Annotated in this window: 56 protein-coding genes and 1 pseudogene (1 of these 57 only partly in view); 38 read left to right on the plus strand and 19 right to left on the minus strand. The window is 70.1% G+C overall.

All coding sequences use genetic code 11. From position 1 onward, the window contains the following. The first annotated feature begins 94 nt into the window (after positions 1-94). Positions 95-553: a nucleoside deaminase gene (locus ACTWQN_RS07000; RefSeq protein ID WP_443202514.1), complete on the plus strand. Its 459-nt coding sequence runs from the start codon at positions 95-97 to the stop codon at positions 551-553. Positions 554-687: 134 nt separating this feature from the next. Here the strand turns inward: ACTWQN_RS07000 and ACTWQN_RS07005 are convergent, their stop codons facing one another. Then, positions 688-2016 carry an APC family permease gene (locus ACTWQN_RS07005; protein ID WP_443202515.1) on the minus strand — a complete coding sequence of 443 codons (1329 nt, stop codon included), beginning with the start codon at positions 2014-2016 and terminating at the stop codon, positions 688-690. A gap of 104 nt (positions 2017-2120) precedes the next feature. Here ACTWQN_RS07005 and ACTWQN_RS07010 point away from each other — a divergent pair, with 104 nt between their 5' ends. The 8 genes from ACTWQN_RS07010 (at position 2121) to ACTWQN_RS07045 (ending at position 8919) form a co-directional block, all read left to right on the plus strand. Further along, a complete protein-coding gene (locus ACTWQN_RS07010) occupies positions 2121-2528 on the plus strand; it encodes an OsmC family protein (protein WP_443202516.1) in 408 nt (135 codons plus the stop codon). Positions 2529-2779: 251 nt separating this feature from the next. Beyond that, complete coding sequence (locus ACTWQN_RS07015; RefSeq protein ID WP_443202517.1) at positions 2780-4198, plus strand: amino acid permease; 1419 nt, start codon at positions 2780-2782, stop codon at positions 4196-4198. Positions 4199-4266: 68 nt separating this feature from the next. Then, positions 4267-4947: a ribulose-phosphate 3-epimerase gene (rpe, locus tag ACTWQN_RS07020; protein WP_443202847.1), complete on the plus strand. Its 681-nt coding sequence runs from the start codon at positions 4267-4269 to the stop codon at positions 4945-4947. 17 nt (positions 4948-4964) lie between these two features. Then, positions 4965-5987, plus strand: a complete 1023-nt coding sequence (gene ribD, locus ACTWQN_RS07025) for a bifunctional diaminohydroxyphosphoribosylaminopyrimidine deaminase/5-amino-6-(5-phosphoribosylamino)uracil reductase RibD (protein WP_443202518.1) — start codon at positions 4965-4967, stop codon at positions 5985-5987. A 52-nt stretch (positions 5988-6039) separates the two neighbouring features. Continuing rightward, positions 6040-6687 (plus strand): riboflavin synthase, encoded by a 648-nt coding sequence (locus tag ACTWQN_RS07030; RefSeq protein WP_443202519.1) that lies wholly within the window; start codon positions 6040-6042, stop codon positions 6685-6687. After that, positions 6687-7985 (plus strand): bifunctional 3,4-dihydroxy-2-butanone-4-phosphate synthase/GTP cyclohydrolase II, encoded by a 1299-nt coding sequence (locus tag ACTWQN_RS07035; protein ID WP_443202848.1) that lies wholly within the window; start codon positions 6687-6689, stop codon positions 7983-7985. The genes ACTWQN_RS07030 and ACTWQN_RS07035 overlap by 1 nt, the downstream gene beginning before the upstream one ends. Continuing rightward, positions 7982-8479 carry a 6,7-dimethyl-8-ribityllumazine synthase gene (gene ribH / locus ACTWQN_RS07040; protein ID WP_443202520.1) on the plus strand — a complete coding sequence of 166 codons (498 nt, stop codon included), beginning with the start codon at positions 7982-7984 and terminating at the stop codon, positions 8477-8479. Before ACTWQN_RS07035 ends, ribH begins: the two co-directional genes overlap by 4 nt. 32 nt (positions 8480-8511) lie before the next feature. Next, complete coding sequence (locus tag ACTWQN_RS07045; RefSeq protein ID WP_443202849.1) at positions 8512-8919, plus strand: PH domain-containing protein; 408 nt, start codon at positions 8512-8514, stop codon at positions 8917-8919. Positions 8920-9060: 141 nt separating this feature from the next. Here ACTWQN_RS07045 and ACTWQN_RS07050 read toward each other — a convergent pair whose 3' ends face one another. Together ACTWQN_RS07050 and ACTWQN_RS07055 are read right to left on the minus strand one after the other, a co-directional pair. After that, on the minus strand, positions 9061-9429 hold the full coding sequence (locus tag ACTWQN_RS07050; protein WP_443202850.1) for an FKBP-type peptidyl-prolyl cis-trans isomerase: 369 nt from the start codon (positions 9427-9429) through the stop codon (positions 9061-9063). 17 nt (positions 9430-9446) lie between these two features. Further along, positions 9447-10838: an aminotransferase-like domain-containing protein gene (locus ACTWQN_RS07055; RefSeq protein WP_443202521.1), complete on the minus strand. Its 1392-nt coding sequence runs from the start codon at positions 10836-10838 to the stop codon at positions 9447-9449. A 229-nt stretch (positions 10839-11067) separates the two neighbouring features. Here ACTWQN_RS07055 and ACTWQN_RS07060 point away from each other — a divergent pair, with 229 nt between their 5' ends. The 7 genes from ACTWQN_RS07060 (at position 11068) to ACTWQN_RS07090 (ending at position 17952) form a co-directional block, all read left to right on the plus strand. Next, complete coding sequence (locus tag ACTWQN_RS07060; RefSeq protein WP_443202522.1) at positions 11068-11976, plus strand: branched-chain amino acid transaminase; 909 nt, start codon at positions 11068-11070, stop codon at positions 11974-11976. A gap of 185 nt (positions 11977-12161) precedes the next feature. Next, positions 12162-12917 (plus strand): nucleotidyltransferase domain-containing protein, encoded by a 756-nt coding sequence (locus ACTWQN_RS07065; RefSeq protein WP_443202851.1) that lies wholly within the window; start codon positions 12162-12164, stop codon positions 12915-12917. Positions 12918-12976: 59 nt separating this feature from the next. Continuing rightward, positions 12977-13114, plus strand: coding sequence for a hypothetical protein (locus ACTWQN_RS07070; RefSeq protein WP_443202523.1), 138 nt, complete (start codon positions 12977-12979; stop codon positions 13112-13114). Between the two features lie 209 nt (positions 13115-13323). Beyond that, positions 13324-14346, plus strand: coding sequence for a beta/alpha barrel domain-containing protein (locus ACTWQN_RS07075; protein ID WP_443202524.1), 1023 nt, complete (start codon positions 13324-13326; stop codon positions 14344-14346). 144 nt (positions 14347-14490) lie between these two features. Then, a complete protein-coding gene (locus ACTWQN_RS07080; RefSeq protein WP_443202525.1) occupies positions 14491-15237 on the plus strand; it encodes a hypothetical protein in 747 nt (248 codons plus the stop codon). Beyond that, complete coding sequence (locus ACTWQN_RS07085) at positions 15189-16712, plus strand: hypothetical protein (protein ID WP_443202526.1); 1524 nt, start codon at positions 15189-15191, stop codon at positions 16710-16712. Before ACTWQN_RS07080 ends, ACTWQN_RS07085 begins: the two co-directional genes overlap by 49 nt. Before the next feature lie 160 nt (positions 16713-16872). After that, positions 16873-17952 (plus strand): glycoside hydrolase family 172 protein, encoded by a 1080-nt coding sequence (locus ACTWQN_RS07090; protein WP_443202527.1) that lies wholly within the window; start codon positions 16873-16875, stop codon positions 17950-17952. Between the two features lie 131 nt (positions 17953-18083). Here the strand turns inward: ACTWQN_RS07090 and ACTWQN_RS07095 are convergent, their stop codons facing one another. Continuing rightward, the gene (locus tag ACTWQN_RS07095; RefSeq protein ID WP_443202528.1) at positions 18084-19022 is read right to left on the minus strand and encodes an MBL fold metallo-hydrolase; all 939 of its coding nucleotides are present in this window, start codon (positions 19020-19022) and stop codon (positions 18084-18086) included. A gap of 119 nt (positions 19023-19141) precedes the next feature. On the opposite strand from ACTWQN_RS07095, the gene uvrC reads away from it, so the two are divergent. From uvrC to ACTWQN_RS07140, 9 genes are all read left to right on the plus strand, one after another. Further along, positions 19142-21163 carry an excinuclease ABC subunit UvrC gene (gene uvrC, locus ACTWQN_RS07100; protein WP_443202529.1) on the plus strand — a complete coding sequence of 674 codons (2022 nt, stop codon included), beginning with the start codon at positions 19142-19144 and terminating at the stop codon, positions 21161-21163. After that, a complete protein-coding gene (gene rapZ, locus ACTWQN_RS07105; RefSeq protein ID WP_443202530.1) occupies positions 21156-22034 on the plus strand; it encodes an RNase adapter RapZ in 879 nt (292 codons plus the stop codon). The genes uvrC and rapZ overlap by 8 nt, the downstream gene beginning before the upstream one ends. Continuing rightward, positions 22031-22999 (plus strand): gluconeogenesis factor YvcK family protein, encoded by a 969-nt coding sequence (locus ACTWQN_RS07110; RefSeq protein ID WP_443202531.1) that lies wholly within the window; start codon positions 22031-22033, stop codon positions 22997-22999. Before rapZ ends, ACTWQN_RS07110 begins: the two co-directional genes overlap by 4 nt. Further along, positions 22990-23976, plus strand: a complete 987-nt coding sequence (gene whiA, locus ACTWQN_RS07115) for a DNA-binding protein WhiA (protein ID WP_443202532.1) — start codon at positions 22990-22992, stop codon at positions 23974-23976. Before ACTWQN_RS07110 ends, whiA begins: the two co-directional genes overlap by 10 nt. 579 nt (positions 23977-24555) lie before the next feature. Then, positions 24556-25566, plus strand: a complete 1011-nt coding sequence (gene gap, locus ACTWQN_RS07120; RefSeq protein WP_443202533.1) for a type I glyceraldehyde-3-phosphate dehydrogenase — start codon at positions 24556-24558, stop codon at positions 25564-25566. 228 nt (positions 25567-25794) lie between these two features. Continuing rightward, positions 25795-26997 carry a phosphoglycerate kinase gene (locus ACTWQN_RS07125; protein WP_443202534.1) on the plus strand — a complete coding sequence of 401 codons (1203 nt, stop codon included), beginning with the start codon at positions 25795-25797 and terminating at the stop codon, positions 26995-26997. A gap of 2 nt (positions 26998-26999) precedes the next feature. Next, a complete protein-coding gene (tpiA, locus tag ACTWQN_RS07130) occupies positions 27000-27785 on the plus strand; it encodes a triose-phosphate isomerase (protein WP_443202535.1) in 786 nt (261 codons plus the stop codon). A 198-nt stretch (positions 27786-27983) separates the two neighbouring features. After that, positions 27984-28217: a preprotein translocase subunit SecG gene (gene secG, locus ACTWQN_RS07135; protein ID WP_443202536.1), complete on the plus strand. Its 234-nt coding sequence runs from the start codon at positions 27984-27986 to the stop codon at positions 28215-28217. A gap of 54 nt (positions 28218-28271) precedes the next feature. After that, positions 28272-28616 carry an RNA polymerase-binding protein RbpA gene (locus ACTWQN_RS07140; protein ID WP_443202537.1) on the plus strand — a complete coding sequence of 115 codons (345 nt, stop codon included), beginning with the start codon at positions 28272-28274 and terminating at the stop codon, positions 28614-28616. Positions 28617-28678: 62 nt separating this feature from the next. On the opposite strand, the gene ACTWQN_RS07145 is transcribed toward ACTWQN_RS07140, so the two are convergent. Continuing rightward, positions 28679-29155 (minus strand): MarR family winged helix-turn-helix transcriptional regulator, encoded by a 477-nt coding sequence (locus tag ACTWQN_RS07145; protein ID WP_443202538.1) that lies wholly within the window; start codon positions 29153-29155, stop codon positions 28679-28681. 26 nt (positions 29156-29181) lie between these two features. Here ACTWQN_RS07145 and ACTWQN_RS07150 point away from each other — a divergent pair, with 26 nt between their 5' ends. The 6 genes from ACTWQN_RS07150 to ACTWQN_RS07175 all read left to right on the plus strand — a co-directional run bounded on the left by ACTWQN_RS07150 (position 29182) and on the right by ACTWQN_RS07175 (position 35122). Beyond that, positions 29182-29985, plus strand: coding sequence for an alpha/beta fold hydrolase (locus ACTWQN_RS07150; RefSeq protein ID WP_443202539.1), 804 nt, complete (start codon positions 29182-29184; stop codon positions 29983-29985). A gap of 152 nt (positions 29986-30137) precedes the next feature. Further along, the gene (locus ACTWQN_RS07155; RefSeq protein WP_443202540.1) at positions 30138-30563 is read left to right on the plus strand and encodes a YciI family protein; all 426 of its coding nucleotides are present in this window, start codon (positions 30138-30140) and stop codon (positions 30561-30563) included. A gap of 41 nt (positions 30564-30604) precedes the next feature. After that, on the plus strand, positions 30605-31861 hold the full coding sequence (locus tag ACTWQN_RS07160) for an RNA polymerase sigma factor (RefSeq protein ID WP_443202541.1): 1257 nt from the start codon (positions 30605-30607) through the stop codon (positions 31859-31861). 337 nt (positions 31862-32198) lie between these two features. Beyond that, positions 32199-32675: a ribonuclease E activity regulator RraA gene (rraA, locus tag ACTWQN_RS07165; RefSeq protein WP_443202542.1), complete on the plus strand. Its 477-nt coding sequence runs from the start codon at positions 32199-32201 to the stop codon at positions 32673-32675. 281 nt (positions 32676-32956) lie between these two features. Beyond that, the gene (gene tcuA, locus ACTWQN_RS07170) at positions 32957-34432 is read left to right on the plus strand and encodes an FAD-dependent tricarballylate dehydrogenase TcuA (protein WP_443202543.1); all 1476 of its coding nucleotides are present in this window, start codon (positions 32957-32959) and stop codon (positions 34430-34432) included. A gap of 57 nt (positions 34433-34489) precedes the next feature. After that, positions 34490-35122, plus strand: coding sequence for a GntR family transcriptional regulator (locus ACTWQN_RS07175; RefSeq protein WP_443202544.1), 633 nt, complete (start codon positions 34490-34492; stop codon positions 35120-35122). A 149-nt stretch (positions 35123-35271) separates the two neighbouring features. Here the strand turns inward: ACTWQN_RS07175 and ACTWQN_RS07180 are convergent, their stop codons facing one another. Next, positions 35272-36486, minus strand: a complete 1215-nt coding sequence (locus ACTWQN_RS07180; RefSeq protein ID WP_443202545.1) for a glycoside hydrolase family 10-like protein — start codon at positions 36484-36486, stop codon at positions 35272-35274. A 354-nt stretch (positions 36487-36840) separates the two neighbouring features. Between ACTWQN_RS07180 and ACTWQN_RS07185 the strand changes: the two genes are divergently transcribed. Next, complete coding sequence (locus ACTWQN_RS07185; protein ID WP_443202546.1) at positions 36841-37365, plus strand: GVDTG sorting domain-containing protein; 525 nt, start codon at positions 36841-36843, stop codon at positions 37363-37365. Between the two features lie 15 nt (positions 37366-37380). Then, positions 37381-38052 (plus strand): class F sortase, encoded by a 672-nt coding sequence (locus tag ACTWQN_RS07190; RefSeq protein WP_443202547.1) that lies wholly within the window; start codon positions 37381-37383, stop codon positions 38050-38052. 116 nt (positions 38053-38168) lie between these two features. Here the strand turns inward: ACTWQN_RS07190 and ACTWQN_RS07195 are convergent. The 7 genes and pseudogenes from ACTWQN_RS07195 to tkt form a co-directional block, all read right to left on the minus strand. Next, a pseudogene (locus tag ACTWQN_RS07195) lies at positions 38169-38321 on the minus strand (DUF397 domain-containing protein); the annotation flags it as partial. A gap of 159 nt (positions 38322-38480) precedes the next feature. Beyond that, a complete protein-coding gene (gene pgl, locus ACTWQN_RS07200) occupies positions 38481-39245 on the minus strand; it encodes a 6-phosphogluconolactonase (protein ID WP_443202548.1) in 765 nt (254 codons plus the stop codon). Beyond that, on the minus strand, positions 39242-40198 hold the full coding sequence (gene opcA, locus ACTWQN_RS07205; RefSeq protein WP_443202549.1) for a glucose-6-phosphate dehydrogenase assembly protein OpcA: 957 nt from the start codon (positions 40196-40198) through the stop codon (positions 39242-39244). The genes pgl and opcA overlap by 4 nt, the downstream gene beginning before the upstream one ends. Next, on the minus strand, positions 40195-41730 hold the full coding sequence (gene zwf, locus ACTWQN_RS07210; protein ID WP_443202550.1) for a glucose-6-phosphate dehydrogenase: 1536 nt from the start codon (positions 41728-41730) through the stop codon (positions 40195-40197). The genes opcA and zwf overlap by 4 nt, the downstream gene beginning before the upstream one ends. Continuing rightward, positions 41727-43376: a phosphoglucose isomerase-related protein gene (locus tag ACTWQN_RS07215; protein WP_443202551.1), complete on the minus strand. Its 1650-nt coding sequence runs from the start codon at positions 43374-43376 to the stop codon at positions 41727-41729. Before ACTWQN_RS07215 ends, zwf begins: the two co-directional genes overlap by 4 nt. A 230-nt stretch (positions 43377-43606) precedes the next feature. Then, positions 43607-44713: a transaldolase gene (gene tal / locus ACTWQN_RS07220; protein ID WP_443202552.1), complete on the minus strand. Its 1107-nt coding sequence runs from the start codon at positions 44711-44713 to the stop codon at positions 43607-43609. A 14-nt stretch (positions 44714-44727) separates the two neighbouring features. Beyond that, positions 44728-46797, minus strand: a complete 2070-nt coding sequence (gene tkt / locus ACTWQN_RS07225; protein ID WP_443202553.1) for a transketolase — start codon at positions 46795-46797, stop codon at positions 44728-44730. A 519-nt stretch (positions 46798-47316) separates the two neighbouring features. Here tkt and ACTWQN_RS07230 point away from each other — a divergent pair. Then, positions 47317-48252 carry a heme o synthase gene (locus tag ACTWQN_RS07230; protein ID WP_443202554.1) on the plus strand — a complete coding sequence of 312 codons (936 nt, stop codon included), beginning with the start codon at positions 47317-47319 and terminating at the stop codon, positions 48250-48252. A gap of 296 nt (positions 48253-48548) precedes the next feature. Here ACTWQN_RS07230 and ACTWQN_RS07235 read toward each other — a convergent pair whose 3' ends face one another. Then, complete coding sequence (locus tag ACTWQN_RS07235) at positions 48549-49517, minus strand: quinone oxidoreductase family protein (protein ID WP_443202555.1); 969 nt, start codon at positions 49515-49517, stop codon at positions 48549-48551. 167 nt (positions 49518-49684) lie between these two features. Between ACTWQN_RS07235 and ACTWQN_RS07240 the strand changes: the two genes are divergently transcribed. The 3 genes from ACTWQN_RS07240 (at position 49685) to ACTWQN_RS07250 (ending at position 51465) form a co-directional block, all read left to right on the plus strand. Continuing rightward, positions 49685-50005 (plus strand): hypothetical protein, encoded by a 321-nt coding sequence (locus tag ACTWQN_RS07240; protein WP_443202556.1) that lies wholly within the window; start codon positions 49685-49687, stop codon positions 50003-50005. Beyond that, positions 50002-50883, plus strand: coding sequence for an ATP-grasp domain-containing protein (locus ACTWQN_RS07245; protein WP_443202557.1), 882 nt, complete (start codon positions 50002-50004; stop codon positions 50881-50883). Before ACTWQN_RS07240 ends, ACTWQN_RS07245 begins: the two co-directional genes overlap by 4 nt. Positions 50884-50976: 93 nt before the next feature. Further along, entirely contained in the window at positions 50977-51465 is a 489-nt protein-coding gene (locus ACTWQN_RS07250) for a GbsR/MarR family transcriptional regulator (protein ID WP_443202558.1), read from the plus strand. Positions 51466-51560: 95 nt separating this feature from the next. On the opposite strand, the gene ACTWQN_RS07255 is transcribed toward ACTWQN_RS07250, so the two are convergent. The 5 genes from ACTWQN_RS07255 to mptB all read right to left on the minus strand — a co-directional run bounded on the left by ACTWQN_RS07255 (position 51561) and on the right by mptB (position 56792). Next, positions 51561-52523 (minus strand): COX15/CtaA family protein, encoded by a 963-nt coding sequence (locus ACTWQN_RS07255; protein ID WP_443202559.1) that lies wholly within the window; start codon positions 52521-52523, stop codon positions 51561-51563. A gap of 56 nt (positions 52524-52579) precedes the next feature. After that, on the minus strand, positions 52580-53431 hold the full coding sequence (locus tag ACTWQN_RS07260) for an SCO6745 family protein (protein ID WP_443202560.1): 852 nt from the start codon (positions 53429-53431) through the stop codon (positions 52580-52582). A gap of 45 nt (positions 53432-53476) precedes the next feature. Beyond that, the gene (locus tag ACTWQN_RS07265; RefSeq protein ID WP_443202852.1) at positions 53477-54193 is read right to left on the minus strand and encodes an ABC transporter permease; all 717 of its coding nucleotides are present in this window, start codon (positions 54191-54193) and stop codon (positions 53477-53479) included. A gap of 89 nt (positions 54194-54282) precedes the next feature. Next, positions 54283-55218: an ABC transporter ATP-binding protein gene (locus tag ACTWQN_RS07270; protein ID WP_443202561.1), complete on the minus strand. Its 936-nt coding sequence runs from the start codon at positions 55216-55218 to the stop codon at positions 54283-54285. A gap of 11 nt (positions 55219-55229) precedes the next feature. Beyond that, on the minus strand, positions 55230-56792 hold the full coding sequence (gene mptB, locus ACTWQN_RS07275; RefSeq protein WP_443202562.1) for a polyprenol phosphomannose-dependent alpha 1,6 mannosyltransferase MptB: 1563 nt from the start codon (positions 56790-56792) through the stop codon (positions 55230-55232). Positions 56793-56876: 84 nt separating this feature from the next. Here mptB and ACTWQN_RS07280 point away from each other — a divergent pair, with 84 nt between their 5' ends. Further along, positions 56877-56934, plus strand: the 5' portion of a protein-coding gene (locus tag ACTWQN_RS07280) for a helix-turn-helix transcriptional regulator (RefSeq protein ID WP_443202563.1). Its footprint extends 785 nt past the window's final position; only the first 58 of its 843 coding nucleotides appear in the window; it begins with the start codon at positions 56877-56879; the stop codon falls past the right edge of the window.

Genomic DNA, 56934 nt, shown 5'->3' on the forward strand with positions numbered 1-56934 from the left:
CGCCGTTGCGCAGGGGCGGGGGGGGGCGATTTCGCGCGAAATCGCCAGGTTCTTACCGCGGCGACCATTCACGACCACTAGAGGAGGAGCGGCAGTGGCCGAGGAGGAGTATCGGCGGTGGTTGGCGGTCGCGGTGGCGGAGGCGAAGGCCGGGCTCGCCGAGGGCGGGATTCCCATCGGCGCGGCGCTGATCGGGCCTGATGGGCAGGTGCTCGGCAGCGGGCACAACCGGCGGGTGCAGGACGACGATCCGTCGGTGCACGGTGAGACCGCGGCCTTCCGCAACGCGGGGCGGCAGCGCTCCTACGCCGGAACCACGATGGTCACCACCCTTTCGCCGTGTTGGTACTGCAGCGGATTGGTGCGCCAGTTCGGGATCGGTCGGGTCGTCATCGGCGAGGCCCGCAACTTCCACGGCGGCCACGACTGGCTGGCCGAGCACGGGGTGGACGTCGTGCTGCTCGACGATCCGGAATGCACTCGGCTGATGGCCGAATTCATCGAAGCGAACCCCCGCCTCTGGTACGAGGACATCGGCGAGGACGCCGACTGACCACCGTTCGGAGTCCGCGCGGGAGGCACTCCTCGCCCGGTGAAACCAGCTGAGAAGCCGCGCTGACCGCTCGTGAACGGGAATTCCGGTTCGCACCGGGAACAACCGTTCACGCACGCCAACCCGCGCAACCTCTAATCCAGCCGCGTTCGCGATCGCAGGACGTACACGATCACGCCGAGCACGAGCCAGCCCGCGGCCACCGCGAGAGCCAGCGGGCTCGCCGTGACCAGGACCACCACCGAGATCACCGCGCCGATCGCCGGAATGACCACAGTGGACGCTCGGCGGTCCCGCCCGGACACCGCGAAGTAGCCGATCACCGAAGCGTGCAACAGGATGAACGCGGTCAACGCGCCGACCGTCACCATCGACGAGAGCACTTCCAGCCCGTCATCGGCCGACGCCGCCCACACCGACACGACCAGCGTCACCACCGCCGCCAGCAGGGTGGCGTTGCGCGGCACGTGCGCCCGCTGATCGACCCGGCCCAGCGCGGCGGGCAGCTGCCCGTCCCGGGCCATCCCGTACAGCAACCGGCTCACCGCCGCCTGCGCGACCATCGCCGAGAACGCCGGTGCCACCGACTTCACGGCGGTCACCGCCACGGACAGCCAGCCGCCCAACGACGCCCGCAGCATGTCGTAGAACGCCGAATCCTGCGCATCCGCGCTCAGCGCCAACTCCTGCGGGCTCAACGGGTTCAGCAACGCGGCCAGGTAGGTCTGCACGACGAACAGCACACCGCTCAACGCCAGGCAGAACAGCAGCGCCCGGCCGACCTGGCGGGTCGAGCCGGTGTTCTCCTCGGCGAACGACGCGATCGCATCGAACCCGAGGAACGACAGCACCGCCACGGACACCGCACCCAGCACGGCCAGCGGTGCGAATCCGTCGACGCCGACCAGCGGCGACAGCCACGAACGATCCGTGCCGTCGGTGGCCAGCACCACCAGCGCGGCGACGATGAACACCGCGAGCAGCACGATCTCCACCGCCAGCACCACCGCGCCGACGAGCGCCGCGACCTTGACGCCGATCAGGTTCAGCGCGGTGACCACCACGATCGCTACCCCGGTTGCCAGCCAGACCGGTATCTGCGGCACCAGCGAATTCATCGCGATACCCACGAACAGCGAGGCAACGCTCGGGATGAACAGGTAGTCGAGCATGATCATCCAGCCCGCGACGAAGCCCGGCGCCCGACCCAGGCCCGCCGAGGCGTACGCGAACACCGAACCCGCCTTCGGCACCGCCGCCGACATCCGCGCGTAGGACCACGCGGTGAATCCCATCGCGACGGTCGCGACCACGTACACCAGCGCGACCGCGCCGCCGCTGCGGGCGTCCAGCACGCCGAAAACACCAACCGGTGCCAACGGTCCGATGAACAACAGCCCGGAGACGATCAGGTCGCGCAGCGACAACCGGCGCTGCAGCCCTTCGGCGGAGGTAGTGGTCATGGCCTCAATCCTGACTGGAACAACCCGACCGCCGCGTTGGTTGACCGGGCACGGCCCGCACACCGAGGCTGGACCGCAACAGCAACCAACGTCAGGTGGTACGAATGTCTTCCACGCCGGTCGAAGTGACCCGGACAGGCCAGCACACCTTCACCGCGACCAACCCGCGCGGCGGCCAGGTGACCATCGGTCGCGACGGCGCACCCGAGGCGTTCACCCCCGGTGAGCTGCTGCTCGCCGCGATCGCCGGTTGCTCGGCGGTCACCAGCGAAAACCTGCTGGTCCGGCGGCTCGGCGAGGACGCGAAGATCACGGTGCACGCAGACCGCACCAAAACCCCGGAGGACAAGCACAAGTTCGCCTCGGTGCAGATCGACTTCGACGTGGACCTCAGCGGGATCGACGACGCCGACAAGCTCGTCGAAGCGGTGCGGCGCGCCATCGAGAAGTACTGCACGGTCAGCCGCTCGGTCGAGGAAGGCACGCCGATCGAACTCTCGGTGCCGCGCTGACCGTCCGGCGCGCGGGACCGCCTGCCGGGTGAAATGGGATCGGCCCGGGTGAAACTGGATCCGCGGAGTCGAGACGGCGACAGCGATTCCAGCAGGCGCCGCTAGCCGCACCGCGAAGCAGAACGAGATCAGCGACGGATGTTGAGACTGCGCTACAAGTCGGCTACCGGACCGACGGCGGGCGGTGACGCGTCGTAAGGTGCTCGTCGCGCACTGGCAGTTGGTGCGCGACGAGCGGAAGGCACACCACAGTGGCACAGGAGACCGCACCGGTACGGCAGTCCGGGCTGCGCCGGGATCTTTCCGGCCGCCAGGTCGGCATGATCGCCATCGGCGGGGCCATCGGCACCGGGCTGTTCCTCGGCTCCGGCCTGGCCATCTCGATCGCCGGTCCGGCCGTGATCGTCGCCTACGCGGTGGCCGCGTTCGCGATGCTGGCGCTGGCCTACGCGCTCGCCGAGATGATCGTGGTGCACCCGGAGGCCGGTGGTTTCGGCGCGATCATCCAGCGCTGCCTCGGCGGCCTCGCCGGTTTCGTCTCGCGCTGGATCTACTGGGCCGCGCAGGTGGTCAACATCGGCAGCGAGGTCATCGCGGCCGGGCTCTACCTGCAGTTCTGGTATCCGCAGCTGCCGCTGTGGATCCCGGTGGTGGGTTTCGCCGTGGCGATGCTGGCGATCAACATCGCGGCGGTGCGCTTCTTCGGCGAGTTCGAGTACTGGTTCGCCATGATCAAGGTCGTCACGATCGTGGTGTTCGTGGTGCTCGGCGTCGTCTACATCATCTTCGGCCTGCCCGGCCAGCAGCCCGCCGGGGTCGGCGCGCTGACCGAGCACGGCGGATTCCTGCCCAACGGCATCGGCGCGGTGTGGCTGGCGTTGGCCGTGGTCACCTTCTCCTACCTGGGCACCGAGGCGGTCTCGATGACCGCGGCCGAGTCGAGCAACCCGGAGCGGGACGTGCCGCGCGCGGCCCGCAGCACGGTGCTGAGGCTGGCGCTGTTCTACGTCCTCGGCATGCTCGTGGTGGTCTCGATCCTGCCGTGGAACCAGGCGGCTTCGTCCGACGACGTCACGCAGAGCCCGTTCGTGCGGCTGTTCAGCCTGGTGGGCATCCCGGCCGCGGCCGGGATCATGAACTTCGTGGTGCTCACCGCCGCGCTGTCGGCGATGAACACCAACCTCTACCTCACCGCGCGGATGACCCACTCGCTGGCCCTGGACGGCTACGCGCCGAAGTGGTTCGCCGCGGTGAGCCGCAACGGGGTGCCGCGCCGGGCGCTGGTGCTGTCCGCGGCGGGGCTGGCGCTGGCGGCGTCGTTGGCGGTGTTCGCCGAGGACACCGCGTTCCCGATCCTGCTCGGCATGGCGCTGTTCGGTGCGCTGGTGGTGTACCTGCTGATCTTCGTCAGCCACCTGGTGTTCCGCCGTCGCCGCGTCGCGGCGGGCCTGCCGCCGTCGCCGGTGGAGCTGGCGGGGGCGCCGGTGACCACGGTGCTGGCCATGCTGTTCTTCGCGGCGGTGCTGCTGACGACTCCGTTCCTGGGGCCGTTCAGCGTGGCCTGGAAGGCGGGCGTGCCGTTCGTCGTGCTGCTGTGCGTGGCGTACTACGTCGTGCACCGGCGCAGGGCCGTGGCGGCCTCGCAACCGGGGGCACCAGCGGCCGAATGAGCGTGGCCAGGGCGCCCCGCACCGGGTGACACCTGGGATTTACACTCCCGCATGTGTCGAACCAGCCGATGATCGCGCCTTCCATCCTCTCCGCCGACTTCGCCCGTCTCGCCGACGAGATCGCCGCCGTGGACGGCGAGCCCGGCAAGCGCGCCGACTGGCTGCACGTGGACGTGATGGACGCGCACTTCGTGCCAAATCTGACCCTGGGCCTGCCGGTCGTCGAGTCGTTGCTGAAGGTCACCGACATCCCGGTCGACTGCCACCTGATGATCGAGGACCCGGACCGCTGGGCCATCGGCTACGCCGAGGCCGGTGCCTACAACGTCACGGTGCACGTGGAAGCCGCCAAGGACCCGATCGCCATCGCCAAGGACCTGCGCGCCGCCGGGGCGAAGGCGGGCCTGTCCATCAAGCCGAACACCCCGCTGGAGCCCTACGTCGAGGTGCTCAAGCACTACGACACGCTGCTGGTGATGTCGGTCGAGCCGGGCTTCGGCGGCCAGAAGTTCATCGCCGAGGTGCTGGACAAGACCCGCAAGGCCCGCGAACTCGTCGACACCGGCCACCTAAAGCTGGTGGTGGAGATCGACGGCGGCATCAACGCCGACACCATCGAGCAGGCCGCCGAGGCCGGGGTGGACTGCTTCGTGGCGGGCTCGGCGGTCTACAACGCCGACGATCCGGCCGCGGCGGTCGAGGCGCTGCGCGCCAAGGCGGCTCCGGGCTTCGCGCACGCCAGGCACTGACGACCGGGAGGACACCGATGGTCGCTCATGCCGAAGAGCAGGCGATGCGAACCGCGATCGCGGCGAGCGAACAGGTGCGCGGCACGACGAGTCCGAACCCGCCGGTGGGCTGCGTGGTGCTGGACGCCGACGGCGCGGTCGTGGGCGTCGGTGCCACCGAGCCGCCGGGCGGACCGCACGCCGAAATCGTCGCGCTGCGCGCGGCCGGGGACCGCGCCGCCGGTGGCACCGCCGTGGTCACGCTGGAGCCGTGCGCGCACACCGGCCGCACGCCGCCGTGCGCGGAGGCGCTGCGCGCGGCCGGGATCGCGCGCGTGGTGCACGCGGTTTCCGATCCCAACCCGCAGGCCGCCGGGGGCGCCGAGGTGCTGCGCGCCGCGGGTGTGGATGTCCACAGTGGTCTGCTCGCCGACGAGGTGTCGGGCGGCCCGCTGCGGGCCTGGCTGCACTTCATCCGAACCGGACGGCCGCACGTGACCTGGAAGTACGCGGCCACTTTGGACGGCCGTTCGGCCGCCGCCGACGGCACCAGCAAGTGGATCAGCTCCGCGTCCTCCCGCGCCGAGGTGCACCGGGTGCGCGCGCGGATGGACGCGATCATCGCGGGCACCGGCACCGTGCTGGCCGACGACCCGCACCTGACCGCCCGCGCTCCGGACGGCGGGCTGCTGCCCCGCCAGCCGCTGCGCGTGGTGGTCGGCGATCGCGAGATTCCGCCCGCTGCCAAGGTCTTCGACGACGCGGCCGAAACCGTCCAGTTGCCCGGCGGCGATCCGGCAGCGGTGCTCACCGCGCTCGCGGATCGCGGCATCGTGGACGTGCTGCTGGAAGGCGGCCCGCGACTGGCCGGGGCGTTCGTCGCCGCCGGATGCGTGGACCGGGTGCTGGCCTACCTCGCGCCGATGCTGCTCGGTGCCGGACCGGCGGCGCTCGGCGAAGCGGGAGTGGGAAGCATCTCGCGGGCATGGCGGTTGCGTGTTGAAGAGACGACGATGAGTGGCCCGGACATCCGAGTGAGCGCGGTTCCGCTGGATCGGTGATCGGGCGCGGTGCGGGCGACGGCGCCCGCCAAGCAGGCGAGGAGGCAGGCAGGTGTTCACCGGGATCGTCGAGGAGCTCGGCACCATCGAGGCGGTCGAGCCGTTGGCCGATGGCAGTCGGCTGACCATTTCCGGTCCGGTGGTGACCGAGGACGCCGGGCACGGCGATTCGATCGCGGTCAACGGCGTCTGCCTAACCGTGGTGGCGGTCGGGGACGGGCGGTTCACCGTGGACGTGGTGGCCGAGACGTTGCGCCGCTCGTCGATGAAGGGCATCGCGATCGGCGACCGGGTCAACCTGGAACGCGCGATGGCGCTTGGCGATCGGCTCGGCGGGCACATCGTGCAGGGCCACGTCGACGGCACGGGCGTGCTGCGCGGCACCGAGGCCGACGGGCTCACCCGCTTCGAAATACCGCATCGACTGTCCCGCTACCTGGTGGAGAAGGGTTCGGTCACCGTCGACGGGGTGTCGCTGACCGTGGTCGAGGCGGGGGACACCGAGTTCAGCATCGCGCTGATCCCCACCACCAAGCGGCTGACCACGCTGGGCCTGCGCGAGCCAGGTGACGAAGTGAACATCGAGGTGGATGTGCTGGCCAAACACCTGGAACGGCTCGCCGCAGCACAACTGGACCACCGGGCCCATGGTGCGCAGACCCGTTCGGGGGACAATGGCGGCGTCAGGGAGGCGCGGTGATGAACCCCGAGGACAAGGTTGCGGTCACGGTGAGCACGAACCGGTTCGACAGCATCGAGCGCGCATTGGCCGACATCGCGGCCGGACGCCCGGTGATCGTGGTGGACGACGAGGACCGAGAGAACGAAGGCGATCTGATCTTCGCCGCGGAGCGGGCGACGCCCGAGCTGGTGGCGTTCATGGTCCGCTACACCTCCGGCTACATCTGCGTCGGGCTCACCGGTGACGACTGCGACCGCCTCGACCTCCCCCCGATGTACCACTGGAACCAGGACCGCAAGGGCACCGCCTACACCGTCACCGTCGACGCCGCCGACGGCGTCAGCACCGGCATCTCCGCCGCCGACCGCGCGACGACGCTGCGCGTGCTGGCCGGTGCGGAATCCACCGCCAAGGACCTCAACCGGCCCGGCCACGTGGTGCCGCTGCGGGCCCGCGAGGGCGGCGTGCTGCGCCGCCCCGGCCACACCGAGGCGGCGGTGGACCTGGCCCGCCTGGCCGGACTGCGCCCGGCGGGTGCGCTGTGCGAGATCGTCAGCCAGAAGTCCGAGGGCGACATGGCGCGCCGCGACGAGCTGGAGGTCTTCGCCGAGGAGCACGACTTGGCGCTGATCAGCATCGCTGACCTGATCTCCTACCGGCGCCGCTTCGAGAAGCAGGTGGTGCGGGTCGCCGAGGCCCGGATCCCCACCGCGCACGGCACCTTCCGCACCGTCGGCTACGACAGCACGATCGACGGCATCGAGCACCTGGCCATGGTCTACGGCGAGATCGGTGACGGCGAGGACATCCTGGTGCGGGTGCACTCCGAATGCCTGACCGGTGACGTGCTGGGCTCGCTGCGCTGCGACTGCGGCCCGCAGCTGGACGCGGCGATGGCCAAGGTCGCCGAGGCCGGTCGCGGCGTGGTGCTCTACATGCGCGGGCACGAGGGACGCGGCATCGGGCTGATCCACAAGCTGCAGGCCTACCAGTTGCAGGACAACGGCGCGGACACCGTGGACGCCAACGTCGCGCTGGGCATGCCGGTGGACAGCCGGGACTACGGCCAGGGCGCGCAGATCCTGTGCGACCTGGGTGTGAAGTCGATGCGGCTGCTCACCAACAACCCGGCCAAGCGGGTCGGCCTGGAGGGCTACGGGCTGCGGATCGTCGACCGCGTGCCGCTGCCGATCAGGCCGAATCCGGAGAACATCCGCTACTTGCGCACCAAGCGCGACCGGATGGGGCACGTGCTGGACAATCTGGACGACGGCGAAGACTCCTCGATCAACGGTGGGGCGGGAGTGACGGCATGAGTGGCGAGGGCCGACCGCGGATCAGCGTGCCGAAGGCGGGGGACCTGCGGTTGGGCATCGCGGCGATCCGCTGGCACGAGAAGCTCGTCGACCAGATGCTCTCCCGCGCGCTGGCGGCGGCGAAGGAGGCGGGCATCGCCGAACCGACCGTGGTGCGGGTGCCCGGCTCGATCGAACTGCCGGTGGTTTGCCAGCAGTTGGCGCACCAGCACGACGCGGTGGTCGCGCTCGGCGTGGTGGTGCGCGGCGGCACCCCGCACTTCGAGTACGTCTGCGACTCGGTCACCCAGGGGCTGACCAGGGTGGCGCTGGACGAGTCCACCGCCGTCGGCAACGGCGTGCTGACGTGTGACACCATGCAGCAGGCCGAGGACCGAGCCGGGTTCGACGACTCCGTCGAGGACAAGGGCTTCGAGGCCACCGCCGCGGCGCTGGAGACCGCGCTGGTGCTGCGGGAACTGCGGGGCTGGGACAGCGAGCGGGGGTTCTTGTGAGCGCGCAACGGGTGGAGGTTCGGCCGCGGAAGGTGCGTCGGGTGGCGATCCCGATCGCGGTCGCCCTGGTGCTGATCTTCGGCGTGGTCGGTGTCCTGCTGCGCAGCTCCCCGACCGGTGTGATCTTCTCGGTGTCCGACCAGGTGGCGATGGTGCTGCTCGGCGTGCTGCTGGCCGGTGGCGTGCTGCTGCTGGCCCGGCCGCGGCTGCGGGCCGACGGCGACGGCGTGGAGGTCCGCAACATCATCGGCACCCAGCGCTACTCGTGGCCGCTGGTGCGGGCGTTCAGCTTCCCGGACGGTGCTCCGTGGGCCCGGCTGGAGCTGCCGGAGGACGAGTACGTGCCGATCATGGCGATCCAGGCGGCCGACGGCGACCGGGCCGTCCTCGCGATGCGCCAGCTCCGCGAACTCCGTCGCCAGACCGACTCCGCCAAGTGACGAGCTGAGCGTTTCGCGTGAAATCGCCGTCTCTCGCGCGAAATCGCCAACTCTCAGCAGCGGTGGACGCGAAACGCGTCCAAGACCAGGCTCCGAAAACCCGGCCCGCGACTGGTTCCAGTCGCGGGCCGCGGTGGTTCTTCAGCGGGCGGACACCAGGTCGCACACGAAGATCAGCGTTTCGCCCGGCTTGATGACGCCTGCCGCGCCTTGGTCACCGTAGGCGAGGTGCGGCGGGATGGTGAGCCGCCGACGGCCACCCACTCGCATGCCCTGCAGGCCCCGGTCCCAGCCTTCGATGACCTGGCCCGCGCCGAGCTGCACCCGCAACGGCTCGCCGCGGTTCCAGCTGGCGTCGAACTCCGCGCCGGTGCGGTGCGAAACGCCCACGTAGTGGACGTCCACCACGGTGCCCGCCGTGGCCTCCGGACCATCGCCGACCTCGATGTCCTCGATCTCCAGATCCGCCGGGGGATTCCCGGTGGGCGGGTCGACGACCGGCTTGTCCATGCTCACGTTCCTACTCCTCAAGTGGGTTGTCCGTGGTCGTCGCCATTGTGGTCGGTCGCCTCGGCCGGGGCGTGGTGGGCCCTGGAACATGTGCGGGCCAGCACGGCGACGGCTTGGTCGAGCAGTTCCGGGCCCAGCGCGAAGCTCAGGCGCAGGTGGTCGCGGTAGCGGCGGTCGGCGCTGAACAGCGAGCCGGGGGCCACCGCCACGCCGTTGCCGCGAGCCAGTTCGGCGAAGCGGTCGGTGTCGGTGCCGGGCAACCGCACCCACAGCGACAGCCCGCCCGAGGGCTGATCCCAGGTCCACTGCGGAAGGTGCTGGCGCAGGGCGGCCGACAGGTGGTCGCGGCGCTGCGCCAGTTCGGTGCGCCAGGTCGCGAAGTCGTTGTGCCGCAACAACTCCGCCGCGAACCGTTGGCTGACCGCGCTGGTCGCCAGGTCGCTGGTCTGCTTGAGCTCGGTCAGCTGGGCCAGCAGCGGCTCGGGTGCGGTGAGCCAGCCGACCCGAAGACCGCCCCACAGCACCTTGGACAGCGAGTGGACCTCGATCGTGCCGTGCGGATGCGCCGCGGCGAACCGGCCGGGCAGGGCGCCTTCGTAGACCAGCTCGGCGAGCGTGCGGTCTTCGACGATGCGCAGGTCGGCGTCCCGGGCGATCTCGGCGAGGGCCCCGACGCGGTCGTCGTCGGCCACCGTCCCGGCCGGATTGCGCACCGCCTGGACGTAGCCGAAAGCGGGCCGGTGCCGGGCGATCGCGTCGCGAAGCGCTTCGGGCAACATGCCGCGTCGGTCCGTGGCGACGGCGACGGCTCGCGCCCCGCAGCCCTGGATCGCCGCGAGCGCGCCCGGGTAGGTGGGTTCCTCGACGAGCACCGCATCGCCCGGCCGGGCCAGGCACCGGGTGGCGAGGTCGATGCCCTGCTGCGCACCTGCGGTGATCAGCACCTCGCCGCCGAGCAGCTCGCGCAGACCCGGCTCGCCCGCCGGGTCGTAGCCGTGCTGGCTCGGCGTGCGCAGCAGATCCGCCGGATCGACCTTGGGAACCCGCAGGTGCGACGGGTCGGGTACGACCGATGTGGACAGATCCGCGAACACCGCACCGGGCCGCAGCAGCCGCCCCATCGCGGATTCGCGTCCGGCCGCGGCGGCCAGGTAGGTGCCGCTGCCGTGTCGGCGCTCGCAGATCCCGTCCTCGAAAAGCGCGTTGAACGCCGCGGCGACCGCGCCTCGGCTGCAGTCCAGCACCCTGGCGAGGTCCCGCTCGGAAGGCAGCCGGGTACCCGGGCTGAGCGCACCGGTGCGCGCGAGGTCGGTCAGCGCCGCGGCCAGTCGGCGGCCGAGCGGTCCGTGCCCGTAGCGGAGCCGGTCGCGGATCAGCGCGGCGAATTGGTCCACATCAGCACTCGACATGCGGCCATTGTGCTCAGCGGATGTGCGGGTTGGTTCGGGCAGGTGGAACCCGGCCCTGAGGTGATCCCTGAGGACCGGCGGGTGAACTCGACAACCGCGAGAGCCGGTCCACGCCTCGGATCAAGCACCTTTAATCACTAGTGGATGTGCTCGCCGCTTGTTAGCTTGTCACTTGATCGCGAAATGGCCTGTTGTGAATCGCGGTATATGTCACTTGCGAGGAGGCGGGATGGCTCTGGCGGAAGCCGACTACATCTGGATGAACGGCGCCCTGGTTCCGTGGCACGAGGCCAAGGTCCACGTGCTCAGCCACGGCCTGCACTACGGCACCGGTGTGTTCGAGGGCGTTCGCGCGTACTCCACGGCGGATGGACCGGCGCTGTTCCGGCTCGACGAACACCTGGATCGGCTGTTGCGCAGCGCCAAGATGTTGCGCATGACCTTGCCGTACCGCAAGGACGAACTGCGTGCCGCGACCGTCGACCTGGTGCGCGCCAACGGACACCGGTCCTGCTACGTGCGGCACCTGGCCCACCTGGGCTACGGCGTGATGGGCGTCGACCCGTCGGGTGCCCCGGTGCACATGTCGATCGGGAGCTGGGAATGGGGTGCCTACCTCGGCGATGCCGAGCACGGCGTTCGGCTGATGACGAGTTCCTGGCGGCGCAACGATCCCGCCGTGGTGCCGACCGCGGCCAAGGCCACCGGTCCGTACCTCAACTCGGCGCTGGCCAAGGTGGAGGCGCGCGATGCCGGGTTCGACGAGGCGGTGCTGCTGAGCACCGACGGCTACGTCAGCGAATGTTCGGGCGAGAACGTCTTCGTCCTGCGCGGCGACGTGCTCTGCACGCCGCCGTCCAGCGCCGGTGCGCTGGAGGGCATCACCCAGGACACGGTCACCGAACTGGCGGCTGACCTGGGGATCACCGTGCGGCGGGAGAACCTGCTGCGCTCGGACCTCTACGCCGCGGACGAGATGTTCCTGTGCGGCACCGCCGCGGAGGTCACCCCGGTGCGTTCGGTCGACAACCGCGAGATCGGCGCTCCCGGCCCGGTGACCGGCAAGATCCGGGACGCCTTCACCGCCGCCGTGACGGGCGCCGACGCGCGCTACCGGCACTGGCTGACGTTCGTCTGAACCCCAGCGACCGGTTGCGCCGGTAGACGGGCCTCGGTGCCCGGACGCGACATAGGGCCTGTCGTGGTGGCCGCCTCCGGCGGGCATCCTGGTGCACGGCGGAATCGGCCGGTCCGCGCCTCGGAGTGCCGGGTGCCTCCGCCGCAGCAGTCCGCACACGTTGCCGAAGGAGTCTGATCACCGTGCTGGAAGATGCGGAATTCGAGGCCCACGTCGCGGACCGGTTGGCCGGGTTGCCGGGCGTGCAGGCGGTCAGCCTCGGCGGCTCGCGCGCCCAGGGGCTGCACCGCACGGACAGCGACTGGGACTTCGCGATCTACTACCGCGGCCGGTTCGAACCGCGGGACCTGCGCGAGGTCGGCTGGTCCGGTGAGGTTTCCGAGCTCGGCGGTTGGGGCGGTGGCGTGTTCAACGGCGGGGCGTGGCTGTGCATCGAGGGCCGCCACGTGGACGTGCACTACCGCGACCTGGCCTCGGTGGAGCACGAGCTCGCCGAGGCCCGCGCGGGCCGCTTCGAATGGCAGCCGTTGATGTTCCACCTCGCCGGTATCCCCAGCTACCTGGTGGTCGCCGAACTGGCGATCAACCGGGTGCTGCACGGCGAACTGCCCTGCCCGGAATATCCGGATGCCCTGCGGAAAGCCGCGCCGCCGGTCTGGTGGGGGCGGTCTTCGATGGCGCTGGCCTACGCGCGGGCGAACCACGCGCCCTACGGGCGGCTCGCGGAGACGGCTGGCGCGATCGCACAGGCGGCCTGCCAGGCGGCGCACGCGGTGCTGGCGGCTCGCGGCGAGTGGGTCACCAACGAGAAGCGCCTGCTGACCCGGGCGGGTTTGCGGGACGTCGACCGCGTCATCGCCGGATTGGCCGCGGGGTCGCTGATCGCGTCGGTCGACGAGGCGCACGCCCTGTGCGACGCCGCGATCTCGGAAGCCGAGTAGAACTTTCCGCGCGACTCACCGGAACCTTGACACCAGTGATGTAACGCAGTTTTATAACAATGTTTCGCCACTGGGAGGACTGCATGCGGGCGTTGTCGTTGAGTGCGCAGAGCCAGTACATCGCGGGCGTGGTGCTGTTGACCATCGTCACGATCGAGTGCGGGGTGAAGGGCACCTTTCGCCAACTAACTTGGTAGAAGGTGCCCTTCACCCCGCCCGCATCGGGTGAACCCGCTGCGGGCGGGGTTGTGGGATGCGCGGGTGCGCCGGGGTCGGGGCCAAGATCAACGTCGGGTGCCGGGTTGGGCGCGGGTGGTCGGACTGCCCGGCGCGGTGCGGTGTGTCCGGTGAGGGACAATGGGGCTGGCGGCGGCGTTCGCGTACCGGCGCCGGGTAGGAGGAGATCGTGAGCGTGGCCCAGGAGCGCAACCTTCGGTTGGTGCGAGACGTCCCGTCCGAGCTCGGCGTCCGGCTCGGCGACATCAGATTGCGCAACCGCCTGGTGACCTCGTCCAGCCTGCTCGGCTACGGGGTCGCCAACACCAAGCTGGTGCCCTACGGCATGAGCCCGATCTCGCAGTTCGTGCCGCTGTCCCGGTTCGGCGCGGTCACCACCCGCACGGTCACCGTCGAGCCGCGCGAAGGGCACTTCACCACCCGCGACGTGTGGCCGCTGCACGAGCTGCCCGCGCTGCTCAAGCGCTACGGGCAGGCGCTGCGGCAGGTCGACGGCGGCTGGCTCAACGCCTTCGGCTGGTGCAACGTCGGCATCGACGCCTACCTGCGCGACTACTACCCGCGCACCCGCGAGCAGAACACCATCATCTCCGTCGGCGGCTTCTCCGCCGCGGAGTTCGTGACGCTGGTGGACAAGGTCAACGACGCGGTCGCGGTCGGCGAGATCGCCGCCGTGGAGTTCAACGTCTCCTGCCACAACGTCAACTTCGACTTCAACCAGATCATCGAATCGGTGCTGGCCGAGGCGGTGCCGCGCAGCAACCACCCGGTGATCCTGAAGCTGTCGCCGGACTACGACTACCTCGGGCACGCCCGGCTGGCGGCCCGGTACGGGGTTTCGGCGCTGACCGCGATCAACACCGTCAAGGGCCTGCGGCTGGACCCGAACACCGGGCAGCCGCTGCTGAAGAACGGCTTCGGCGGGCTCTCCGGCCGGGCCATCAAGCCGATCGGCCTGCGGGTGGTCAAGGAACTGCGCGACGCCGGGGTGAAGCTGCCGATCATCGCCACCGGTGGCATCCGCAACTTCGACGACTGTCGCGAGTACTTCTGGGCCGGTGCCGACGCGGTCAGCCTCGGCAGCGCCAGCTGGTTCGCCAGCTACCCCGGCTACGCCCTCTCGCCGCTGTACGGCGCCCGGATCCGAAACCTGCTGCGCCGCATCGAGAACTACGAACCGCCGGCCCGCTGACGAACCACCCGCCGCCTGCGCGAATCGGGTGATTGGTCGTCGTTCCGGCTTCGCGATTCCGGAGAACCGGACCACGGACTTCCGCTCGTCCAATACGGTTGGCGGAATGATCATCGGGGTCCGATGCGCAGCCGAGGCGGCTCGGTGACCGGGGAACAGCCGCAGCGCCGCTGGTGGCAACGGCTGCTCAGCGGTCCGGCCTTCGTCATCACGGCCCTCGTCGCGGCCTTGGCGGGCGTGGTCGCACCGCTGGTGTGGAACGCCGCGCGGGATGTTTCCCGGCCACCCGTGCTGGTCTGGGCGAGTTCGGACGGCGGCCGGGTCGGCGACCTCAACTTCGCGTCGCCGGAGGTGCTGTCGGCGGCCGACCCAGCGACGCCGTACGAGTTCTTCGAGGGAACCGGGCGCGGCACGAAAGCCGGGGTGCAGGGCAGCACCGTGACGATCGAAGGCGCTCGATCCCGCGACATCGTGATCACCAACATGCGAGCGCGGGTGCTCAGCCGCGAACCCAACATCACCGGCACGCTGTTCTGCGCCGGTCAGCAGGGCGACCTGCCAGCGGACCTGATCGGCTTCGACCTCGACGAACCCCGGCCGACGGCTCGGGTCCTCGACGGCGACCGCCTCGGGGAACCGTTCTTCGCCGCCAAGGCCAAGCAGCTCGCCGACGGGGAAACCGCGGTGTTCCAGATCGAATCGCGCGCCACCGGGGGCCACTACCGGTGGGTGCTGGAGATCGACATGGTCATCGACGGCAAACCCCAGACCCACGACGTGCAACCGACGAGCGGTCCGTTCGAGATCACCGGTCTCGGGTCGCAGTACGGCGCGGTGTTCAGGTGGGACGGCCACGGTTGGGCGCCCGGTCCGTCCAGGAGTTCGTGCTGATGCCCGGCAACCGCTACGGCAGGCGGGCGCTGGCCGTCGGCGGGGTGGCGGCGCTCGGCTTGGCGCTCGGCATCTGGTGGAGCTGGTCGCCGGGAGAGGTCAACTCGTCGCAGGAGATGACCGAGTTGCTGCCTGCGGCATGGCAGGCGCCGTTTCGCGCCCGCGACGAGGGGCCGGTCCAGCGCAACTCGATTCTGGCGGCGATGGAGAGCTGCGGGCCGGTGCCGGTGGTCGAGAAGTTCCGGACGCGCGATCCCGCCGTTTTCACGATTTACGAGCTCGACAACCGGGCCAGGGTGCAGGTCGCGGCCGTGCGGCTGGCACCGGAGGATCGGTCGCCGGTCCAGGACGCCCTGCGGTCCAGCACCCACTGCCAGCGACCGGCTTCGCCGGAGCGCGGCGCAACCGCGTGGACCAAGGTCGCCAGGCCCTGGTTCGGCGAGGCATCCGCGCTGTTCCGCACCTCCGACACCGACTTGGCCGCCGACAGCGCGGCAAACAGCATGGTGAACGCCGGTCCGGTGTGGTCGTTCACGATGTCCGGGCAGTGGTTGGTGGCCATCGGCGGCTACCGGACCTCGGTGGAGACCGTGGCATGGGTCTACCCGCAGTTGCTCGGGCGGTGGGATCGCGAGGTCGGCACGCATTTCCTGGCGCCGGGCGAGTCCCGCAGCGACTGCGGATCCCCTGGCCTCGACGACCTGCCGACGGGCGCCCTGCGCGAGTCGGAGCGCATGATGCTGGCCAGCGTGCACGATCTGGCCTGCCGAGGTCAGGTCGACGTGTTGCGGTCGCTGCCGTCGGTTCCGCTGATCGTCGACAACGGCTTCGCCACCGAGGTCGACATCGGCGATCCTGCCGAGTTCGCGCGGACGATGGAGACGCGCGCGGTGCACCGCAACGGCGCGATCAGCTTCCGGCAGGGCGACTCCGCGCTGGTGTTCTCGACGCTGCGCCCTGGCGGGGAGCTGAGGCCCGCCTGGGATGCTTACGTGCAGCGGTGTTCCACCGCGACGGCGCTGGCGGCGCGGATGTGCGGGCCCGACCCCTACGGTCCACTCGGCGGCGCCGACTGGTCGACCGTGCTGGCCGACACCGGTTGCGAACCGGACTCGGACCTCGGTGCGATCCGGCAGGCGGTGTTCCAGGACGTGACCGGCGATGGCCAGGGGGACGCGATCCTCGGGCTGTTCTGCGACGCGGGCGGTGGCCCGGGGCGCGGTGAAGTCCGGATCTACGACGGCGCATCGCCGCCGGAGTCCCCGGCGCTGATCCAGTCGCTGCTGCGCGAGGATCCCGGTCCGCTGGGCACCGGGCTCCTGCCGGTGGCGCTCACGACCAACGGTCCCGATCTCACCGTCGAGTCGCACGGTTGGCGGGAGTTCGGCGCTCCGGACGTGCTGGTTATCGACCGATTCCGCTGGCAGGACGGCGGTTTCGCGCCGGTGGCGCGCGAGGTCCGGTATCCGGGGTGACCGACCGCCGTCGGGGGCAGCGCGCCGATTTCGTTGGCTGAGCGGAGTTTCCGCGCGCGTCGGCGGCGAAGTCTGGTCGGGGTGCCGGGAAAACCGACGGCGTCCCGTCCCCGCGTGATAGAAGTGATCCAGAACACAAGCTACTACTGGGGAGGAAGTCTTGTCCGGATACGGATCGTTCGGCAGCAGTCTGCGGGATCTGCCCCGGCTCCGGCGCAGTCGGCGCGGGCGGGTGTCCAGTTGGGACCGAACCGGCGGCAACACCGACAACATGCGCATCGAGCCGGGTCAAACCAGGGAGTTGGCCGACATCGCCGGACCCGGCGTGATCACCCACATCTGGTGCACCGTCGCGGTCGACCACCTCGGCCGACCGGCCGAGATCGAGGGCGACTACCTGCGGCGGCTGGTCCTGAAGATCAGCTGGGACGACTCGCCGCAACCGGCCGTGCTGGTGCCGCTGGGGGACTTCTTCGGCATGGGCCACGGTCGCAGCGCCAACTTCGCGTCCGCGCCGCTGCAGATGAGCCCGCAGGACGGCAAGGGCTTCAACTGCTGGTTCGCGATGCCCTTCGCCGGGCGCGCCCGGTTCGAGCTGATCAGCGAGATGAGCATCAAGCCGGTGACCTTCTACTACTACATCGACTACGAGACCTACGCCGAGGTGGAACCGGAACTGGGTTACTTCCACGCGCAGTGGCGTCGGCAGAACCCCACCGACGGTGTCGAGCAGGGCGATCAGACCAACGAGGAATTCCTCTTCGGCGGCACCAACACCGACGGCGCGGGCAACTACGTGCTGCTGGAAGCCGAGGGGCGGGGGCACTACGTCGGCACCGTCCTCAACGTGCACAACCTGCGCCACACCACCGACTGGAACTGGTATGGCGAGGGTGACGACATGTTCTTCATCGACGGCGAGCCCTGGCCGCCGCGGCTGCACGGCACCGGTACCGAGGACTACTTCAACACCGCGTGGTGCCCGACCCAGGCGTACCAGTCGCCCTACCACGGGCTGACCATGCCGGGCGGACCGAACTGGAGCGGGCAGGTGTCGTACTACCGGTTCCACGTCGAGGATCCGGTGGTCTTCGAACGGTCCATCAAGGCCACCATCGAGCACGGGCACGCCAACAAGCGCTCCGACGACGTCTCCTCGGTCGCCTACTGGTACCAAACCCTCCCAGCCCTACCAGTAACCCTCGCCCCAGTCGACCAACGCCTACCCCGCCCCCTGTAACCCCCGGATCGGGTGATGGGTGAAGGGCACCTTTGACCGGCTTACTCGGTCAAAGGTGCCCTTCACCTCGAAAAGGTCGCTCAGACGGCGCAATCGGTTAGACGGCGCAATCGGTTAGACGGCGCAATCGGTTAGACGGCGCAGTGGAGGGGGCCGCCGTTGTAGGTGATGGCGTCGGTGAAGGCGGCGGTTAGGTCGAGTTCGGTTTCGTCGGCGTCCGCGTAGGCGCGGTGCAGGTTCAGGACGATGCGTTCGCGGTCTGGCCAGGCCGCGAATTCGCCCAGGTCGCAGCGCTGTGCCGCCTCAAGTGGGGAGAGGCCGTCGGTGCGGGCTTGGCGTGCGGTGTCGAGCACGAAGCGGTAGTAGCGGGCGTGGTCTTCGAGCACCCGGGGCAACGCCGAGCCGGGCAGCAGCGAGCCGTGGCCGGGCACCACCGTCGCGGCGGTGAAACCGGCCAGCCAGTCCAGCGATTTCAGCGCGCCCTCCACCGAACCCATGAACACCAGCGGCGTGACGCCGTGGAAGATCAGATCGCCGGTGAACAGCACCGCCGCGTCGGGCACCCACGCCACCACGTCGCCCGCGGTGTGCGCGGGGTGGCCGGGGTGGTGCAGTTCGATCCGGCGGTCGCCGCTGTGCAGCGTGAGCGAATCCTGCAACACCACCGTCGGCGCGCGGTGTTCGCCGATGCCCCACTCCGGCGATGGCTGCCAAACCGGCGGCAGATCCGTCAGGAACGTGTCGGCCAGGATGCCCGCGCGGGTCGCCGAGTGTCCGATTAGGACGGTCGAGTCGGGCAGCAGGGCGTTGCCGTGCGTGTGGTCGCCGTGCAGGTGGGTGTTCACCGCGAACCGGATCGGCGAATCCCCACCCGCGGTGCGCACCGCGTCCAGGAACCGGTGGGTGCGCTGCGCGGTGGCGCAGGTGTCGATGAGCACGATGCCGTCGTCGCCCAGCACCGCACCCGCGTTGTTGATCCACCACGAGCCGTCCGGCTGGACCCAGGCGTGTACGCCAGGCCCGACCTCGGACAACGTCGCGCGATCGGGATGGGCGTTCTCGGTGTGCACGGCTGACCTCCCAGCACAGGCGCGAAGCGTGATCACGGGCGTTGCAGCAAGTGTGCCCTGCCGAGCTGCGCGGCCGCACCGAGATCCGGCCGGTCGGTCCCCGCACGTAGGGTGGAGACGTGGCCGATCCGTCCACCTACCGACCAGCGCCTGGCACGATCCCGGACGCCCCCGGCGTCTACCGGTTCAACGACGCCAGCGGCCGAGTGATCTACGTCGGCAAGGCGAAAAGCCTGCGCAGCAGGCTGTCGTCGTACTTCGCCGACCTCGCCGGACTGCATCCCCGGACCCGGCAGATGGTCACCACCGCCACCGGCGTGCAGTGGACCGTCGTCGGCACCGAAGTCGAGGCGCTGCAACTGGAGTACTCCTGGATCAAGGAGTACGACCCGAGGTTCAACGTCCGCTACCGCGACGACAAGTCGTACCCGGTGCTGGCCGTGACGCTGCACGAGGAGTTCCCGCGCCTGCACGTCTACCGGGGCCCGCGCCGCAAGGGCGTGCGCTACTTCGGCCCGTACGCGCACGCGTGGGCGATCCGCGAAACGCTGGACCTGCTGCTGCGGGTGTTCCCGGCGCGCACCTGCTCCGGCGGGGTGTTCAAGCGGCACTCGCAGATCGGCCGCCCCTGCCTGCTCGGCTACATCGGCAAGTGCTCCGCGCCGTGCGTCGGGCGGGTCGACGCCGACGAACACCGCTCGATCGTCGAGGACTTCTGCGACTTCCTGGCCGGGCACACCGACCAGCTGATGCGCAAGCTGGACAAGGAGATGCAGGCGGCCTCCGCGGAGCTGGAGTTCGAGCGCGCCGCCCGGCTGCGTGACGACCTGGAGGCCCTCCGGCGCGCGATGGAGAAGCAGGCGGTGGTGCTCGGCGACGGCACCGACGCCGATGTGGTCGCCTTCGCCGAGGACGAGCTCGCCGCCGCCGTGCAGGTCTTCCACATCCGCGGCGGCCGGGTGCGCGGCCAGCGCGGCTGGGTCATCGACAAGGTCGCCAATGCCGATGGCACAGAAACCGACACCTCAGAACTCACCGCCCAGTTCCTCACCCAGTTCTACGGCGAGCAGGCCGCGTTGGCGGACCAGGCCGACGCTGGCGGCAGTCCGGTGCCGCGCGAAGTCCTGGTGCCGCAGCTGCCCGACGACGCGACCGCGATCGCGGGGTGGCTCAGCGAGCTGCGCGGCAGCCGGGTGAGCCTGCGGGTGCCGCAGCGCGGCGACAAGCGCGCGCTGATGGAGACCGTGGAGCGCAACGCCAAGGAGGCCTTCCAGCAGTACAAGCTGCGCCGCGCCGGTGACCTCACCGCGCGTTCGGCGGCGCTGCAGGAGTTGCAGGAGGCGCTGGGGCTGGACACCGCACCGCTGCGGATCGAATGCATCGACGTCAGCCACGTGCAGGGCAGCGACGTGGTGGCGTCGCTGGTGGTGTTCGAGGATGCCGTGCCGCGCAAGTCCGAATACCGCCGCTTCGCGGTCCGGGAGGGGGCCGCGGGCGGCGATGTGGGGTCGATCGACGAGGTGGTGCGCCGCCGCTTCCACCGCTACCTCAGCGAAACCGGCAAAGCCGAAGGGGATCGGATCGGGGCGGCCATCGACCCGGACACCGGCCGCCCGCGCAAGTTCGCCTACCCGCCGAACCTGCTGGTCATCGACGGTGGTGCCCCGCAGGCCAACGCCGCTGCCGATGCGCTCACCGAACTCGGCGTCACCGACGTCGCGGTGATCGGCCTGGCCAAGCGGCTGGAGGAGGTGTGGTTGCCCGCCGACCCGGACCCGGTGATCTTGGCGCGTACCAGCGAGGCGCTCTACCTGCTGCAACGGGTCCGCGACGAGGCGCACCGCTTCGCGATCGGCTACCACCGCAAGAAGCGTTCCAAGCGCATGACAAGCTCCACATTGGACACGATTCCGGGGCTGGGCGAAACGCGCCGCGCGGCGCTGCTCAAGCACTTCGGTTCGGTGCGCAAACTGCGCCAGGCCGGGGTGGACGAGATCGCCGCGGTCCCCGGAATCGGCCGCCACACCGCCGAGACCGTGCACTCGGCGTTGGCGGCCGACGGGGGAGCCGGGCCACGCCCGGTGCCGGACGACCGGGCCGAGCCCGGCGCCGACAACGCTGAAGGGGAGAGCAGTGACTGACGAGCAGTCGGGCATCGAGGTCGCCGTGGTCAGCGGCCTGTCCGGGGCGGGGCGCAGCACCGCGGCCAAATGCCTGGAGGACCTGGGTTGGTTCGTGGTGGACAACCTGCCACCGGAACTGATCGCCACCATGGTGGAACTGGGGGCGCGCTCCAGCGGCGCGGTCACCCGGGTCGCCGTGGTGATGGACGTGCGCAGCCGCGCGTTCACCGAAGACCTGGGGGCGGTCATCAAGGACCTGGACGCCCGCGGCTACAAGCCGAAGGTGCTGTTCCTGGAGGCCACCGACGAGGTGCTGATCCGCCGCTTCGAGCAGGTGCGGCGCAGCCACCCGTTGCAGGGCGAGGGTCGACTGGCCGACGGGATCGCCGCGGAGCGCTCGCTGCTGTCCAAGCTGCGCTCCGAGGCCGACCTGGTCCTGGACACCACCAGCCTGTCGGTGCACCAGCTGCGGTCCAAGATCGAGGACGCCTTCGGCACCGAAGCCAGCACCCGAACCCGGGTCACCGTGCTGTCCTTCGGCTACAAGTACGGTCTGCCGATGGACGCCGATCTGGTGATGGACTGCCGGTTCCTGCCCAACCCGTTCTGGATCCCGGAGTTGCGCGAGTTCAACGGCCTCGACGACGAGGTCCGCAACTACGTGCTCGGCCAGGAGGGCGCGGAGGAGTTCTTGCAGAGCTACCAGCAGCTGTTGCGGCTGGTCGGGGCGGGTTATCACCGCGAGGGCAAGCGCTACCTGACGTTGGCGCTGGGCTGCACCGGCGGCAAGCACCGCAGCGTGGCGCTGGCCGAGGAGCTGGCCCGTCGGCTGGCCGAGGACGACGGGATGATGGTCAAGACGGTGCATCGGGACCTGGGGCGCGAGTGACGAGCCCGCTGCGCGCGGTCGCGCTCGGGGGCGGACACGGCCTGCAGGCGACCCTGTCGGCGCTGCGCCGGATCACCTCCGATGTGACCGCGGTGGTGACGGTGGCCGACGACGGCGGGTCGTCCGGTCGGCTGCGGCGCGAGTTGGGCATGCTGCCGCCCGGTGACCTGCGCAAGGCGCTCGCCGCGCTGGCCGACTCGGATTCCGACGGGCAGCTGTGGTCGAGGGTGTTCGAGCACCGCTTCGGCGGCAGCGGCGCGCTGGCCGGGCACGCCGTCGGCAACCTGGTGCTCGCCGGGTTGCTGGACGTGCTGGGCGATCCGGTCGAGGTGCTCGACCAGGCCTGCCGCCTGCTGGGCGTGCGGGGCCGGGTGCTGCCGATGTCGACCGTGCCGCTGGACATGGCGGCCGACGTCGTCGGGCTGGATTCCGACCCCGATGCGGTTCGCACGATCCGGGGACAGGTGGCCATCGCGAGTACGCCCGGAAGGGTGAAACAAATCCGTTTGCACGCGAACGGTTCGGAGCAACCGGCGGCCTGCCCGCAGGCGGTTCGGGCGGTGTTGGACGCCGATCTGGTGCTGCTCGGACCCGGCTCGTGGTTCACCAGCGTGCTGCCGCACCTGCTGGTTCCGGGGTTGCACGAGGCGCTGGTGAGCACTGCCGCGCGCCGGTTCGTGGTGCTCAACCTCATCCCACAACCGGGCGAGACGGCGGGCTTCTCACCCGAACAGCACCTCGACGTACTCTCGCAGCACGCACCTCGGCTGCGGGTCGACGCGGTGCTGGCCGACGCGGACTCGGTACCCACCCCGGACCGGCTTCGCGCTGCGGCAGCCGGACTGGGTGCGCAGACTCTGCTGGACAAGATCGCCGCGCCCGCGGTGCCGGGACGGCACGACCCGCAGGCGCTCGCGGCGAGCCTGCGGGCCGCACTGGAGAGGAGGACGGACCGGTGGCGATGACCGCGGCGGTCAAGGACGAGTTGAGTCGGTTGTCGGTGACCAAGACCTGCTGCCGACGGGCCGAGGTTTCCTCGTTGCTGCGCTTCGCCGGCGGGCTGCACATCGTGGCGGGCCGGGTGGTGATCGAGGCCGAGTTGGACAGCGGCTCCACGGCGCGTCGACTGCGCAAGGAGATCCACGAACTGTTCGGGCACCACTCCGACGTGCACATGATCACCTCCGGCGGACTGCGCAAGGGCACCCGGTACGTGGTGCGGGTGGTCAAGGACGGGGAGGGGCTGGCCCGGCAGACCGGGCTGCTCGACCCGCGCGGCCGCCCGGTGCGCGGCCTGCCCGCGCACGTCGTTTCCGGCGGGGCCTGCGATTCGGAGGCCGCCTGGCGGGGCGCTTTCCTGGCGCACGGCTCGCTGACCGAACCGGGCCGGTCGTCGTCGATGGAGGTCACCTGCCCGGGGCCGGAGGCGGCGTTGGCCCTGGTCGGGGCCGCGCGGCGGATCGGTGTGGCGGCCAAGTCGCGCGAGGTGCGCGGCGCGGACCGGGTGGTGGTCCGCGACGGCGACGCCATCGGCGCGCTGCTGACCCGGCTCGGTGCGCACTCCAGCGTGCTGGCCTGGGAGGAGCGCCGGATGCGCCGCGAGGTGCGCGCGACCGCGAACCGGTTGGCCAACTTCGACGACGCCAACCTGCGCCGCTCGGCGCGCGCCGCGGTCGCCGCGGCCGCGCGGGTGGAGCGGGCGCTGGAGCTGCTGGGGCCGACGGCCCCCGACCACCTGTTGATGGCGGGTCGGTTGCGGCTGGCGCATCGGCAGGCGTCGCTGGAGGAGCTCGGCCAGCTGGCGGACCCGCCGATGACCAAGGACGCGGTGGCCGGTCGGATCCGGCGGCTGCTGGCGATGGCCGACAAGCGCGCCCGCGAACTCGGTGTCCCGGACACCGAATCCGCGGTCACGGCGGAAATGCTCGAAGCCGACGCCTGACGGGTCTAGGTCGCCCGGCTGGAAACCGGCGCCGCCTTTCCGGAGTTGCGGCGGTTTCGCGCGAAATCGCCATCCGCTCCCCACGGGAAGCGGCGGTTTCGCGCGAAATCGCCCGAGCCCGACACCGTCAATTCGGCAGCGGTGCTGGGGCAAAATCGCCAACTTCACTCGTTCGGCGTGAAATTCTCCGGTTTCCGGCGAATTCGACGGCATCCGCCGGGCGCCGTCGCGGTTTGCGAGGCCGTGCCGAAAAGTCCGTTCTGTCGCTGGTGGGGACGGTGGAAGCCGCTGGGGAAACCGGGAAAATCGGGGCGGCGATCTATACCGGTACGGAGATGTCGATCACGTAGCGTTGCCTTTCCGCGTCCGCCTTTCAGTCGCTGTTGACCAGCAGTTGTTCGTACTTTCGGCCGGTTGGGCCCGGGGCGATCGGGCGCCGCGAATGCGCTGGCCGTTCCAGACGGTGAACGCGCCGCGCCCGGCCGCGTGCGACGGCTTCTGCGGCAGATAGGGTTGGGCCGAGACCATCCACCTCACCCGCCGCCTCGTCGGCCGGGTCAGTCACGAGGAGAGATCGGCGTGACCGTTCGTGTAGGGATCAACGGCTTCGGTCGGATCGGGCGGAACTTCTGGCGGGCCGCGACCGCCAGTGATCACGACATCGAGATCGTGGCCGCCAACGACCTGGGCGATGTCGCGACCATGGCCCACCTGCTCAAGTACGACAGCATCCTCGGCCGCCTCGACCAGGAGGTGAAGGTCACCGGCGATGGCATCGAGGTGGGCGGCAAGCTCATCAAGATCCTCGCCGAGCGCGACCCGGGCAAGCTGCCGTGGGGCGAGCTCGGTGTCGACGTGGTCGTGGAGTCCACCGGCTTCTTCACCAACGCCGCGGACGCCCGCAAGCACGTGGACGAGGGTGGTGCGAAGAAGGTCATCATCTCCGCCCCGGCCAAGGGCGAGGACCTGACCGTGGTGCTGGGCGTCAACGACGACAAGTACGACGGCTCGCAGACCATCATCTCCAACGCGTCCTGCACCACCAACTGCCTGGCTCCGATGGTCAAGGTGCTAAACGACACCTTCGGCATCGAGCAGGGCCTGATGACCACGGTGCACGCCTACACGGCCGACCAGAACCTGCAGGACGGCCCGCACAAGGACCTGCGCCGCGCCCGCGCCGCCGCGGTGAACGTGGTGCCGACCAGCACCGGCGCGGCGAAGGCCATCGGCCTGGTGCTGCCGGAGCTCAACGGCAAGCTCGACGGCTACGCGATGCGCGTGCCGGTGCCCACCGGGTCGGTCACCGACCTGACCGCGACCGTGCGCGAGAGCACCTCGGTCGACGAGGTCAACGAGGCGTTCAAGACCGCCGCCGCGGACGGCAAGCTCAAGGGCATCCTGAAGTACAACGAGGATCCGATCGTCTCCAGCGACATCGTGACCGACCCGCACTCGACGATCTTCGACGCGCCGCTGACCAAGGTCATCGGCAACCAGGTCAAGATCGTCGGCTGGTACGACAACGAGTGGGGCTACTCCAACCGCCTCGCCGACCTCGTCGACCTCGTGGCGAAGAAGCTTTCGTAGGAAATGCCGTACGCAACTTGCGTGGCGGTGCGGGTGGCGTAGGTGGCCTAACCGGCTCCGCCGCTTGCGGCAGCTCAGGCAGGTGGCGAGTCGGGCGTCGCGGCGGCGGTCTACCGCAGGAAGCGGCTTCGCCGCTTGAAAAGCCAGCCCTTTAGGGACCCGCACGAGCTGAGCCGCTGAAGCCGCCCAGTTCGTGCGGGTCTTCCCATAACCATGTAGGAGCAGACCGTGGAGAACCTTGACGATCTGCTGTCCGAGGGCGTTCGGGGTCGGCGTGTCCTGGTGCGCGCCGACCTCAACGTGCCGCTGGACGGCGAGAAGATCACCGACGACGGCCGGGTGCGCGCGTCCCTGCCGACCATCCGCAAGCTGACCGGGGCCGGGGCCCAGGTGGTGCTCACCGCGCACCTCGGGCGGCCGGAGGGTGCGCCGGAGCCGAAGTTCTCGCTGGCCCCGGTCGCGCATCGGCTCGGCGAGCTGCTCGGTGCCGACGTCGCGCTGGCCGCCGACGTGGTGGGCGACTCGGCGAAGTCGGTGGTCGCCGGGCTGACCGACGGTTCGGTCGCGCTGCTGGAGAACGTCCGCTTCGACGCCCGCGAAACCAGCAAGGACGACGCCGAACGCGGCGCGCTGGCCGCCGAGCTGGCCGCGCTGGTCGGCTCGGACGCGGCGTTCGTCTCGGACGGTTTCGGCGTGGTGCACCGCAAGCAGGCGTCGGTCTTCGACGTCGCCAAGCGGCTGCCCGCTTACGCCGGAGGGCTGGTGCTCGCCGAGGTCGAGGTGCTGCGCACCCTGACCGGCGACCCGAAGCGCCCCTACGCGGTGGTGCTCGGCGGCTCGAAGGTCTCCGACAAGCTCGGCGTGATCAAGGCGCTGCTGCCGAAGGTCGACAAGCTGCTCATCGGCGGCGGCATGGCCTACACGTTCCTGGCCGCGCAGGGTCACAACGTCGGGACTTCGCTGCTGCAGGAGGACCAGATCTCCTCCACCGCGCAACTGCTGGCCGAGCACGGCGACAAGCTGGTGCTGCCGGTGGACGTGGTGGTCGCCGACCGCTTCGCCGCGGACGCGGAGCATCGGGTGGTGGCCGCGGATGCGATCCCGGCCGACTGGATGGGCCTGGACATCGGGCCGCGCAGCGTCGAGCTGTTCGCCGGGATCCTCCGCGAGGCCCGCACGGTGTTCTGGAACGGCCCGGCCGGGGTGTTCGAGTTCCCGGCGTTCGCCGACGGCACCCGCGGCGTCGCACAGGCCATTGTGGACTCCGGCGCGTTCAGCGTGGTCGGTGGTGGTGATTCGGCCGCGGCGGTGCGCACGCTCGGGCTGCCGGAGGACGGCTTCTCGCACATCTCGACCGGCGGCGGTGCGTCGCTGGAATACCTGGAAGGCAAGGACCTGCCCGGTGTGGCGGTCCTGGAAGGTGAGCGCTGAACATGGCCAGGCAGCCGCTGATCGCCGGCAACTGGAAGATGAACCTGAACCACCTGGAGGCGATCGCCCTGGTTCAGAAGCTCGCCTTCGCGTTGCCGGAGAAGTACTTCAGCAAGGTCGAGGTGGCGGTGCTGCCGCCGTTCACCGACATCCGCAGCGTGCAGACGCTCATCGACGGCGACAAGCTGCTGATCAAGCACGGTGCGCAGGACGTCTCCGAGCACGACTCCGGGGCCTACACCGGTGACGTGTCCGGGCTGATGCTGGCGAAGCTGGGCTGCAGCTACGTCGTGGTCGGCCACTCGGAGCGCCGCGAGTACCACGCGGAGACCGACGAGCTGGTCAACAAGAAGGTGCGGGCCGTCCTCAAGCACGGCATGTCGCCGATCCTGTGCGTCGGCGAGCGGCTCGACGTGCGCGAGGCCGGTGGCCACGTCGAGCACTGCACCAGCCAGCTGATCAACGGTCTGAAGGGCCTCAAGGCGGAGCAGGTGCGCCAGGTCGTGGTGGCCTACGAACCGGTGTGGGCGATCGGCACCGGCAAGGTCGCCACCGCAGCCGACGCGCAGGAGGTTTGCGCGGCGCTGCGGTCGGCGTTGGCCGAGAAGTACGGCAAGGAGATCGCCGACGAGGTGCGGGTGCTCTACGGCGGCTCGGTGAAGTCGAGCAACATCGGCGACCTGGTCGGCCAGTCGGACGTGGACGGTGCCCTGGTCGGCGGCGCCAGCCTCAACGGCGACGAGTTCGCCAAGCTCTCCGCCATGGCCGCCGGTGGACCCCTGCCGTGACTTTTCGAGGTGAGGGGCACCCGTGACCGAGTAACTTGGTCACGGGTGCCCCTCACCCACCACCTGACTGGGGGTGCCCCGGCTGCTGGGCTGCGGTGCGGGTTGTGAGACCGTCTTGGCAAACGGGTGGACAGTGGTCAACTCGCTGTTCCCGGCCCGGTACGCTTGGTTGCGAACCGCTGTGCGAACGAGGACGTGATGACTCTTTTCCTGCAGATCATGTTGATCGTGACGAGTGTGCTGCTGGTGCTGCTGGTGCTGCTGCACCGGGCAAAGGGTGGCGGACTCTCCTCGCTGTTCGGCGGCGGTGTGCAGTCAAACCTGGCCGGTTCCAGTGTGGCGGAGAAGAACCTCGACCGGATGACGTTGTTCGTCATGGCGCTGTGGATCATCTCCATCATCGGGGTCGGCCTGTTGATCAAGATCGGTTGATCGACCGGGCACCCAGCCGGTCGACGACCCGGGCCGCTTGGTGGGTGAGGACGGATGACTGGTGGTAACGCCATTCGCGGCACTCGTGTGGGCTCGGGCCCCACGATAGGCGAGTCGGAGCGGGGGGAAGCCGCACCGCGAAAGCGCGTCGACTACTGGTGCGTGAACGGGCACCACAGCCGACCGTCGTTCGCGATGGACGCCGAGGTGCCGGAGGAATGGGACTGCCCGCGCTGCGGACTGCCGGCGGGCCTGGACCAGGAGAATCCGCCTGAGGCGCGGCGCAACGAGCCGTACAAGAGCCACCTCGCGTACGTGAAGGAGCGGCGCAGCGACGCCGACGGGATGGCCATCCTGGAGGAGGCGCTGACCAAGCTCCGGGAACGCAAGGGCCGCTGATCGACAGCAGGGCCGGGTGGGCGAGCGATCGCCCACCCGGCCCTGCTGCGTTCGCACCGGAGTCAGACGTCGAACTCGTTGACGGCGGCGAGCATGTGGCGGAGCACCCGCAGGGTCGTCGCCACCTCGGCGGCGGTGAGGTCGCCGCCGACGCGGCCCATCGCCTCGTGTTCGACCGCCTGGACCGAGCGGATGGCGGCGTGGCCCCGCTCGGTGAGTGCCACCAGCGCTGAGCGGCGGTGCGCGGGATTCGGTCGCATTTCGACGAATCCCTGCTCCAGCGCATCGTTGACCATGCGTTGCACGAACTGTCGGCTCAGTTCCAGAGCGCGCGCGAGCTGCGGCACAGCCTCGGCCGCGCCGGACAGTTCCAGCCGTTCGAGGACGGCGCGCACCCCGACGGAAAGCCCGCTGCGGGGGCTGTCGCGCTCGACCACGCGTGCCACTCGGCGGTAGAGCGGGCCGATGACGGCGTAGATCTCGGCGAGCCGCGGGCCGAGTTCGTCCGGCGGCAGCGGACGATCAGAGTTGTCAACCACAGTGTCATTATGACACCTTGGTTGTCATGAGTGTTGTCGAGTCGGTGAAAGTCCCGGTGTCGGACGGCGAGCTGTACGCCGAGATCGTCGGTTCCGGTCCACCGCTGGTCATGCTGCACGCCGGATTGCTGGGCGCTGGGATGTGGGACGAGCAGTTGGAACTCGCCTCGGACCACGCGGTGATCCGCTACGACGCGCGCTCGCAGGGACGCTCCAGCACGGGGATGGTCGATTACCGCCCCGAGGAGGACCTTCGAGAGCTGCTGGACTTCTTCGGGGTCGAATCGGCGTCGTTGCTGGGCAATTCGATGGGCGGTGCCACCGCCTCGGCGTTCGCGCTGCGCTACCCCGAGCGGGTGCGCCGCATGGTGCTCAGCGGCCCCGGCATCCCGCCGGTGGAGTTCCGCGACCCGTTCCTGCTGGCTCGCCACCGGGAACAGGCCGAGGCGATCGAGGCGAAGGACGCCGACCGGTACGTCGACGCGTTCCTGCGGTTCGCCGTGGACGGTCCGCATCGGCGGCCGGACGAGGTGGACCCGGGGATCCGGGCGCGCTGCCGCGAGATGGCCATGGCCACCGTCCGCAAGCACCACGCGGCGGCCGGGAAGATGCTGGAGCGCGACGTCAAGGCCGCGTTGGAGCAGATCACCGCGCCGACGCTGCTGGTCGTCGGCGAACTGGAGCTGTCCGACCTGCACCGAATCGCCGGAGAAGCGGCCCAGCGGATGCCCGAGGCCGAACTCGTCGAGATGGCCGGTTGCGGGCACATGACGAACATGGAGAACCCGGAGCTGTTCAACGAGCTCACGTCGAGGCATCTGCTCGGTTGAAAGCCGGTGATCTCGCTCGGAATGGGCCCTGCGGAGAAGGGCATGTGTTTGCAGAAGAAAATCGAGGGATGTGTCGATTTCCGGGGAGCCCGTTCGATGCGTTGGTGAGCGGCCGGAGGGACCGGACGCACCAGACGGAGGAGTGACCCACGATGCGATTCCTGGTGATCGTCAAGGCCGACGAGGACAGCGAAGCTGGCGTGCTGCCCAGCGAAGAGGTCATCAAGGAGATGGGCGACTACAACGAGGAGCTGGTCAAGGCCGGTGTCCTGCTGGCCGGTGAAGGCCTGCACCCCAGTTCCAAGGGCTTCCGCACCGAGGTCACCGCGGATGGCGGGCGGGCGATCGTGGACGGGCCGTTCGCCGAGACCAAGGAGCTGATCGCTGGATTCTGGCTGTTCCAGGTCCGTTCCCGCGAGGAGATGGTCGAATGGGCCAAGCGGTGCCCGGCGTCGGTCGAGGTGCGCCAGATCTTCGAGACCGAGGACTTCGTCGCCGCCGACGCGATGTCCGAGGGCGAGGCCGACCGCGAGTACCGGCTGCGCGAGGAGGTGCGCAAGCACGGCGGCATCGCCTGAACCTGCTTGCCGCCACCGGCGGGACGCGCTGAGATGGCGCGGTGACCGTTGTCGAAACGCACCGCGCCATCGAGGCTGTCTGGCGGATCGAGGCGGCCCGGCTGATCGCCGGTCTGGCCCGGATCGTCGGCGATGTCGGCCTGGCCGAGGAACTCGCGCAGGACGCGCTGGTCATCGCCCTGCAGAAATGGCCGGACGCCGGTGTCCCGCCGAACCCCGGGGCCTGGCTGATGTCGACCGCCAAGCACCGCGCGATCGACCGGCTGCGCCGCGACCAGCGGTTGGCGCGCAAGCAGGAAGAGCTCGGGCGCGAGCTGGAACACCAGCAGTTCCAGGAGCCCGCCGACGTCGAATCCGGCCCCGATTTCGGTGATGATCTGCTGCGGCTGGTGTTCACCGCCTGCCACCCGGTGCTGTCCACCGAGGCGCGCGTGGCGCTGGCCCTGCGGGTGCTGTGCGGGCTGACGACCACCGAGATCGCCCGCGCGTTCCTGGTGCCCGAGGCGACCGTCGCCCAGCGCATCGTGCGGGCCAAGAAGACGTTGGCCCGCAAGCAGATTCCGTTCGAGACGCCGAGCGGCGACGAACTCGCGGCCCGGCTGCCTTCGGTGCTGGAGGTCATCTACCTGGTCTTCAACGAGGGCTATGCCGCGACGGCGGGTGAGGACTGGATGCGGGCCGAGCTGTGCGAGGACGCGTTGCGGCTCGGGCGCATCGTGGCCGGGTTGGTGCCGGACGAACCCGAGGTGCACGGGCTGGTGGCGCTGCTGGAGATCCAGGCGTCCCGCACCGCCGCCCGGACCGGCCCTTCGGGCGAGCCGGTGCTCTTGCTGGAGCAGGACCGCACCCGGTGGGACCAGCTGTTGATCAGGCGCGGGCTGGCGGCGCTGGCACGCGCGGAGCAGCTCAGCGCCAGGCCCGGCCCGTACACGCTGCAGGCCGCGATCGCCGCCTGCCACGCGCGGGCCCGGACTCCGGATGAGATCGACTGGGCTCGCATCGCGGCGCTCTACGAGGTGCTGGCCGACATCTCCCGGTCGCCGGTGGTGGAGCTCAACCGCGCGGTGGCGGTGTCGATGGCCTACGGCCCGGAGCACGGCCTGGGCCTGGTCGACCAGCTCGTGTCGCAACCGTCGTTGCGGAACTACCACCTGCTGCCCAGCGTCCGCGGCGATCTCCTCGTCAAACTCAACCGACCCGAAGAGGCCCGCGCTGAATTCGAACGAGCCGCAACCCTCACGGCGAACAGCAGTGAACGCGCCATCCTCCTCGAAAGAGCCCGCACCTGCGACCACTGACATCGGCCTGCGGTTGCCCGCCTCGTGGGCGCGTTCGCGGAAATCCGTTCGGCACCGGCGGATCCTCAGCACGTCGCCGACGGGGTCTTCAAGGACTGGTCGGGTAGATGGGGTCACTCGTCGGCGGAATGGGGAACCGCGGTCGCCGACTACTTCGCAGTGGTGGCGAGACGCGTGAAGGGATCGCAGGAAAGCCTGCGCGCCCACAACCGGCCGGATCTAGTGCCCGGGTGAGACCGGCGGAGTCGGATCGGTGTGGTGTTGATCGCGGTGTTGTGCGGAGTTCGGTCGGGGGTGGATACGCTCGCCGTTGGAGCGGCGGTGACCGGGAGGAATCATGACTGTGGCGACGGCTGATCTGGCGGATCGGGAAGGGCCGCAGGTGCGCAGCTGCGACGTGCAGTTCCGCAACTTCGGTGGCCGCGCCGCATTCGAGGGCCGGATCCGCACGGTCCGCTGCTTCCAGGACAACGCGCTGCTCAAGCAGGTGCTCTCCGAGCCGGGCGACGGGCAGGTGCTGGTCGTCGACGGTCGCGGCTCGCTGCACACCGCGCTGATCGGCGACGTGATCGCCGAGATCGGCCGCTCGAACGGCTGGCGCGGGGTCATCATCAACGGCGCGGTGCGCGATTCGGCGCTGCTGGCGGAGATGGACTTCGGCGTCAAGGCGCTCGGCACCAACCCGCGCAAGAGCACCAAGACCGGTGAGGGCACCGTCGACGAGGTGATCGAACTCGGCGGCATCCGTTTCGTGCCCGGCGAGCACGTGGTCTCCGACCAGGACGGTGTCGTGGTGATCACCGAGCCGCAGTAGGTCGGCATCAAGCGACCGGGCCGGATTTCACCTACGCGACAGCGGCAAACGGTCATCCGGCAGGAGGCCTCGTCGTCGCGGCCACCACCCATGTCCAGCACTTCGCCGAACTCACCTGAGCCCGCCTTCGAAGCCGCTCCGGCACCCAGCCGCTCCACCACCGGGCCTTGACGCGCCGTGCCGCGCCGTGTGAATACTTGTGTATGCAGCGGTGTACCGGCGAGTTGGCATCGATCGCCGCGCTCTGGGCGCTGGACCGCTGAAACCCAGGGAGGAGCAGGATGTCCGAGCAGTTCGACGTGGTGGTGGTCGGCGGCGGCAATGCCGGGTTCTCGGCCGCGCACTCGGCCGTCGAGCAGGGCGCGACGGTGCTGCTGCTGGAGAAGGCGTCCGCCGACGCCGCCGGTGGCAACTCGTTCTACACCGCCGGTGCGTTCCGGTTCGCCTTCGACAGCATCGATGACATCGCCGACCTGCTCGAACCCGACGAGCGCCACGCCAACTCGGTGGTGCCCGCATACCCGCGGCGCGCATTCGCGGACGACATGCGGCGGGTCACCGACGGCAGGTGCGATCCGATGCTGACCGAGGTGTTGGTCTCCCGGTCCACCGACACCGTGCGGTGGCTGGCGGGCAAGGGCATCAGGTGGCGGCTGCTGTACGAGCGGCAGGCGTACCTCTCCGGTGGCGAGTGGGTGTTCTCCGGCGGGCTGTTCGTCGGCACCGTCGACGGCGGCAAGGGCCTCATCGCCCGGCACACCGAGGCGGCGCTGCGTGAAGGAGTGGAGATCCGCTACGGCGCTGAGGTCACCGCGCTGCACCTCGCCGACGCCGCCGAACGCGGCGTCAGCTACCGCGACGCCGCGGGTGCGGAGCATCGGATCCGGGCTGGTGCGGTGGTGCTTTCGGCCGGTGGCTTCGAGGCCGACCCGAAGCGTCGCGCGAAGCACCTCGGGGAGGGCTGGGATCGTGCTTTGGTCCGCGGCACGCCCACCAACACCGGTGAGGTGCTCGACCTCGCGCTGGCCGCCGGTGCCGCCGCGCACGGCGACTGGGGTTCCTGCCACAGCGTGGCCTGGGACGCCGATGCCAGCCCGACCGGCGGCGACCGGGAGCTGACCAACCAGCTGACCCGGCAGAGCTATCCGATCGGCATCGTCGTCAACGCCGACGGTGCGCGGTTCGTCGACGAGGGCGCGGATTTCCGCAACTACACCTACGCCAAGTACGGCCGCGACATCCTGCACCAGCCGCGGGGACGTGCGTTCCAGCTCTTCGACGCCAAGACGCGTCCGCTGCTGCGCAAGGAGGAGTACGACTCGTGGCCGATCGCCGGTGCGCGGGCCGACTCGCTGTCCGAACTCGCCGAACGGCTCGGCATCGACGCTGATGGCCTGCGGCGCACCGTGTCCGAGTTCAACGAATCTATTGTGGACAATCCGTTCGACCCGGCGGTCAAGGACGGCCGCGCCGCCCGGGTCAGCCCGCCGAAGTCGAACTGGGCGCAGGCGTTGGACACCGCGCCGTACTACGGGTACGCGGTGGGCTGCGGGATCACCTTCACCTTCGGCGGGGTGCGAGTGGACGAATCCGCCCAGGTACTGGGCACCGACGGCAAGCCGATCGATGGGCTGTACGCAGCGGGTGAGATGGTCGGTGGGCTGTTCGCCGGGAACTACCCGGGCGGCAGCGGGCTGACCTCGGGTGCGGTGTTCGGCCGGTTGGCCGGTGCGAGCGCGGGCCGGGCGAGGTCGTGAGTCGCGGTGAGAACCGGAATTGGCGCGCACGAGAGGAGGGGAGCAGCACTGTCCGAAGTGTACGAACGGCTGCGCGGTGAGATCGTCGACGGCACGTTCGAGACCGGAGCCCAACTGGTCGAGCTGGCACTTGCCGACCGGTACGGCACCAGCCGCACGCCGGTGCGCGAGGCGCTGCGCCGCCTGGAGCAGGACGGACTGGTGGAGCGCGGCGACCGGGGCATGCGCGTGCGCACCCGCAGCCCCGAGGAGATCCTGGAGATCTACGAGGTCCGGATCTCCCTGGAAGCCACCGCGGCCTCCGCCGCCGCCCAGCGGCACACCGACTTCGACCTGATCCGGATCCGGCGCGCGCAGGCGGCCATGGACGCCACCCCGACCGATGACCCGCCCGCGATGGCGGCGGCCAACCGCGCGGTGCACGAGGCCATCTGGTTGGCCAGCCACAACGGCACCATCGTCGACCTGCTGACCCGCCTGAACAACCACCTGACCCGCTACCCGGCCACCACCCTCAAAGCCCCCGGTCGCTGGCCAGCAGCCCTCGCCGAACACCACGCCCTAATCGAAGCGATCGAGAACCGCGACCCAACCCGCGCCCACGACCTGGCCCGAGACCACATGACCAAAGCCCGCGAACTCCGCCTCCAGATCTACCGAGACACCCCCACCCCCGATTCACCACGATGAGTGCGAGGTGAAGGGCACCTTCCACCAACTATGTTGGCGAAAGGTGCCCTTCACCCGGATCCGCCTATGGGTGAAGGGCACCTTTGACCGAGTAAGCCGGTCGAAGGTGCCCTTCACTCTTCGCCTGAACGGTGTGGACGGGGACGGGATCAGTAGTCGGCGTAGTGTTCTGCGACCAGGCGGGTCATGGCTTGGGTTGCGTTGGTGGTCAGGGATTTGGCGCTGAAGTAGATGTCGCCCTTGACGTTCCGGTACTTGCTGTTGAACGTCAGGTGGGCGGAGAGCTCGCCGGGGTCGGTCCAGCCCTCGCCGCCGACCCGGTAGGCGCCCTGGCCGATGTAGAGTGCCACATCGGTGCCCGCCACCGTCTGGGACCACCACGGGACCAGCGCCGCGTAGTCGGCAACCGGATGGCCGAGCTGCCAGTAGACCTGCGGGGCGATGTAGTCGACCCAGCCCTCCCGCACCCACCTGCGGGTGTCGGCGTAGATCGCCGAGTACGACTCCAGCCCGTTGGTGTTCGAACCGGCCGGGTCGCTGGCGGCGTTGCGCCAGATGCCGAACGGGCTGACGCCGAATTCCGCGCCCGGCTTGGCCTGGTGCACCTGAGTGTCCAATTCGGACACCAGGCGGTTCACGTTGTCGCGCCGCCAGTCGTCGATGTTGTCGAAACCCCGGCCGTGCTCGGCGAAGGTCTGCTGGTCCGGGATCTGCTGGCCCTCGACCGGGTACGGGTAGAAGTAGTCGTCCAGGTGCACGCCGTCGACGGGGTAGTTCGCCACCGCGTGCATGATCGCGTCGATCGCGAACTGGCGGGCCTGCGGCACACCCGGGTTGTAGTACAGCTTGCCGCCGTAGGCGAAGGTCCACTCCGGGTGCTGCCGCGCGGGATGCTCCGGCACGAGCGCCTGCGGATCGTCGTGCATGCTGACCCGGTACGGGTTGAACCAGGCGTGGAACTGCAGGCCGCGCTGGTGCGTCTCGTCGACCAGGAACCGCAGCGGGTCGTAGCCGGGATCGCGGCCCTGCTGCCCGGTCAGCCAATGCGACCACGGCTCGTAAGGGGACGGCCAGAACGCATCGGCGGTCGGCCGCACCTGGACGAACACCGCGTTCAGCTTGTTCGCCACGGCCTCGTCGAGCAGCCTGCGGTACTCGTCCTGTTGCTGCTGCGGGGAAAGCCCCGGCTTGCTCGGCCAGTCGATGTTGTCCACCCCGGCGATCCACACGCCCCGCATCGCGGTGGTCGGCGCCTTCGCGGCAGCTCCGGTGGTCCCGAAGATCCCGAGCAGGATGGCCACCGACGCCAACGCCAGCCCCAACACGTCGGCCCGAATCCGACGCAGTCCCTGAGTGCGGGTCATCCCAGCTCGCCTTCGCCGTTGATCGTCGTTGCGCGCCACAGGGTACGACCAACATCCGGTCGAGCAAGGGAATGGCGAGGAATGGCCGCGTCACCTGATCAGGTCTGATCGGTCGATGTGCGGAGCCGCGTCCGACATCGCACCGTCTTCGCCGAATTCGCGCTGGGGTACGGCGGCGATTTGGAATGGCCGCGAATGAAAGTTCCCTCACCTTTGCTTCATCTGCCGCCCATCGTGCGACTGCGATGCTTTGCCTGGCCGAGAAAAGCGGACATAGCAACAGGATCACCGCAATTCGGCTCGTGGTGCGCCACCCGACGCACCGCGAATCCACGACTTGGAAGGAATTCGAAGATGTCGACCCTCAACCCGAGGTGGCTTGCGGCAGTTCTGCTCGCCAGCGGCGTTGCTCTCGGAACGGCCCTTCCGGCAGTCGCCGCGCCCGCTTCGACCAGCGGACCGGCCGCGAGCACGTTGGCCGATGACGACGATGACGACAACGGTGGCGACGACGACGGCGGCGCGGCGCCGCGCGGCGGTGTCGAAACCGGCATGGGTGCCACGGCATTCGTCGACGACGATGACGATGACGGCGGTGCGCCGAGCGGTGGTGTCGAGACCGGGATGGGTGCTACCGCGTTCGACGACGATGACGACGACGGCGGTGCGCCGAGCGGTGGCGTTGAGACCGGGATGGGTGCTACCGCGTTCGACGATGACGACGACAACGGGGGCGCCCCCAGCGGTGGTGTCGAGACCGGCATGGGCGGTGCGGCTGAGGACAGCGTGCTGTTCCCGATCAGCGTCGCGGGTGGCATCGCGCTGGCGACTGGCGGTGCGCTTCTGGCCCGCAAGCGACTGAGCAGCGCGCGCGGTTAAGGCGAGGGGTTTGCGGTGACGCTCTTCGAATTGCGCACCGGTGGCGGTCGCGGGCCCGTGCGGTCCGCGGCCGTTCTCGCCCTGTGCGCCGCGCTCGTGCCGACCTTGACCGGCTGCAACACCGCCCACGCTCCGCCCCGTGACGTGGCCGTAGCGGCGTCCGAACCGCCACTTCCGCCCGCGCCGCCGGTGCCGTCGTCGACACCAGCGCCGCCAGCCGTTGCGGCGGAGGTCGACGAGCAGGTCGCCGCGCCGGTGCGCATTCGGATTCCGGCGATCGGGGTCAACGCTGCGATCGGTCCGCTTGAGGTGGATCAGAACAACGTGTTGCCGCCACCGAACACCAACGAGGGCACCGGCTGGTGGCGGGCCGGGCCCGAGCCCGGCGAACGCGGTCCGGCGGTGATCGCTGGCCACGTCGACTCCTACCAGGGCCCTGCGGTGTTCTTCCGGCTCCGCGAAATGCGTCCAGGACAGGAGATCCACGTCGATCGCGCGGACGGCAGCACGGTGAGTTTCGCCGTGTCGCGGATCGAACGCCACGAAAAGAACGCGTTCCCGACCGAAGCCGTCTACGGCACCACGTCGGCGCCGGAACTGCGACTGATCACCTGCGGCGGCCAATTCGACCGCAAGGACAGGCGCTACCTCGACAACATCATCGTCTACGCCCAACCCACGTCCTGAAGCGCGCGATGAGGCGGGGTGAAGGGCACCTTTTACCAAGTTAGTTGGCGAAAGGTGCCCTTCACCTCTCACCTGAACGGAGCGCGGCGCTGCTCGTGCCGCCGCGCGAACCGGGTTCAGGTGCGTAACGAGATGCGGAAGGAGTGCCATGCGGTGGGTTCGAAGGTCAGCATGCCACCGTCGGGTGCCTTGGAGTCCCGGACCGAGGCGGCATCCCAGAGGATCCGGACCTCGACGCAGTTGTCACTGCGGGCGGTACTTCGGGAGCTCCTGACCCAGCCGGAGTCGGGCCAACCTCCGCCGCGCTCCGCGCCTTCGGCAACAGGGTGATCAAGGAGCTGAGCGCCGCCTGTGGTGCGCTATTCGCAATGGGTGAGGGGCACCCGTGACCCAGTAACTTGGTCACGGGTGCCCCTCACCTCGAAAAGTCAGCTGCCGGTGGGGATGGCTGAGGCTGCTTGGCGGTCCAGGAGCCAGAGGGTTCGGGTGCGGCCGCGGGCTCCCGCCGCCGGGATGTCGACCGGTTTCGCACCGCCCAGCGCTGCGGCCACCGGGTCGGCCTTGGCGGCGCCGGTGGTCATCAGCCACACCTCCGATGCGGCTTGGATCGCCGGAAGCGTGAGGGAAATCCGGGTCGGCGGTGGCTTCGGGCAGTCGTGCACCCCCACCACCGTCCGCTCGGTCTCCTGCACGTAGGGCGTGTCCGGGAAAAGCGACGCCGTGTGGCCCTCCTCGCCGACGCCCAGCAGCAGCACGTCGAAGTGCGGCACCGCGATGTCGGTCGCCCGCGAGGCCGTGGTCGCCAACACCTCCGCGTAGTGCGCCGCCGCGGCGTCGGCGTCCGCGCCGAACTTGCCGTCCGAAGGGGCCATCGGATGCACCCGCAGCGGGTCCACGGCGACGTGGTCCAGCAGTGCGTGGCGGGCCTGGGTGGCGTTTCGGTCCGGGTCGCCGTCCGGCAGGAACCGCTCGTCGCCCCAGTAGATGTCGACGTTCGCCCAGTCCACCGCCTCCCGGGCGGGGGAGAGGTGCAGCTGTTCGAGCACGCCGATACCGGTGCGACCACCGGTGAGCACCACCGACGCGACACCGTGCGCGGCCTGGGCGTCGACCAGCTTGGTGATCAACCGCGCCGCCGCGGCCGCCGCCAGCAGTTCGCCGGTGGCGTGCACGACGACATCGGGTCGGGTCATGCCTTCGCCCCGGTGTCTTCCGCCGGTTCCTCCTCGCCGCGCACGATGTTCGCCAACCCGTGCAGGGTGTTCTCGTAGATCTCGTCCGGGTCGAGGCGGCGCAGCTCCTCGGTGAGGCAGTCGCGCACCTCGCGGCGTTGCAACGCCACCCGCCGGTCCGGTTGGCCGGGCTGGGTCAGCGACCCGACCTTGCCGTCCGGGCGGACGATCTGCACGTCGCCCGATTCCCGCTCCAGGACCGCCGAGACGATGCCGGGGCCGCGCGGGTGGTCCAGCCGACGCACCGGAATCTTCAGGTAGCTGGCCAGCCACCCGGCCAGCAGATCGGTCGACGGCGAGTCCGCGGCGCCGGTCACCGTCGCGGCCGTGACCGGGTCGTGCGGCGGCAGGTCCAGCGCCGCCGCCAGCAGCGCGCGCCACGAGGTCAGCCGAGTCCAGGCCAGATCCGTGTCACCGTCCACATAGGACCGGACGCGTTTCTGCAGGGCGGCGATCGGGTCCGCTTCGGCCGCCGCGTCGGTGATCCGCCGGTGCGCCAGCACACCGATCGGATCCTTGGCGGGACTGTCCGGCGCATCGGTGGGCCACCAGGCCACCACCGGCGCGTCCGGCAGCAGCAGCGGCACCACCGAGCCCGCGCCCTCGTCGGCCAGCGGCCCGTACAGCCGCAGCACCACGACCTCCGACGCCCCGGCGTCGCCACCGATGCGGATCTGGGCGTCCAACCGGGGTGCGGCCTGGCGCGCCCCGCTGGCCACCACGATCACCCGGCACGGGTGCTCCCGGCTCGCGTCGTTGGCGGCCTGGATGGCCTTCTCCACCTCGGTGCCGTCCCCGGTGACGATCACCAGGGTCAGCACCCGGCCCAGCGCGACGGCACCACCGGTCTCGCGCAGTTCGACCAGCTTCTTGTTGACCTGCGAAGTGGTGGTGGACGGCAGATCGATGATCACGGTCGCCTCCAGGTGCGTCCGGTTCGGGCCAGCATCGCGTCCGCCGACGGCGGACCCCACGTCCCGGCCTTGTACGGCTCGGGCTTGCCGCGGGCCGCCCAGTGGTCCAGCACCGGGTCGAGGATCTCCCAGGACAGCTCGACTTCTTCGTTGACCGGGAACAGCGACGGCTCACCCAGCAGCACGTCCAGGATCAGCCGCTCGTAGGCCTCCGGCGAGGACTCGGTGAACGCGTGCCCGTAGCCGAAGTCCATGGTCACATCGCGCACCTCCATCGAGGTGCCCGGCACCTTCGCGCCGAAGCGCATCGTGATGCCCTCGTCCGGCTGCACCCGGATCACCAGGGCGTTCTGCCCGAGTTCCTCGGTCATCGTGGTGTCGAAGGGCAGGTGCGGGGCGCGCTTGAACACCACCGCGATCTCGGTGACCCGACGGCCCAGCCGCTTGCCGGAGCGCAGGTAGAACGGCACCCCGGCCCAGCGTCGGCTCGCCACTTCGAGGGTGATCGCCGCGTAGGTCTCGGTGGTCGAGTCGGAGGCGAAGCCGCCCTCCTCGTGCAGGCCCGGCACCAGCGAACCGCCCTGCCAGCCACCGGTGTACTGGCCGCGGGCGGTGGTCTCGTCGAACGGGCCGACCGGCTTGGTCGCCGACAGCACCTTCACCTTCTCCGCGCGCAGCGCCTGCGGGGAGAACGAAACCGGCTCCTCCATCGCGGTGAACGCCAGCAGTTGCAGCAGGTGGTTCTGGATCACGTCCCGCGCCGCGCCGATGCCGTCGTAGTAACCGGCGCGCCCACCCAGGCCGATGTCCTCGGCCATGGTGATCTGCACGTGGTCCACGTAGTTGGCGTTCCAGATCGGCTCGAACAGCTGGTTCGCGAAGCGCAGCGCCAGGATGTTCTGCACCGTCTCCTTGCCGAGGTAGTGGTCGATGCGGAACACCGACTCCTCGGGGAACACGTCGTTGACGATCTGGTTGAGCTGCTGCGCGCTGCGCAGGTCGTGGCCGAACGGCTTCTCGATGACCACCCGGCGCCAGCTGTCCTCGGACGGACTGGTCAGCCCGGATCGGGACAGCTGCTTGAGCACCGTCGGGAACGCCGAGGGCGGCACCGACAGGTAGAACGCGTGGTTGCCGCCGGTGCCCCGGTCGGCGTCGAGCTGCTTGACCGTGTCGGAGAGCCGGTCGAAGGCGGCGTCGTCGTCGAACGAGCCCGGCACGAACCGGATGCCCTCCGCCAGGCTGTCCCAGACGGTCTGCTTGAACGGCGTCCGCGCGTGCTCCTTGACCGCGTCGTAGACGACCTGGCCGAAGTCCTGGTCGGCCCAGTCGCGGCGGGCGAAGCCGGTCAGCGCGAAGCCCGGTGGCAGCAGGCCCCGGTTGGCCAGGTCGTAGATCGCGGGCATCAGCTTCTTGCGCGACAGGTCACCGGTCACGCCGAAGATCGTCAGCCCGCACGGGCCCGCGATCCGCGGCAACCGCTTGTCCCGCGGGTCGCGCAGCGGGTTGTGCCACTGGTCGCTCTGAGTCACGCCTGACCCTCCTGCCCCTGACCAACTTGGCCGTGCAGGTCCTGCACGGCCTTGACCAGCTCGACCAGTCCGGCCGCCCGGTCGGTGAGGTGCAGCCGCAGCACCGGTCGGTTCCGGTCGGCCAGCACCTGCCCGTCGCCCAACGCCTGGGCGCGCTGCAGCCCGGCCAGAGTGTACGGCCGATCCGGCACCGCCAAGTCGTGTTCCGGCGCACCTGTGATCTGCAGGAACACGCCGTTCTGGTGGCCGCCCTTGTGGTACTGGCCGGTGGAGTGCAGGAAGCGCGGCCCCCACCCGAACGTCGTCTGCAACCCGGTGCGGCGCGCCAACTCCGGGCGCAGCACTGCGGTCGAGGCGTCGTCGAGGCGATCCAAGTACGCCTGGATCGCCAGGTAGCCGCCGCGCGGCGCGGTGGCCAGGAACGCGCGCAGCGCCTCGGTCACGTTGCCCACCCCGGCCGAAAGCCACTCGCCGGAGGGGTGCACCTCGATCGAGCCGTCGACCAGCGCCGGAGTCGCGGCCGGGCCACCGGCCGCACCGTCCAGCAGCGCCCGCGCCGCCTTCTTCGCGGCCTCCACGTCCGGCTGGTCGAACGGGTTGATGCCCAGCAGCCGACCCGCCACCGCGGTGGCGAACTCCCACAGCAGGAACATGCCGCCCAGCGGGCCGGTGGTGCTGATCCGCGCACCCGGCACGCCCGGGCCGACCGCTACGGTCGTCGCATCGGCAGCGGCGTCGGCGAACCCGGGAGCGTCGGCGTTCTCCACGACGACCGGCAGCAGCCCGGTGCCGTTCTTGCCGGTGGACTCGGCGATCAGCTGCTCGACCCAGTCGCCGAAGCCCTTGATGCCGGAACCGGTGTCGGCGAACACGACCTTCTCGGCGCCCCCGGTGTGCGCCGCGCCCAGGGCCGCGCCCAGCCGCAGCGCCGGGTTGTTCTCGTCGTCGGCGCTCAGCCGCGGGAAAACGGCTGCCGCGTCATCCAGCAGGGCGGCGACATCGGCACCGGCCAGCCCGGCGGGCACCAGGCCGAAGGCGGTCAGCGCCGAGTAGCGGCCGCCGACGTGCGGGTCCGCGGTGAAGACCTTGCGGTAGCCCGCTTCGCGCGCCGCCGACTCCATCGGCGAACCGGGATCGGTGACCACGATGATGCGGGTCACAGGATCGATTCCGTTTTGCGAAAAAGCGTGCTCGAAGATTCGGCGGTGGCTGTCGGTCTCGACGGTGGTGCCCGACTTCGAGGAGACCACCAGCACGGTGCGTTCGAGATCACCGGACAGCGCGTCGGCGACCTGTCCGGGATCGGTGGTGTCCAGCACGACCAGCGGCACCCCGGCGGTCGCGGTGATCACCTCCGGCGCCAGCGATGAGCCGCCCATCCCGGCCAGCACGATCCGGTCCAGTCCCTCGGCGTGGAGTTCGGCGCGCAGCGCGTCGATTTCCGCGAGCAGCGGGCGGGAGCTTTCGTGCAGCGTGGTCCAGGACAGTCGGATGGATGCCTCGGCCTCGGCGTCCGGGCCCCACAGCGTGGCGTCCTGGGCGGCGAGCTTGCTGGCAACCGCATCGGCGGCCAGCCGCTCGACCAGCGCTCGGGCCTCGGCCGCTAGCGCCACATCGGAAATGTCGACAGAGGTTTCGGTTGCCATGTAAGTCCTTCAGCGCTTGATTCAGTTGGGCTCGAACCTGACTTCGCGGCAGCGGATTCGATCTCGGTGCCGGTCTTCGATCCCGCGCGCCGCGATGGCAGGGGATCCGCCGACCACAACGAGTTCGACGACAGGCTTCGCAAGCCGATTCCATGCGACCACAGTGTCGCCGATCCGGGCCGGTGCGGCAGGCGCGCACCGGCCCGGATCCCGGAGACTTCGACGGTTCGTTACTCGGCCTGCGCGAGCTGTTCGCTGACGGTTTGCAGCAGCTCGGCCCAGGACTTGTCGAACTTCTCGACGCCCTCGCGCTCCAGGACCGCGAACACGTCGTCCAAGTCGATGCCGATGGCGGCCAGCTCGTCGAAGACCTGCTGCGCGGCGGGGCCCGTGCCGCGGACCGTGTCGCCGCGCAGGTCGGCGTGGTCGGCGGTGGCCTTCAGCGTCGCCTCCGGCATGGTGTTCACCGTGTTCGGCGCGACCAGCTCGTCCACGTAACGCGTGTCGGAGTAGGCCGGGTCCTTCACACCGGTGGATGCCCACAGTGGACGCTGCGGCTTGGCGCCGACGGCCTCCAGCGCCTTCCAGCGCTCGGTGCCGAACATCTCCTCGTAGGCGGCGTAGGCCAGCCGGGCGTTGGCGATCGCGGCCTTGCCGCGCAGCCGGTCACCGCCGGAGATCTTCGCCAGCCGCTTGTCGATCTCGGTGTCCACCCGGGACACGAAGAACGACGCGACGGAGGAGATCTGGCTGATGTCGTGGCCGTTGGCCTTGGCCTGCTCCAGCCCGGCCAGGAACGCGTCCATCACCTCGCGGTAGCGCTGCACCGAGAAGATCAGCGTCACGTTGACGCTCACGCCCTCGGCCAGCACCCGGGTGATCGCGGGCAGACCCGCCAGGGTCGCCGGGATCTTGACCATCAGGTTCGGCCGGTCCACGGCCTTCCACAGGTCAACGGCCTCGGCCACGGTGCGATCGGTGTCGTGCGCCAGCCGCGGGTCGACCTCCAGGGAAACCCGGCCGTCGACGCCGCCGGTGGACTCGTAGACGTTGCGGAAGATGTCCGCGGCGTCCCGGACGTCGGTGGTGGTCAGCTCGCGCACCGTGTCGTCCACGCTCGCGCCGCGGGCCGCCAGCTCGCGCACCTTGCCGTTGTAGTCGGCGGCGTTGGACAGCGCGTTGGCGAAGATCGTCGGGTTGCTGGTCACCCCGACGACGGCCTTGTCGGTGATCAGCTCGGCGAGGTTGCCCGAGGAGATCCGCTGGCGGGACAGGTCGTCCAGCCAGATCGATACCCCGGCCTCGCTGAGCGCCTTGAGGTTCGGGTTGGTGGTCACAGGAATTCCTCCGCTCACGCCTGCTCGACGTTGCTCAGGCTGCGCCGGGCCGCCGCGACAACGGCGTCCACGGTGATGCCGAACTCGGTGTAAAGGGTCTTGTAGTCGGCCGAGGCGCCGAAGTGCTCGATGGACACCGACTCACCGGCGTCCTTGACGAACCGGTACCACGGCATCGCGATGCCCGCCTCGACCGAGACGCGGGCCTTGACCGCGCCCGGCAGCACCTGCTCCCGGTAGGCCTCGTCCTGCGCGTCGAACCACTCCACGCACGGCATCGACACCACACGAGTGGCAACGCCCTCGGACTCCAGGATCTTCCTGGCCTCGACGGCGAGCTGGACCTCGGAGCCGGTGCCGATCAGCACCACCTGCGGCGCACCGCTGCCTGCCTCGGCCAGCACGTAACCGCCCTTGGCGACGCCGTCGGCGGCCACGCCCTCCAGGGTAGGCACGCCCTGGCGGGTCAACGCCAGACCGGCCGGGCCGCTCGGGTCCTCCAGGATCGCCTTCCAAGCGGCCGCGGTCTCGTTGGCGTCCGCCGGGCGGACCAGCGAGAAGCCGGGGATCGCGCGCAGCGCCGCGAGGTGCTCGATCGGCTGGTGCGTCGGGCCGTCCTCGCCCAGGCCGATCGAGTCGTGCGTCCACACGTAGATGGCCGGGGCCTTCATCAGCGCGGCCAGCCGGACGGCCGGGCGCATGTAGTCGCTGAACACCAGGAAGGTGCCGCCGTAGGGGCGGGTGCCGCCGTGCAGCGCGATGCCATTGAGGATCGCGCCCATCGCGTGCTCGCGGATGCCGAAGTGCAGCGTCCGGCCGTACGGGTTGGCGCTCCAGCTGCCGGTGGAGATCGACTCCGGGCCGAACGAGTCAGCGCCCTTGATCGTGGTGTTGTTGCTCTCCGCCAGGTCGGCCGAACCGCCCCACAGCTCGGGCAGCACGTCGGCCAGCGCGGCCAGCACCTCGCCGGAGGCCTTGCGGGTGGCCACCGCCTTGCCGTCGGCCTCCCAGGTCGGCAGCTTCTGCTGCCAACCGGCGGGCAGCTCGCGGGTGCTCAGCCGGTCCAGCAGGGCCTTGCGCTCCGGATTGGCCGCCGCCCACTTGTCGAAGGCGACCTGCCACTCGGTGTGCGCGGCCTGGCCCCGCGCGACGACCTCGCGGGCGTGCGTCAGCACCTCGGTGTCGACCTGGAACGACTGGGCCGGGTCGAAGCCCAGGGCTTGCTTGACCCCGGCCACCTCGTCGGCGCCCAGCGCGGCACCGTGCGCCTTGCCGGTGTTCATCTTGGTCGGCGCCGGGTAGCCGATCACGGTGCGCAGCACGATCATTGTCGGCCGGGTCGTCTCCGCCTTGGCCGACTCGATGGCCGCCAGCAGGCCCTGGACGTCCTCGCCGCCGTGCACCGTGACGACGTGCCAGCCGTAGGCCTCGTAGCGCTTGGCGGTGTCCTCGGACAGCGCGATGCGGGTGTCGTCCTCGATGGAGATCTCGTTGGCGTCGTAGATCACCGTGAGGTTGCCCAACTGCTGGGTACCGGCCAGCGACGACGCCTCGGAGGTGATGCCCTCCTCGATGTCGCCGTCGGAGGCGATCACGTAGATGTGGTGGTCGAACGGGCTGTCACCCGGCGCGGTCTCCGGGTCGTACAGGCCGCGCTCGCGGCGGGCGGCCATCGCCATCCCGACCGCGGTGGCCAGGCCCTGGCCCAGCGGGCCGGTGGTGGTCTCCACCCCGGCGGTGTGCCCGTACTCCGGGTGGCCCGGCGTCTTCGAACCCCACTTGCGCAGCGACTTCAGGTCGTCCAGTTCGAGGCCGTAGCCCGACAGGAACAGCTGCACGTACAGGGTCAGGCTCGAATGTCCAGCCGACAGCACGAACCGGTCGCGGCCGATCCAGTTCGGGTCGCTGGGGTCGTGTCGCAGGACGCGCTGGAACAAGGCGTAGGCGGCGGGGGCCAGGCTCATCGCGGTGCCCGGGTGTCCGCTTCCGCAGTGCTCCACAGCATCGGCGGCCAGCACCCGCGCGGTGTCCACGGCGCGCTGATCCAGTTCGGTCCAGTCTTCGGGCAGTCGCTTGGTGGTCAAGCGGGCAAGGTCGTCGGTGACGGACACGGACGCAGCTCCAGTTTTTTCCCTCGGCGGTGAATGCGGTCGCTGGACCGATTCGAACCGCGGTTATCCCTCGTCCGACGGGCAGCCTAGTCGTGTCCGATCAGCCACGTGCCGACCCGTCTGAATTGATGTCTCCCCGCTCATCGGGATGCCCCGGAGTGCGGGATGCCCCATTGTCCCGGGGTCACGATCGCGCCGTTCGGCCGATACCGGAGACCCGGCCGAAACCTGCCGTGCCCTGCGACTTCACGCAAGATGGCGACTTTGCGCAAGATGGGACGTCGCGCTGCGCGCGGCCATTGATCGAGACCTCCTCCAGGATAGCGGGAAAGGGGCGTGACCAGGGCCACCCGGCACCCGCGCGAGGGTGCCTTCAGTAGCGCGCCTACTATTGCGCGGCGGTCCAATTCCGCGTGGTGCGCGCACTTCCGGGTTGGTCCAGGTCGTCGGAAATGCCGTTAGGAGTGCCATGTCGCCGGTGAGCGCAGCGTCGTGACGACCGCCGTCGACGCCCCCCGGACACGGCGTGCTCGGCGGCCCGTTGAGCTGCTGAAAGCCTATGCCGGGTTGATCAAACCGCGGGTCATCGAACTGCTGCTGGTGACCACCATCCCGGCGATGCTGCTGGCCGCGCGCGGCATCCCGTCGCCATGGCTGGTGCTCGCCACGCTGGTCGGCGGCACCATGGCGGCGGGCAGCGCGAACGCGCTGAACTGCGTCGCCGATGTGGATATTGATCAGGTGATGAAGCGCACCCGGGCCCGCCCGCTGGTGCGGCACACCGTGTCGAACCGGCACGCGCTGATCTTCGGCATCGCGCTCGGCGTGGCGTCCTTCGGCTGGTTGTGGGCGACGACGAACCTGCTGGCCGCTTCGCTGGCGGTCGGGACCATCCTGTTCTACGTCTTCGTCTACACCCTGGTGCTCAAGCGGCGCACCGCGCAGAACATCGTCTGGGGCGGTGCGGCGGGCTGCATGCCGGTGGTGATCGGCTGGGCCGGGGTGACCGGCCGGGTGGACTGGCCCGCGCTGGTGATGTTCGGGGTGATCTTCTTCTGGACCCCGCCGCACACCTGGTCGCTGGCCATGAAGTACAAGGACGATTACGAGCGCGCCGGGGTCCCGATGCTGCCGGTGGTGGCCCGCCCGACGTACGTGTCCCGGCAGATCGTGGTGTTCACCTGGCTGATGGTGGTCTGGACGCTGCTGCTGGCCCCGGCCACCGGCTGGCTGTACACGGCGTTCGCGGTGCTCGCGGGCGGGTGGTTCCTCTACCTGGCGCACCGGCTGCACGCGGCCACCAAGCGCGGCGAGAAGACCAAGCCGATGAAGCTGTTCCACATGTCCAACACGTATCTGATGATCGTGTTCGTGGCCCTGGCCGTGGATTCGGCCCTCGGCCTCCCGATCCTCGGCTGGCCCTTCTGATTCCCGCGCTATTTCGCGAGGAATTGCGATATTCAACCGAGCAAGCGCGCATTTCGTGGAATTGCGATCCGGCGCTAGCGCTTTCGGGGCCGCTGTTACGGCGGCGACCAGCCGCAGGTAGGCGATGATCGTCCACCGCAGCGCGACGGTCGGTGCGCCTGGCCGCGTCGTCGAATCCGGTTCCCGCGCCGCCGTTCTCCGTTCGGGTGAGAGGTGAGGGGCACCTTCTACCAACTAACTTGGTGGAAGGTGCCCTTCACCTCGGTTGCTGCCCGCACCCCGTCGGAATGGGTTGGTTATGGGAGCAGGAGGAGTTTTCCGGTGGTGCGGCGGCCCTCCAGGTCTTCGTGGGCGCGGCGGGCTTCGGCGAGCGGGTAGGTGGCGCCGATGCGGATCTTGAGGGTGCCGGTGGTGATCCAGTTGAACAGTTCACCCGCGCGCCAGTCCAGCTCGTCGCGGGTCAGGATGTGGTGGGCAAGGCTGGGGCGGGTCAGGAACAGCGAACCGCCCGCGTTCAACCGCTGCGGGTCCACCGGCGGCACCGGGCCGCTGGACGCGCCGAAGAGCGCGAGCGTGCCGCGCGGGCGCAGGCTGGCCAGGCTCGCGTCGAAGGTGGTCTTGCCGACCCCGTCGTAGACGACGTCCACGCCGCGGCCGTCGGTGAGGTCCTCGACCTCCTTGGCCACGTCCTCCTCGGTGTAGCGGATGATCTCGTCGGCCCCCGCCCGCCGGGCCAGCTCTTCCTTCTCCGGCGTGGACACCGTGCCGATCACGTTGCCGCCGCGAGACTTGATCAACTGGGTGAGCAGCAGGCCCATGCCGCCGGCCGCGGCGTGCACCAGGGCGGTTTCGCCGGTGCGCACCTGGTGCGTCGAGGTGACCAGGTAGTGCGCCGTCAGGCCTTGCAGCAGCGCGGCGGCCGCGGTCCGGTCGTCCACGCCGTCGGGCACCAGCACCGCCTTGTCAGCCGGGACCAGCGCCCGCTCCGCGTAGCTGCCCGGGGCCATCGCCCAGCCGACCCGGTCGCCGACCTGGAAGCCGGTGACGTCGGAGCCGACCGCGACGACCTTGCCCGCGCCTTCCGAACCGGGCGTGAACGGCAGCTTCATCTTGTAGATCCCGCTGCGCTGGTAGGTGTCGATGAAGTTCACCCCGGCCGCGGCGACCTCGACCAGGAGCTGACCGGGCTGCGGGTCGGGCGCCTCGACTTCGGTGTGCTCCAGGACCTCCGGTCCGCCGTTGGTCGCTACCCGAATCGCGCGCATGCTTTCTCCTTACCCCTGTCGTCATTGGGTGCAACTCGTCACACCGCCCCGATCTTCCCCCGAACCCACCCGGCAGTTGAACCCGCCCGCCGCCCGGGTCGAAGTGATCGGGTGTCGTGCGCAACGGTTTTTCCCGTCGTGCGGCGGAATTTGTTTATGATCCGGGCATGACGGCAGCCGACAAGGACACCGAGCAGACCGCCGCACCGCCGGCGAAGGCGATCGCCACCGCCAAGGCGTTCGTCGACGAGCACGGCGGCTCGGCGCGCGCGGTGGTGGAGAACTTGGGTCGGGCCGGTGCCCGGATCGTGCTGATCGGCGAGGACGGCCGGTTCGGCGACGTGCTGGTGCCCGATGTGGCCGTCGGTGCGGCACTGGTCGAGGCGGTCGACGGGCTGTCGCCGCACGAGTGGGACGGCGAGACGACCGCGGCGCTGAAGATCGGCGCCGCGCACCGCCGCAAGATGGCCGGACCGCGAGCCCGGTGATGGCGCGGGTGCTGCTGGCCAGTTGTGCCGAGCTGCCCGAATCCGATGGCGACGACACCGCGCTGCCCGCGGTGCTCGGGGAGGTCGGGGTGTCCGCCGGGTGGGCGCCCTGGGACGACCCGGCGGTCGACTTCGCCGCGGCCGACCTGGTGATCCTGCGGGCGACCTGGGACTACCCGGCGCGCCGCGCGGAGTTCCTGAAGTGGTGCGAGTCGGTGCCGAACCTGGCCAACCCGGCCGACGTGGTGCGCTGGAACACCGACAAGCACTACCTCGTCGATCTCGCCGCGTCCGGGCTGGACGTGGTGCCGACGCAGCTGATCGCGCCGGGCTCGGCGGCCGACTGGCCGGATGGGGAGTTCGTGCTGAAGCCGTCGGTCGGTGCCGGTTCGCGGGGCGCGGGCCGGTTCGGTCCGGGCTCGCTGGACGCCGCCCGCGAGCATCTCGACGGGCTGCACGCCGATTCGCACGTCGTGGTCCTCCAGCCCTACCAGGAGGCGGTGGACCGGGAGGGGGAGACCGCGCTGGTCTTCCTCGGCGGCGCCTATTCGCACGCGTTCGTCAAGGGCGCGATGCTGTCGGAATCCGCTGCGCTGGACGACTCGGGGCTGTTCGTCGGCGAGACCCTGCGGCCGGTCGTCCCGGAACCGGCGCTGCGCCGCGCGGCCGAGGACGCGATGGACGGGCTCGGTGCGTTCCTCGGAACGGACCGCCGGGAACTGCTCTACGCGCGGGTCGATCTGGTCCGCGCGTCGGACGGTAGGCCGCTGCTGCTGGAGTTGGAGCTCGCCGAGCCGTCGCTGGGCTTCCAGCAGACCGACGGCGGCGCCCAACTGCGGTTCGCCTCAGCGGTCCGGGCCGCCTTGGCCAGGCGCTGAAACTTCCCGACACGCCCGCGGGTGTTGCTTGGCCAATACCTTCGCTGTGGTCTATTTTTTCAGCGAGGGCTAAATCGATCACCTGGAGTCGTCGTGTCCGACTACTTGCAGCGCACCGACCGGCCAGCCATGTCGGAGTGGATCGAACAGATGGCGGCGCACTTCGAGGCCACCGAGGGCATGCCGCTGATCGCCGGCCGGATCCTGGCGTTCCTGCTGATCTGCGACCCGCCGGAGCGCACCGCGGCGGAGCTGTCCCACGGGCTGGCCGCCAGCACCGGATCGATCAGCACCAACGTGCGGCTGCTCATGCGGCTCGGCGTGATCTCGAAGACCACCAGGCAGGGCCGCGAGGCGGCGCTGTACCGGGTGGAGGAGGACCGGTGGCCGGAACTGGTGCGGCAGCGGATGCAGCGGGTGACCGCGCTCGAAGAGCTCACCGGGCAGGGCCTGCGGATGTTCAGCGGCCAGGGCGAACGGGCCCGCCGCCTGCGCAAGGTCAACGAGTTCTACCAGTGGCTCTCCGGCGAGATGCCGGATCTGTGGCGGCGCTGGGAACGCGAAGGCAAACGACTCTCGTGACCGGCGGCGTGGTGGGCGATTTCGCGCTTGGTTCGCTACCCGCACCGCCACGCAGAACGAGTTCGAGGACAGGATTTGACCGGAATCACACGGCGTCAGGCGGCGACGGATTCCTTGGCGGTGGTCTTGGGCGTCGGCTCCGGCAGCGGGCCGCGGTAGCGGGACTCGCACCACAGCAGTGCGGTGATGATGATCACCAGCGTGGCGCACAGGACGTGCGCCACCACCATCACCTCGGGAACGCCGAGGTAGTACTGCACGGATCCGATCGCGCCCTGCACCAGCACCAGCACGCAGGCCGCGCCGTAGACCTTCAGCAGCGTCCTGGTCGGCCGCGCACCGCGCAGCCACACGCCGAACACCGCGAGCACCAGCACGTAGGCCATCACCAGCAGCCCGTGGAGCTCGACCAAGGTGGGCACCGGCAGCGCGAGTCGCGGGGTGTCCGGGTCACCGGCGTGCGGACCGGCAGCGGTGACCAGCGTGCCGAGCACCAGCACCGCCGCAGTGATCACCACGAGGGCGACCAGCAGCTTGCGCATCCTCGGCGGAACCACCCCGACCGGCCGCTGGTCGCCCTCGGTGGTCGCCTTGACCAGGACGGTGGCCAGCCAGATCAGCACCGCTGAGGCCATGAAGTGCACCGACACGCTCCACCAGGCCAGGTTCACCAGCACCGTCATGCCGCCGATGATCGCCTGCGCGATCACGCCCAGCGGCATCACCAGGGCCAGCCCCACGAGCCGACGCCGGTACGGCCGCACGCCCCAGGCGGCGAGCAAGCAGGCCAGCGCGATGAATCCGATCACGCCGGTCAGCATCCGGTTGCCGAACTCGATCACCTGGTGCAGCAGCGCGACCTCGGGGTGCTGCACCGGCACCATGCTGTCCGGGAAGCACTGCGGCCAGGTCGGGCAGCCGAGCCCGGAACCGGTGACGCGGACGATCACACCGGTCACCGCGATCAACGCCTGGGTCACCAGCACCGCGAGGGCCAGCACCCGCACAGCGCGTGGTGTCGGGCGGGAGATCCGGGAGATCATCGAGGTCGTGGGCACGACCTCGATGGTAGGACGCCCGGAAAACCGCCCGTTCGCAGGGCAGAACCCGGCGTTCAGCGCGTTCGGCGGAGTCCCTCGGGCATCGCGCCCGCCTGCAGCAGTGCCTTGCTGAGCTGGCCGCCGTTGCGGAACAGCTGCGCCGTCCCGGCTTCGCCGAGGGCCGACCAGGGGGCCACCGACATCGCGTCGGTGGCGGTTTCGATCTCCTCCCGCAGCGCGAGACCGGCCTCGGTGATCTCGCCTTCGGCGTCGACGAGCTCGCGCTCGCGGAGTTGCTGGACGGCCCGCGTCCACTGCTCGTCGGACCAGGAGCGGAGCTTCTTCGCCGAATCGGGCGTGAAACCACCGGCGATGGTGCTGTGCAGCGCGAGCGCCTGGATGCCGCTGAGCCCACCATGCTGCAGCGCGGCGATGTGCGCGTCGCCGCGGAACTCGCGCAGCAGCGTGACCGCGTGCCAGAGCTTCAGGTGCGGTTCGTCCGGCCACTCCAGGTCGGCGTGCGCGGCGTACAGCGGCTTGCCTTCCGGCGGGCACGCCTGCGCGGCTTCCCGGGCCAGTTCGGCGGATTCGGAGACGACGGCCGAGCTGATCGCGTCTTCGCCGAGCATTCGGCGCAGGGCCTCGTCGGCGGCTCGCAGCCGGGTGGCGAGCACGGCTTGCGGGGCGGCGATCGACCAGGCCTTGGGGATCGCGCGGGCGATGGATGCGGGGTTGAAGTTGTAGAAGGTCGCCGCGACCACTCCGGCGCAGACCGGGCCCATCGGGGCGGATCGCCCGGCGTAGTAGGACATCCGGCCGCGTTCCAGGCCGAGTTCGGCGAAACCGTCGGCGGTCTCGGGCGCGAAGTAGATCATGGCGTGGATCAGTTCCAGGGACTTCTTGGCCTGTCGCGCGATCTTCGTCATGCGCCACACCCTAGAACTGAGTTCCAGAATTGTCCTCGTTCTTGGTCAAGTCAGCCGGGTGGTGCGGATCGCCACCGCGCCGCAGACCGCGCCCCATGCCGCGAGGACCGCGATCGGCTGCAGACCGGGCAGCGCGCCCTGCACCAGGACCGCGTCGAGAGCCTCGGCGAGCGCCCCGGAGGGCAGGTATCCGGCGACCTGCCCGACCGGGCCGGGCAGATCGCTGGCGGGCAGCGCCACGCCACCGGCCAGCAGCAGCACGAACCAGATCGCATTGGCCACCGCGAGCACGATCTCGGCCCGCAGCGCGCCACCGACCAGCACCCCGGCCGCGCCGAAGGCGAGCGTGCCCAGCACCAGCAGCGGGATCGTCGGCAGCAGTCCGGAAAGCGCCGGTGACCAGCCCAAGAAGGCTGCCGCGATGCTCAGCACGACCGCCTGCAGGGCCACCACCACCAGCGTCGCCAGGACCCGGCCGGAGATCAGCGTCCAGCGCGGCAGCGCTGTCGCGGCCAGCCGTTTGAGCACGCCGTAGCGGCGGTCGAAGCCGAGCGCGATGGCCTGGCCGGTGAACGCCGTGGACATCACCGCCAGGGCCAGGATGCGCGGCATCACCGAGTCCACCCGCGGCTCCGGCACGTTGCCGATCTGCAGCGTGCTCAGCCCGATCAGCAGTGCCAGCGGGATGATCAGCGTCAACAACGCCTGCTCGCCGTGCCGGAGGATCAGCAGCGCCTCGATCTTGGTCTGCGCGGCCAGCATCCGCCCGGCGCGGCCCCGGCCGGGCGCGGGTGCGAACGTGCCGGGCGGGAACTGGGCGCCGAGTTGGGCGGGAGCGTTGGTCTCGGTGTTCACGATCGGAGCTCCCGTCCGGTCAGTTCCAGGAAGACGTCCTCCAAGCTGCGGCGGCTGACCCGGAGTTCCTGCGCGAGCACGCCGTGCTGCGCGCACCAGGCGGTCACCGTCGAGACCACCTGCGGGTCCACCACGCCGCGCACGACGTAGTCGCCGGGGCGCAGCTCGGTGGCCTGGCAGCCTTCCGGTAGCGCGGCCAGCAGCAGGTTCAGGTCCAGTCCGGGCTGGGAGCGGAAGCGCAATTCCTGCCTGCCGTCTTCGGGTTCGGTGAGCTCCTCGGCGGTGCCGTCGGCGACCGCGCGGCCGCGGTCCACGATCACCACCCGGTCGGCCAGCGCTTCGGCCTCGTCCATCAGGTGGGTCGTGAGCAGCACGCTCACGCCGTCCCGGCGCAGCGCGCCGACCAGGTCCCAGACCAGTCGCCGGGCCTGCGGATCCAGGCCCGCGGTGGGCTCGTCGAGGAACACCAGCTCGGGGCGGCCGATGAGGGCGCAGGCCAGCGACAGGCGTTGCTGCTGCCCGCCGGAAAGCCGCTTGTAGGGGGTGCGGCGGGCGGAGGTCAATCCGAGCACGTCCAGCAGCCAGGCGGGGTCCAGCGGGTTGGTGGCGCAGCAGGCGATCAGGTGCAGCATCTCGTCGGCGCGCACCCCGGGGTAGGCCCCGCCGCCCTGCGGCATCACGCCGATGCGCGGCCGCAGCGCCTCGGACTGGTCGCCCGGGTCCATGCCGAGCACGCGGACCTCGCCGCTGTCCGGGCGCTGGAAGCCCTCGCAGATCTCGACGGTGGTGGTCTTGCCCGCACCGTTGGGGCCGAGCAGCGCCAGGACGCTGCCGCGCGGCAGGCACAGGTCGAGTCCGGCAACGGCGACGGTGTCGCCGAAGCGCTTCTTCAGCCCCCGCAACCGGACGGCCGGACTGTCGACGTTGCTCACGACGTCCAAGCCTATTGCGTGACGGGCGGAACACCGCTGCGGGTCGGCAGCAGGCCGGGCACCTTGCCGCGCACCAGCCAGAGCGTGATCGCGAAGGCGACGGCCGCGGCGATCACCGCCAGCGGGATTTGGTAGGCGCGCAGCGGGAAGCCCGCGCCGGTCGGCGGTACCAGCAGCGAGACCGCGGCGCAGATCACCGCGGCGGTGGTCCGGAACCGGTTGCTGTTGGTGGACAGCGCCAGCGGCACCACCGACCACAGCAGGTACCAGGGCCACAGCACCGGCACCGCCAGCGCCAGGGTGAGGAAGGTGATGCCCATGGCGGTCAGCGGTTCGATGCGGCCGCGGAAGGACACCCACAGCATGCGCAGGCACACCACGGCGACGATCAGGTAGCCGATGATCTTGGTGATGACCAGCATCGCGTCGGTCTGGTTGCCCAGCCCGAGCAGTGCGCTGAGGCCGCCGCCGGTCATGCCGAACGCGGTCAGCGGCGCCATGAACGTCTTGACCCGGTTCGGCACGTCGAAGGTGTCGATCCAGCCGAGTCCCCAGCCGCTGGTCACCGTGATGATCGTCATGGTGGCCAGGAACACCGCGGCCAGCAGGGCGGCGACCTGCGCGAGGTCGCGGAACCGGCCGCCGCGGCGCAGCACCAGGTAGATCCCGAAGAAGCCCAGCGCTATCCAGCCCGGTGGTTTGATCGCCCCGGCGATGGTCAGCAGCACACCGGCGGCGATGGTGCCCGGCACGGTCTGGTAGCGCAGCCCGAGTTCGATGGCGGCCAGCATGATGCCGACCATCAGCGCCTCGTTGTGCATGCCGCTGACCACGTGGAACAGCACGATCGGGTTGGCCGCGCCGAGCCACAGCGCGGCGGCCGGGTGCACGCCGCAGCGGCGCGCCAGCCGGGGGATCGCCCAGATCGCCAGGGCCAGTCCGCACAGCATCACCGCGCGCCACACCAGCACCCCGAACACCACGTTGTCGCCGACGATCCGCGAGATGACCTGGCCGAACATCAGGAACAGCGGCCCGTACGGCGAGGGGGTGTCGCGCCAGATGTTGGGCACGTTGGCGGTGAACGGGTGGTCGACGCCGAGCGCGGCGGCCGAGCCGAGCACGTACGGGTTGAAGCCGCGCGCGGCCACTTCGCTCTGCGCCAGGTAGCTGTACATGTCGGTGCTGAACAGCGGTGGGGCCAGTGCGAGCGGCAGCGTCCACATGGCCAGCGTGCGGGCCAGTTGGGTGACCGACAGCATCCGGTCCCGGCCCGGCCAGCACAGCTTGCCCAGCCACAGCCAGGCGATGACGATCATCAGGATGCCCAGCCAGCAGCAGGCCATCGCCACGGTCGGGATCCGGGTGGGCAGGCCGATCAGTCGGGCCCCGGACAGCGGGTTGTCCACCGGGGCGGCCCCGGCGCCGATCGCGCCGACGGCCAGGACCAGGGATCCGGTGGTGCCGAACCGGCGGACGACGTCGAGCTGCCGCCGTTCGGTGCGGTCCAGGGGTGCCCCGGGGTGCGGCGCCGGACGGGCTGCCGCTGTCTGTTCCGTTTCGCCTGCCGCCACGACGCCGAAGCGTAATCGCGTGAGTCAGATCACGTGCCTGCCCCGCACTATGGTCCCCGGCCCTAAATAGGTAACATTCGTGTTGTGAAAAACGTCGGGACGCCTCCAACTGCCGCCGAAGTCGGTGCAGTGGCCGACGCGG

Origin of the sequence: Saccharopolyspora antiqui, from assembly GCF_052246905.1 — a bacterium.
GTDB lineage: Bacteria > Actinomycetota > Actinomycetes > Mycobacteriales > Pseudonocardiaceae > Saccharopolyspora.

Bases quoted from the DNA above. Each gene is read 5' to 3' on its own strand.
- ACTWQN_RS07005 (WP_443202515.1), bottom strand. From the start codon at position 2,016: ATGACCACTACCTCCGCCGAAGGGCTGCAGCGCCGGTTGTCGCTGCGC.
- ACTWQN_RS07010 (WP_443202516.1), top strand. From the start codon at position 2,121: ATGTCTTCCACGCCGGTCGAAGTGACCCGGACAGGCCAGCACACCTTC.
- rpe (WP_443202847.1), top strand. From the start codon at position 4,267: ATGATCGCGCCTTCCATCCTCTCCGCCGACTTCGCCCGTCTCGCCGAC.
- ribD (WP_443202518.1), top strand. From the start codon at position 4,965: ATGGTCGCTCATGCCGAAGAGCAGGCGATGCGAACCGCGATCGCGGCG.
- ACTWQN_RS07035 (WP_443202848.1), top strand. From the start codon at position 6,687: ATGAACCCCGAGGACAAGGTTGCGGTCACGGTGAGCACGAACCGGTTC.
- ribH (WP_443202520.1), top strand. From the start codon at position 7,982: ATGAGTGGCGAGGGCCGACCGCGGATCAGCGTGCCGAAGGCGGGGGAC.
- ACTWQN_RS07050 (WP_443202850.1), bottom strand. From the start codon at position 9,429: ATGGACAAGCCGGTCGTCGACCCGCCCACCGGGAATCCCCCGGCGGAT.
- ACTWQN_RS07055 (WP_443202521.1), bottom strand. From the start codon at position 10,838: ATGTCGAGTGCTGATGTGGACCAATTCGCCGCGCTGATCCGCGACCGG.
- ACTWQN_RS07060 (WP_443202522.1), top strand. From the start codon at position 11,068: ATGGCTCTGGCGGAAGCCGACTACATCTGGATGAACGGCGCCCTGGTT.
- ACTWQN_RS07070 (WP_443202523.1), top strand. From the start codon at position 12,977: ATGTTTCGCCACTGGGAGGACTGCATGCGGGCGTTGTCGTTGAGTGCG.
- tpiA (WP_443202535.1), top strand. From the start codon at position 27,000: ATGGCCAGGCAGCCGCTGATCGCCGGCAACTGGAAGATGAACCTGAAC.
- secG (WP_443202536.1), top strand. From the start codon at position 27,984: ATGACTCTTTTCCTGCAGATCATGTTGATCGTGACGAGTGTGCTGCTG.
- ACTWQN_RS07140 (WP_443202537.1), top strand. From the start codon at position 28,272: ATGACTGGTGGTAACGCCATTCGCGGCACTCGTGTGGGCTCGGGCCCC.
- ACTWQN_RS07150 (WP_443202539.1), top strand. From the start codon at position 29,182: ATGAGTGTTGTCGAGTCGGTGAAAGTCCCGGTGTCGGACGGCGAGCTG.
- ACTWQN_RS07155 (WP_443202540.1), top strand. From the start codon at position 30,138: ATGCGATTCCTGGTGATCGTCAAGGCCGACGAGGACAGCGAAGCTGGC.
- rraA (WP_443202542.1), top strand. From the start codon at position 32,199: ATGACTGTGGCGACGGCTGATCTGGCGGATCGGGAAGGGCCGCAGGTG.
- tcuA (WP_443202543.1), top strand. From the start codon at position 32,957: ATGTCCGAGCAGTTCGACGTGGTGGTGGTCGGCGGCGGCAATGCCGGG.
- ACTWQN_RS07180 (WP_443202545.1), bottom strand. From the start codon at position 36,486: ATGACCCGCACTCAGGGACTGCGTCGGATTCGGGCCGACGTGTTGGGG.
- ACTWQN_RS07185 (WP_443202546.1), top strand. From the start codon at position 36,841: ATGTCGACCCTCAACCCGAGGTGGCTTGCGGCAGTTCTGCTCGCCAGC.
- pgl (WP_443202548.1), bottom strand. From the start codon at position 39,245: ATGACCCGACCCGATGTCGTCGTGCACGCCACCGGCGAACTGCTGGCG.
- ACTWQN_RS07215 (WP_443202551.1), bottom strand. From the start codon at position 43,376: ATGGCAACCGAAACCTCTGTCGACATTTCCGATGTGGCGCTAGCGGCC.
- ACTWQN_RS07235 (WP_443202555.1), bottom strand. From the start codon at position 49,517: ATGCGCGCGATTCGGGTAGCGACCAACGGCGGACCGGAGGTCCTGGAG.
- ACTWQN_RS07240 (WP_443202556.1), top strand. From the start codon at position 49,685: ATGACGGCAGCCGACAAGGACACCGAGCAGACCGCCGCACCGCCGGCG.
- ACTWQN_RS07260 (WP_443202560.1), bottom strand. From the start codon at position 53,431: ATGACGAAGATCGCGCGACAGGCCAAGAAGTCCCTGGAACTGATCCAC.
- ACTWQN_RS07265 (WP_443202852.1), bottom strand. From the start codon at position 54,193: ATGCTGGCCGCGCAGACCAAGATCGAGGCGCTGCTGATCCTCCGGCAC.